At 73.5% G+C, this 56,458-nt stretch carries 51 protein-coding genes, 1 tRNA gene and 1 other RNA gene (2 of these 53 running past the window's edge); 14 read left to right on the forward strand and 39 right to left on the reverse strand.

The window, feature by feature from the left end; translation table 11 throughout:
• The 7 genes from atpB to ACZ2G1_RS05235 form a co-directional block, all read right to left on the reverse strand.
• Nucleotides 1-305, reverse strand: the beginning of a protein-coding gene (atpB, locus tag ACZ2G1_RS05205) for a F0F1 ATP synthase subunit A (RefSeq protein WP_109243480.1). The gene continues 490 nt to the left of window position 1, outside the view; the window shows 305 of its 795 coding nt (coding positions 1-305); it begins with the start codon at nt 303-305; its stop codon lies beyond the left edge, outside the window.
• A 33-nt stretch (nt 306-338) separates the two neighbouring features.
• On the reverse strand, nt 339-728 hold the full coding sequence (locus ACZ2G1_RS05210; RefSeq protein WP_017833263.1) for an AtpZ/AtpI family protein: 390 nt from the start codon (nt 726-728) through the stop codon (nt 339-341).
• On the reverse strand, nt 725-1,159 hold the full coding sequence (locus tag ACZ2G1_RS05215) for a hypothetical protein (RefSeq protein WP_109222123.1): 435 nt from the start codon (nt 1,157-1,159) through the stop codon (nt 725-727). Before ACZ2G1_RS05215 ends, ACZ2G1_RS05210 begins: the two co-directional genes overlap by 4 nt.
• Entirely contained in the window at nt 1,156-2,268 is a 1,113-nt protein-coding gene (locus ACZ2G1_RS05220) for an MraY family glycosyltransferase (protein ID WP_229588636.1), read from the reverse strand. The genes ACZ2G1_RS05215 and ACZ2G1_RS05220 overlap by 4 nt, the downstream gene beginning before the upstream one ends.
• Nucleotides 2,265-4,193 carry a polysaccharide biosynthesis protein gene (locus ACZ2G1_RS05225; protein ID WP_017833266.1) on the reverse strand — a complete coding sequence of 643 codons (1,929 nt, stop codon included), beginning with the start codon at nt 4,191-4,193 and terminating at the stop codon, nt 2,265-2,267. The genes ACZ2G1_RS05220 and ACZ2G1_RS05225 overlap by 4 nt, the downstream gene beginning before the upstream one ends.
• Before the next feature lie 70 nt (nt 4,194-4,263).
• Nucleotides 4,264-5,103 (reverse strand): glycosyltransferase, encoded by an 840-nt coding sequence (locus ACZ2G1_RS05230; protein WP_470377557.1) that lies wholly within the window; start codon nt 5,101-5,103, stop codon nt 4,264-4,266.
• Nucleotides 5,104-5,107: 4 nt separating this feature from the next.
• Nucleotides 5,108-6,025 carry a glycosyltransferase gene (locus ACZ2G1_RS05235; RefSeq protein WP_095651708.1) on the reverse strand — a complete coding sequence of 306 codons (918 nt, stop codon included), beginning with the start codon at nt 6,023-6,025 and terminating at the stop codon, nt 5,108-5,110.
• Between the two features lie 238 nt (nt 6,026-6,263).
• Between ACZ2G1_RS05235 and ACZ2G1_RS05240 the strand changes: the two genes are divergently transcribed.
• Nucleotides 6,264-7,235, forward strand: coding sequence for an NAD-dependent epimerase/dehydratase family protein (locus ACZ2G1_RS05240; RefSeq protein ID WP_031283606.1), 972 nt, complete (start codon nt 6,264-6,266; stop codon nt 7,233-7,235).
• Nucleotides 7,236-7,273: 38 nt separating this feature from the next.
• On the opposite strand, the gene ACZ2G1_RS05245 is transcribed toward ACZ2G1_RS05240, so the two are convergent.
• The 9 genes from ACZ2G1_RS05245 to argS all read right to left on the reverse strand — a co-directional run bounded on the left by ACZ2G1_RS05245 (nt 7,274) and on the right by argS (nt 19,622).
• Nucleotides 7,274-8,335, reverse strand: a complete 1,062-nt coding sequence (locus tag ACZ2G1_RS05245; RefSeq protein ID WP_470377558.1) for an L-threonylcarbamoyladenylate synthase — start codon at nt 8,333-8,335, stop codon at nt 7,274-7,276.
• A complete protein-coding gene (prmC, locus tag ACZ2G1_RS05250; RefSeq protein ID WP_470377559.1) occupies nt 8,332-9,231 on the reverse strand; it encodes a peptide chain release factor N(5)-glutamine methyltransferase in 900 nt (299 codons plus the stop codon). The genes ACZ2G1_RS05245 and prmC overlap by 4 nt, the downstream gene beginning before the upstream one ends.
• 14 nt (nt 9,232-9,245) lie before the next feature.
• Complete coding sequence (gene prfA / locus ACZ2G1_RS05255) at nt 9,246-10,328, reverse strand: peptide chain release factor 1 (protein WP_017834414.1); 1,083 nt, start codon at nt 10,326-10,328, stop codon at nt 9,246-9,248.
• Between the two features lie 108 nt (nt 10,329-10,436).
• Nucleotides 10,437-12,647, reverse strand: coding sequence for a transcription termination factor Rho (rho, locus tag ACZ2G1_RS05260; protein WP_115162831.1), 2,211 nt, complete (start codon nt 12,645-12,647; stop codon nt 10,437-10,439).
• A 325-nt stretch (nt 12,648-12,972) separates the two neighbouring features.
• Entirely contained in the window at nt 12,973-13,923 is a 951-nt protein-coding gene (gene thrB / locus ACZ2G1_RS05265) for a homoserine kinase (protein ID WP_017834412.1), read from the reverse strand.
• 6 nt (nt 13,924-13,929) lie between these two features.
• Nucleotides 13,930-15,039 (reverse strand): threonine synthase, encoded by a 1,110-nt coding sequence (thrC, locus tag ACZ2G1_RS05270; RefSeq protein WP_017834411.1) that lies wholly within the window; start codon nt 15,037-15,039, stop codon nt 13,930-13,932.
• 136 nt (nt 15,040-15,175) lie between these two features.
• Nucleotides 15,176-16,498 carry a homoserine dehydrogenase gene (locus ACZ2G1_RS05275; RefSeq protein ID WP_017834410.1) on the reverse strand — a complete coding sequence of 441 codons (1,323 nt, stop codon included), beginning with the start codon at nt 16,496-16,498 and terminating at the stop codon, nt 15,176-15,178.
• Nucleotides 16,499-17,947 carry a diaminopimelate decarboxylase gene (lysA, locus tag ACZ2G1_RS05280; protein ID WP_017834409.1) on the reverse strand — a complete coding sequence of 483 codons (1,449 nt, stop codon included), beginning with the start codon at nt 17,945-17,947 and terminating at the stop codon, nt 16,499-16,501.
• 4 nt (nt 17,948-17,951) lie between these two features.
• Nucleotides 17,952-19,622 (reverse strand): arginine--tRNA ligase, encoded by a 1,671-nt coding sequence (gene argS / locus ACZ2G1_RS05285; protein WP_272026222.1) that lies wholly within the window; start codon nt 19,620-19,622, stop codon nt 17,952-17,954.
• 105 nt (nt 19,623-19,727) lie between these two features.
• On the opposite strand from argS, the gene ACZ2G1_RS05290 reads away from it, so the two are divergent.
• Nucleotides 19,728-19,803: transfer RNA gene (locus tag ACZ2G1_RS05290), tRNA-Arg, on the forward strand.
• Nucleotides 19,804-19,864: 61 nt separating this feature from the next.
• Here ACZ2G1_RS05290 and ACZ2G1_RS05295 read toward each other — a convergent pair.
• The 5 genes from ACZ2G1_RS05295 to ACZ2G1_RS05315 all read right to left on the reverse strand — a co-directional run bounded on the left by ACZ2G1_RS05295 (nt 19,865) and on the right by ACZ2G1_RS05315 (nt 24,738).
• On the reverse strand, nt 19,865-21,241 hold the full coding sequence (locus tag ACZ2G1_RS05295) for an APC family permease (protein ID WP_017834407.1): 1,377 nt from the start codon (nt 21,239-21,241) through the stop codon (nt 19,865-19,867).
• 58 nt (nt 21,242-21,299) lie between these two features.
• Nucleotides 21,300-21,671 carry a hypothetical protein gene (locus tag ACZ2G1_RS05300; RefSeq protein WP_017834406.1) on the reverse strand — a complete coding sequence of 124 codons (372 nt, stop codon included), beginning with the start codon at nt 21,669-21,671 and terminating at the stop codon, nt 21,300-21,302.
• A gap of 141 nt (nt 21,672-21,812) precedes the next feature.
• The gene (locus ACZ2G1_RS05305; RefSeq protein WP_017834405.1) at nt 21,813-22,640 is read right to left on the reverse strand and encodes an ABC transporter ATP-binding protein; all 828 of its coding nucleotides are present in this window, start codon (nt 22,638-22,640) and stop codon (nt 21,813-21,815) included.
• Nucleotides 22,641-22,643: 3 nt separating this feature from the next.
• Nucleotides 22,644-23,582, reverse strand: coding sequence for an ABC transporter permease (locus ACZ2G1_RS05310; protein WP_031283500.1), 939 nt, complete (start codon nt 23,580-23,582; stop codon nt 22,644-22,646).
• A 151-nt stretch (nt 23,583-23,733) separates the two neighbouring features.
• The gene (locus ACZ2G1_RS05315; RefSeq protein WP_017834403.1) at nt 23,734-24,738 is read right to left on the reverse strand and encodes an ABC transporter substrate-binding protein; all 1,005 of its coding nucleotides are present in this window, start codon (nt 24,736-24,738) and stop codon (nt 23,734-23,736) included.
• Between the two features lie 174 nt (nt 24,739-24,912).
• Here ACZ2G1_RS05315 and hrpA point away from each other — a divergent pair, with 174 nt between their 5' ends.
• A complete protein-coding gene (hrpA, locus tag ACZ2G1_RS05320) occupies nt 24,913-28,950 on the forward strand; it encodes an ATP-dependent RNA helicase HrpA (protein WP_470377560.1) in 4,038 nt (1,345 codons plus the stop codon).
• Nucleotides 28,951-28,962: 12 nt separating this feature from the next.
• Here the strand turns inward: hrpA and ACZ2G1_RS05325 are convergent, their stop codons facing one another.
• Together ACZ2G1_RS05325 and ACZ2G1_RS05330 are read right to left on the reverse strand one after the other, a co-directional pair.
• The gene (locus tag ACZ2G1_RS05325) at nt 28,963-29,391 is read right to left on the reverse strand and encodes an HIT family protein (protein WP_017834401.1); all 429 of its coding nucleotides are present in this window, start codon (nt 29,389-29,391) and stop codon (nt 28,963-28,965) included.
• 57 nt (nt 29,392-29,448) lie between these two features.
• On the reverse strand, nt 29,449-30,111 hold the full coding sequence (locus tag ACZ2G1_RS05330; RefSeq protein ID WP_176337605.1) for an MBL fold metallo-hydrolase: 663 nt from the start codon (nt 30,109-30,111) through the stop codon (nt 29,449-29,451).
• A gap of 103 nt (nt 30,112-30,214) precedes the next feature.
• Between ACZ2G1_RS05330 and ACZ2G1_RS05335 the strand changes: the two genes are divergently transcribed.
• Together ACZ2G1_RS05335 and ACZ2G1_RS05340 are read left to right on the forward strand one after the other, a co-directional pair.
• A complete protein-coding gene (locus tag ACZ2G1_RS05335; protein ID WP_470377561.1) occupies nt 30,215-30,646 on the forward strand; it encodes a Fur family transcriptional regulator in 432 nt (143 codons plus the stop codon).
• The gene (locus ACZ2G1_RS05340) at nt 30,639-31,595 is read left to right on the forward strand and encodes a diacylglycerol kinase family protein (RefSeq protein ID WP_126346251.1); all 957 of its coding nucleotides are present in this window, start codon (nt 30,639-30,641) and stop codon (nt 31,593-31,595) included. The genes ACZ2G1_RS05335 and ACZ2G1_RS05340 overlap by 8 nt, the downstream gene beginning before the upstream one ends.
• A gap of 73 nt (nt 31,596-31,668) precedes the next feature.
• Here the strand turns inward: ACZ2G1_RS05340 and ACZ2G1_RS05345 are convergent, their stop codons facing one another.
• From ACZ2G1_RS05345 to guaB1, 3 genes are all read right to left on the reverse strand, one after another.
• Nucleotides 31,669-32,751, reverse strand: a complete 1,083-nt coding sequence (locus tag ACZ2G1_RS05345) for a hemolysin family protein (protein ID WP_035927290.1) — start codon at nt 32,749-32,751, stop codon at nt 31,669-31,671.
• The gene (locus ACZ2G1_RS05350; protein ID WP_017833671.1) at nt 32,748-34,109 is read right to left on the reverse strand and encodes a hemolysin family protein; all 1,362 of its coding nucleotides are present in this window, start codon (nt 34,107-34,109) and stop codon (nt 32,748-32,750) included. Before ACZ2G1_RS05350 ends, ACZ2G1_RS05345 begins: the two co-directional genes overlap by 4 nt.
• 194 nt (nt 34,110-34,303) lie before the next feature.
• Nucleotides 34,304-35,761: a GMP reductase gene (guaB1, locus tag ACZ2G1_RS05355; protein ID WP_017833670.1), complete on the reverse strand. Its 1,458-nt coding sequence runs from the start codon at nt 35,759-35,761 to the stop codon at nt 34,304-34,306.
• 270 nt (nt 35,762-36,031) lie between these two features.
• Between guaB1 and ACZ2G1_RS05360 the strand changes: the two genes are divergently transcribed.
• The 3 genes from ACZ2G1_RS05360 to ACZ2G1_RS05370 all read left to right on the forward strand — a co-directional run bounded on the left by ACZ2G1_RS05360 (nt 36,032) and on the right by ACZ2G1_RS05370 (nt 40,821).
• Nucleotides 36,032-39,877 carry a multifunctional oxoglutarate decarboxylase/oxoglutarate dehydrogenase thiamine pyrophosphate-binding subunit/dihydrolipoyllysine-residue succinyltransferase subunit gene (locus tag ACZ2G1_RS05360; RefSeq protein WP_035927298.1) on the forward strand — a complete coding sequence of 1,282 codons (3,846 nt, stop codon included), beginning with the start codon at nt 36,032-36,034 and terminating at the stop codon, nt 39,875-39,877.
• A gap of 133 nt (nt 39,878-40,010) precedes the next feature.
• A complete protein-coding gene (locus ACZ2G1_RS05365; RefSeq protein ID WP_031283102.1) occupies nt 40,011-40,610 on the forward strand; it encodes a GDSL-type esterase/lipase family protein in 600 nt (199 codons plus the stop codon).
• A gap of 136 nt (nt 40,611-40,746) precedes the next feature.
• Nucleotides 40,747-40,821, forward strand: a complete 75-nt coding sequence (locus tag ACZ2G1_RS05370; protein ID WP_095343185.1) for a 50S ribosomal protein bL37 — start codon at nt 40,747-40,749, stop codon at nt 40,819-40,821.
• Between the two features lie 114 nt (nt 40,822-40,935).
• Here the strand turns inward: ACZ2G1_RS05370 and rsrA are convergent, their stop codons facing one another.
• Nucleotides 40,936-41,202: a mycothiol system anti-sigma-R factor gene (gene rsrA, locus ACZ2G1_RS05375; RefSeq protein ID WP_017833667.1), complete on the reverse strand. Its 267-nt coding sequence runs from the start codon at nt 41,200-41,202 to the stop codon at nt 40,936-40,938.
• Nucleotides 41,203-41,204: 2 nt separating this feature from the next.
• On the reverse strand, nt 41,205-41,873 hold the full coding sequence (locus tag ACZ2G1_RS05380) for a sigma-70 family RNA polymerase sigma factor (protein WP_017833666.1): 669 nt from the start codon (nt 41,871-41,873) through the stop codon (nt 41,205-41,207).
• Between the two features lie 309 nt (nt 41,874-42,182).
• Between ACZ2G1_RS05380 and ACZ2G1_RS05385 the strand changes: the two genes are divergently transcribed.
• The 4 genes from ACZ2G1_RS05385 to hisN all read left to right on the forward strand — a co-directional run bounded on the left by ACZ2G1_RS05385 (nt 42,183) and on the right by hisN (nt 46,091).
• Complete coding sequence (locus ACZ2G1_RS05385) at nt 42,183-42,722, forward strand: DoxX family membrane protein (protein WP_017833665.1); 540 nt, start codon at nt 42,183-42,185, stop codon at nt 42,720-42,722.
• 20 nt (nt 42,723-42,742) lie between these two features.
• Complete coding sequence (gene aroA / locus ACZ2G1_RS05390; RefSeq protein ID WP_109243514.1) at nt 42,743-44,122, forward strand: 3-phosphoshikimate 1-carboxyvinyltransferase; 1,380 nt, start codon at nt 42,743-42,745, stop codon at nt 44,120-44,122.
• Nucleotides 44,112-45,221 carry a ribosome small subunit-dependent GTPase A gene (gene rsgA, locus ACZ2G1_RS05395; RefSeq protein ID WP_017833663.1) on the forward strand — a complete coding sequence of 370 codons (1,110 nt, stop codon included), beginning with the start codon at nt 44,112-44,114 and terminating at the stop codon, nt 45,219-45,221. Before aroA ends, rsgA begins: the two co-directional genes overlap by 11 nt.
• A gap of 72 nt (nt 45,222-45,293) precedes the next feature.
• Entirely contained in the window at nt 45,294-46,091 is a 798-nt protein-coding gene (gene hisN / locus ACZ2G1_RS05400) for a histidinol-phosphatase (RefSeq protein WP_017833662.1), read from the forward strand.
• A 33-nt stretch (nt 46,092-46,124) separates the two neighbouring features.
• Here hisN and ACZ2G1_RS05405 read toward each other — a convergent pair whose 3' ends face one another.
• The 3 genes from ACZ2G1_RS05405 to smpB all read right to left on the reverse strand — a co-directional run bounded on the left by ACZ2G1_RS05405 (nt 46,125) and on the right by smpB (nt 48,042).
• Complete coding sequence (locus ACZ2G1_RS05405) at nt 46,125-46,922, reverse strand: DUF4190 domain-containing protein (protein ID WP_109243491.1); 798 nt, start codon at nt 46,920-46,922, stop codon at nt 46,125-46,127.
• A gap of 161 nt (nt 46,923-47,083) precedes the next feature.
• Nucleotides 47,084-47,478: a transfer-messenger RNA gene (gene ssrA, locus ACZ2G1_RS05410) on the reverse strand.
• 87 nt (nt 47,479-47,565) lie between these two features.
• Entirely contained in the window at nt 47,566-48,042 is a 477-nt protein-coding gene (gene smpB, locus ACZ2G1_RS05415) for an SsrA-binding protein SmpB (protein WP_017833660.1), read from the reverse strand.
• A 177-nt stretch (nt 48,043-48,219) separates the two neighbouring features.
• Between smpB and ACZ2G1_RS05420 the strand changes: the two genes are divergently transcribed.
• On the forward strand, nt 48,220-49,455 hold the full coding sequence (locus ACZ2G1_RS05420; protein WP_368827613.1) for a polysaccharide pyruvyl transferase family protein: 1,236 nt from the start codon (nt 48,220-48,222) through the stop codon (nt 49,453-49,455).
• A 77-nt stretch (nt 49,456-49,532) separates the two neighbouring features.
• Here the strand turns inward: ACZ2G1_RS05420 and prfB are convergent, their stop codons facing one another.
• Nucleotides 49,533-50,654: a peptide chain release factor 2 gene (prfB, locus tag ACZ2G1_RS05425; protein ID WP_017833658.1), complete on the reverse strand. Its 1,122-nt coding sequence runs from the start codon at nt 50,652-50,654 to the stop codon at nt 49,533-49,535.
• Between the two features lie 88 nt (nt 50,655-50,742).
• Here prfB and ACZ2G1_RS05430 point away from each other — a divergent pair, with 88 nt between their 5' ends.
• The gene (locus ACZ2G1_RS05430) at nt 50,743-51,903 is read left to right on the forward strand and encodes a glucose-1-phosphate adenylyltransferase family protein (RefSeq protein WP_109268042.1); all 1,161 of its coding nucleotides are present in this window, start codon (nt 50,743-50,745) and stop codon (nt 51,901-51,903) included.
• A gap of 79 nt (nt 51,904-51,982) precedes the next feature.
• Here the strand turns inward: ACZ2G1_RS05430 and ACZ2G1_RS05435 are convergent, their stop codons facing one another.
• The 7 genes from ACZ2G1_RS05435 to ACZ2G1_RS05465 form a co-directional block, all read right to left on the reverse strand.
• Entirely contained in the window at nt 51,983-53,128 is a 1,146-nt protein-coding gene (locus ACZ2G1_RS05435) for a glycerol dehydrogenase (protein WP_031283096.1), read from the reverse strand.
• A gap of 182 nt (nt 53,129-53,310) precedes the next feature.
• Nucleotides 53,311-54,204, reverse strand: a complete 894-nt coding sequence (locus tag ACZ2G1_RS05440; protein WP_470377562.1) for a LamG-like jellyroll fold domain-containing protein — start codon at nt 54,202-54,204, stop codon at nt 53,311-53,313.
• 353 nt (nt 54,205-54,557) lie between these two features.
• Nucleotides 54,558-55,067, reverse strand: a complete 510-nt coding sequence (locus ACZ2G1_RS05445; protein WP_017833654.1) for a pilus assembly protein TadG-related protein — start codon at nt 55,065-55,067, stop codon at nt 54,558-54,560.
• On the reverse strand, nt 55,064-55,489 hold the full coding sequence (locus tag ACZ2G1_RS05450; protein WP_237740443.1) for a hypothetical protein: 426 nt from the start codon (nt 55,487-55,489) through the stop codon (nt 55,064-55,066). Before ACZ2G1_RS05450 ends, ACZ2G1_RS05445 begins: the two co-directional genes overlap by 4 nt.
• Nucleotides 55,490-55,571: 82 nt before the next feature.
• Nucleotides 55,572-55,979 (reverse strand): TadE/TadG family type IV pilus assembly protein, encoded by a 408-nt coding sequence (locus ACZ2G1_RS05455; RefSeq protein ID WP_017833652.1) that lies wholly within the window; start codon nt 55,977-55,979, stop codon nt 55,572-55,574.
• A gap of 2 nt (nt 55,980-55,981) precedes the next feature.
• Nucleotides 55,982-56,206, reverse strand: a complete 225-nt coding sequence (locus ACZ2G1_RS05460; protein WP_017833651.1) for a hypothetical protein — start codon at nt 56,204-56,206, stop codon at nt 55,982-55,984.
• 53 nt (nt 56,207-56,259) lie between these two features.
• Nucleotides 56,260-56,458, reverse strand: the 3' portion of a protein-coding gene (locus tag ACZ2G1_RS05465) for a type II secretion system F family protein (protein ID WP_017833650.1). 746 nt of this gene lie beyond the right edge of the window; the window shows 199 of its 945 coding nt (coding positions 747-945); its start codon lies beyond the right edge, outside the window; its stop codon occupies nt 56,260-56,262.

The raw sequence follows: 56,458 nt of genomic DNA on the forward strand, positions 1-56,458 counted from the left end.
AACGTGAACAGCAGCGGGACGTAGGGGCGGAACTCCTTCTCACCGATGATGTCCCGGCCGAGGTGGTTGCGCACGAACCCGTAGCCGCTCTCCGCGAGGTACTGCGACTTCGACGGGACGAGCGCGTTGCGGCGGATGGCCCACATGAAGAAGCCGGCGATCAGGACGACCGACAGGAGGATCAGCAGCGTCTGCTTGCCGAACTCGAAGGTGCCCAGCGCGAAGAACGGCGGCAGGTGCATCTCCTCGACGGTCGGGGCGGTGAATCCTCCGGTGGCGGGGAGCCTGATGAGGGCGGCGTTCAATGCGGGTCCTTTCTGCAGTGCTCTGGCCGGTGGTCACGGTCGGGGCGCCGAGTCCGGGCCGGACTGGTGCGGGTTGTGTGGATCTCGCCCATCGGAGGTCAGGCTGCGACGCAACCCCTCCTGCATGTGGAGGTACACGACGTAGATCCCGGAGGCGGCGCCGATGCACGCTCCCAGGACCACGATCCACCGGGTTCCCAGCACGCGATCCGCACCCCACCCTACCAAACTCCAGAACCCCATCCCGATCACCACGTAGAGGAGTGTCGTGAGACCTCCGGAAAGCCCTCCGCCCTCCACGAGCTCCCCCGCGGTGCGCAGTCCGGGGCGCTCCCCGGGCCCGTCCTGCGGGGCCCCGGGGCCCTCCTCCGGCGGGGGCGTCCCGTCCGGGCGGGCCGGGTCGTCGCGGTCATCCGCGCTCATGGTCGTCCGTGCTCATGGTCGTCCTGCTTCCTGTCGTCCGGGGTCCTGCCGTCGCGCGTGCCGTCGCCGGCGGGGCCGGGTGCGACCGGGCCGTCCGGGTGCTCGGCCGCTGCCCGCCGCCGGGCCTCCAGCACCGGCTCCAGGGCGGTGCGGGTGCCGCGGGCGCCGGCGCGGGCCGCGAGCGCCAGCGAGACGACGAGCGCGGCCAGCACCCCGGCCGCGCCCCAGCCCGGGACCAGCCAGCCGGGGGCCGGCACGGTGAGCAGGACCCAGCCGAGCAGGAGCACCTTCAGCACGTACGTCGCGGCGAGCACGGGGGCGGCGACCGGCCCGTCCGTCCCGGCGGTGGCCCGCGCCACGAGCACGGTCACCAGGTGGCTCGCGGTGATCAGCCCCGCGCCGAGCAGGACGCTGAGCAGGGCCGCGCTCACGGGCGGGTCCCCGTCCGGGAGCGGACGCCCGCACGGCGCCCGAGCAGCGCGGGCAGCACCAGGTAGAGCGCGAGCACCGCCAGCACGAACGCGCCGGCCACGGCCGTGGCGACGGGCCCCGTGCGCAGGCCCACGACCGAGGCGACGCTGACGAGGACGGTCGCGGCCGTGACGACGAGCGCGGAGCCCGTGTGGGACAGGCCCACGTCGGTGAGCTGCTGGTAGACGTGCTGGCGGTGCGGCCGGTACCAGGCCTCCCCCGCGCGCACGCGGCGGAGCAGGGTCACGGAGGTGTCGGCCACGTAGACCGCGAGCGGGGGCAGGAGGTACTCGACGTAGACGCCGGAGAGGAAGGCCGCGACCGCGATGCCGGCCAGCGAGCCGCCCAGCAGGTAGGAGCCCACGTCGCCGAGGAACACGGTGCCGCGGCCGAGGTTCCAGGGCAGGAACCCGGCGAAGCCGCCCGCCACGGCCAGGCCGGCGGCGATCATCCACGGCAGGTCGTTGGAGGCGCCGGCCCAGGCGTACAGCAGCCCCGCGGCGAGGCCGTGCAGCCCCGAGATGCCGTTGATCCCGTCCATGAAGTTGGCCATGTTCACGTAGGCGGCGATCGCGAGGGTGCCCACGGGCAGCCACCAGGCGGAGGTGCCGAGCACCGCGACCAGGACGGCCGTGGCGGCCAGGCCGATGCCCAGCTGCGCGGCCAGGCGCGCCCGCACGGACACGCCCCGGTAGTCCTCGGCCCAGCCGAGGGCGGCGAACAGCCCGGTCACGGCCAGGACCACGAGCGCGACGGAGCGGTCGACCTCGATCGCGCCGGTGAGCAGGGCGGAGCCGTAGGCGGCGAGCACGGCGAGGGCCACGGCCAGGCCCATGCCCCGCACGACCGTGCGGTGGTGGGAGGAGCGCTCGTTGGGGACGTCGAGCACGCCCCACCGGGCGAGCAGCGGCTTGACGGCCAGGGGCAGCAGGAGGCTGAGCACGAGGGCAGGGACACCGACCGTGAGGACGAGCTCCCCGAGCCGGCGCAGCTCCTCCGGGTCGGGGGCGGCGCCCGGGTCGGTGAGGTCGAGCCCGGCGGGGAGCAGCACGACCGGGGCCGGGCTCACGACGCCCGCCCCGAGGAGCTGCGCGGGCGCTGGACCGACGTGGGCGGCGGCTGCGTGGACGGTCTGACGACGGGGATCGTGCCCGTGTAGACCATGCCGCCGCGCACCTTCCAGGTGTGCCGGTCCAGCTGGGCGGGGTCGAGGCGGTCGGCGCGCGCGTGGGAGATCTTGGGGTGGAAGGGCCGCTCGTCCTTCTCGCCGAGGCCGATGAGGTCCTCGTGCAGCTTCTCCCCCGGGCGCAGCCCGGTGATCTCGATCTCGATGTCCTCGCGCCCGCTCATCACGCGCAGCCGCTCGGCGATGTCCATGATCCGCACGGGCTCGCCCATGTCCAGGATCAGCACCTCGCCGCCGCGGGCGATCGCCCCCGCCTGGATCACGAGCTGGCAGGCCTCCGGGATGGTCATGAAGTAGCGGGTGGCCTCCGCGTGCGTCACCGTGATCGGGCCGCCCTGCCGGATCTGCTCGGTGAAGAGGGGGAGCATCGAGCCCCGGGACCCGAAGACGTTGCCGAAGCGCACCGAGACGTACCGGCGCCCGGTGCGGTCCGCCATCCACGCGGTGAGCTTCTCGGCGACGCGCTTGGAGTGGCCCAGGGCCGTGGTGGGGTTGGCGGCCTTGTCGGTCGAGATGTTGACGAAGACCTCGACCTCCGCCTCCTCCGCGGCCTGCAGCACGTTGAGGGTGCCGACGACGTTGGTCTTCCACGCCTCGTCCGGGTACTGCTCGAGCAGGGACACGTGCTTGAGGGCGGCCGCGTGGAAGACCACCTGGGGGCGGCGGTCGCGGAAGATCGCCCCGACGGACTCCGGGTCGCGGATGTCGGCGAGGACGGTGTCGCGGCCGTCGAGCAGGCCGCGCCCCGTGATGGAGATCTGGGTGCCCTGCAGCGCGGACTCGTCGCGGTCCACCATGATCAGCTCGGCGGGCTCGAAGCCGACGAGCTGGCGGCACAGCTCGGAGCCGATGGAGCCGCCGGCGCCGGTCACCAGGACGCGGCGGCCCTTCACGTAGCCGGCGATCTCCTCGACGTCGATGTCGACGGGGCGGCGGCCGATGAGGTCCTCCATGCTGATGTCCCGGAAGTCCGCGCCCTGGTGCTTGGCGGTGAGCACCTCGCCGAGCGGGGGCATGGTCATGACCCGGATCCCGGTGCCGGCCACGGCGTCCGCGACCCGGTGCATGATCCGGGGGTCCGCGCCGGACATCGCCACGATCAGCACCGAGGCGCGGGTGCGGGCCATGACGTCGCGGAGGTCGTGCAGGGTGCCGAGCACGGGCACGGAGGAGATCCGCAGGTGCTTCTTGGCGGGGTCGTCGTCGAGCAGGGCCACGGGCAGGAACTCCGAGTGCGGGTCCTGCATCATCCGCTGGATGAGGAAGGTCCCGAGGTAGCCGGCGCCGTAGACCACCACGTGCTGGGCGGAGGCGCCCGGACGGGCGGAGGCCTCCTGGTACATCCGTTTGAGGTAGCGGAAGGCGGCCATGAACAGGCACGCGAAGGGGAACGCGATGAGGGCGGTGGAGCGCGGGATGCCGATGCTCGTGCCCACCACCAGGAGCAGCACCTGGACCACGGCCGTGACGATGAGGGTGACCACCACGAGGAGCTTGGCCTCGTCGAAGCTGCCGAAGGAGTACCGCCCCTTGTACAGGGCGAAGGAGAAGCCGACGACGAGCTGGGCGGCCACGGCCACGAGGGACACCAGCAGCAGCCCGGGGGCGCTGATGAACTGGAGCTCCATCTCGTAGCGCAGCACCAGGGCGAGCACGAGGGCCACGACCCAGGCGACGGAGTCCAGCAGCATCTGGATCCACAGCCACGCCACGGGCCTGTCCTGCGGGGCGCCGCGGGGCGGGAACCCCGCGGCGGGACCCCCGGGGGGCACCGCCGTGCCGGCGGTGCGCTCGGGCGAACCACTCATCGCAAAAGTTCCTTTCGTGGTCGGTGCCGGAGCCGGGGGGCCGGGCGGGGAGGGTGCCGGTGCGGGACGGTCAGGGACGGGGTGCGCCGACCATGGCCCGGTAGGCGAGCTCCCGGAGCCGGGTGGGGACGAACCGGTAGCCGCCGCGCACCACCACGTTGCGCACCCATTGTAGGAACCCGACGTGGCCGATCCCGCGCAGGCGGGCCTGGAGGGCGAGCTCCGCGCGGAGCACGCGCCACCCGCCGCGCCGCTCGTAGGAGCCCGCCGAGACCCGGTAGCCGACCAGCGGTTCGGCCACGTTGCGCACGTCGGCGCCCGCGCGCAGCATCCGCACCCACAGCCAGTAGTCCTCGGCCAGGGGCACGTGCTCGTAGCCGCCGGCCGCCCGCACCGCCGAGCGCCGGAACACCACCGTCGGGTGGCTCACGGGGTTGCGGCGCCGGGAGACGGAGAGGATGTCCCGCTCCCCCACCGGTGCGCGGCGCAGGGCGATCGGGGTCCGCTCGTCGTCGCCGATCTCGTGCATCGACGAGCCCACCAGGTCGGCCCCGGCCTCGATCACGGGCAGCTGCACCGCGAAGCGGCCGGGGTAGGAGACGTCGTCGGCGTCGGCGCGGGCCACCACGTCGTGCCGGCACCGGTCCAGGCCGGCGGTGAGCGCCGCGGTGAGGCCCTCGTTGCGCTCCAGGTCGACCCGCACCACCGGCACGGGGAGCTCGCGCACCAGGCGGTCCAGCTCGGCCTCCAGCGCCGCGGGGACGGGGCCGTCCCGCACGACGACGAGCTCGGCGGGCCGGCGCCGCTGCTCGACGGTGGCCGACTCGGCCGCCCGGCGCACCCGCTCCGCGGTGTCGGCGCGGTAGACGGGCATGAGCACGGAGAACTCGAGCGGGGGGTGCGGGCTCACGGGGTCACCGCGGCCCGCCGAAGCCGCGGCCGCGCATCCCGCCGGCGTAGCGGCTCGCCCAGGACGCGAGACCGCGCACGTCCCGCCGGCGGAGGTAGAAGAGGGGGTAGCCGACGAGGTCGGCCCCGAGCTGGACGACCCGCTTGTACCGCCACGTGGTCCAGCCCCGGTTGCGGAAGAAGTGCTCGCGCTTGAACTCCGTCCCGGGCACCACGACCTTGAGCCGGCCGGGGACCACGACGTGCTCCTCGTCCCAGCCCGGCGGGTGCGCCACGGCGGTGCGGGTGGTGGTGCCGAAGGGCAGCCCGGAGCGGCGCAGCCGCACCAGGAAGTCGACCTCGTCGCCGCGCAGGAAGAGCTTGAGGTCCGGCAGCCCGACCGTGAAGAAGACGTGCTCGGCCATCAGGGCGCCGTTGAAGAAGGTGGCGTAGCCGGGCAGGAAGCCGAGCGGCTCCAGGTCCGCCCGGGAGTGGGTCATCCGCCCCTCGAGGCGGTAGGAGAAGGCCAGCGCGCCGTGGTCCTGGGGTGCCACGACGAGCGGGGAGACGACCGACAGCTCCCGCCGCGCGGCCTCCTGCAGGAGGATCTCGAGGCAGTCGGGGCCCTCCGGGTGGGCGTCGTCGTCCATGAGCCACACCCGGTCGGCACCGGTGGCGAGCGCGGTCAGGATCGCGAGGGAGAACCCGCCGGCCCCGCCCAGGTTGGCGAGGGAGCGCACGAGCTCGAGCGCGAACCGGCCGCCGATCGCCTCCTCGAGCACCTCCCGCGGCAGCGCCTCGCGCCCCGCGTCGACGAGGCACAGGGAGGCGACGGGCACCGTCTGCTCCCGCAGCGCGGCGACGAGCGCGAGGACGTCCTCGTGCCGGTCCTGGGTCACGCAGGCCACCGCCACCGTGGGGGTGGGCGTGGGGTCGGACGGCATGCGGCTCCTCCAGGGGGTGACGGGCTGTGCGGTGACGGGCAGTGCGGGAACGGGTGCGGGGTCCGGCACGGTGCCGCGGGCGGGCGCCGGAACGTGCCGAGTCTAGCAAGCGGCGCCCGGACGGCCGGGCCGGCGGGCCGCGTCGCCCCGCCCCGGCGGTGGGCCGGTCTGTACGATGAGCGCAGGAATCCGGGCCCGGACGACGGCGACCGGAAGCGACCGGCAGAGAGGAAGCACCGTGACATCGACGACGTGGGCAGTCCTGGGAGCGACGGGGTTCGTGGGTTCCGCGACCGTGGCCCGGCTGCAGGCGGACGGCCAGACGGTGGTCCCGGTCTCCGCGCCGCGGCTGGGGTCCGGGGCGCGCACGGTCCACCACCTGCTCCAGCAGGCCGGCCGGCTCGAGTCCGTCATCGACTACCTCGCCGAGTCCTTCGCCGGTGCCCACGTGGTCGTCAACGCGGCGGGCCTGGCGGCCCCGGACCAGACGCACGAGGAGTCCCTCGTGGGGGCGAACGCGCTGCTGCCGGTGCTCGTGGCGCTCGCGGCGCGCCGCACGAGCGTGCGCCGGATCGTGCACGTCAGCTCCGCGGCCGTCCAGGGCGACGTCGACGTCCTCGACGAGACGCCCACGGTCCGGCCGTTCTCCCCCTACTCCTTCTCCAAGGCCCTCGGCGAGAGCGCGCTCCTGAAGCTGCGCCGCGACTGGGCGGGCGAGGACGGAGCACCCGCGATCACGGTGCTGCGCGCGACCTCGGTGCAGGGCTCCGGCCGGCGCACCACCGCGCGGCTGGCCCGCTTCGCGTCCTCACCGCTGAGCTCGGTGGCCGGCGACGGCGGCGCGCCCACCCCGGTGACGTCCGTGCACGCCCTGGCCGAGTTCGTCTCCCGGGTCGGACGCCACGGGGAGGCGCTGCCGCCGGTCGTGCTGCAGCCCTGGGAGGGCGCCACGACCGGCTCCATCCTGCGGGACGCGGGCCGCCGGGAGCCGCGCCACCTCCCCGTGCTGCTGTGCCGGCTCGTCGTGGACGCCGGGTTCGCGGTCTCGGCCCTGGCCGGGCACCGGTGGCACGGCGTGTTCCGCCGGCTCGAGGTCACCTGGTTCGGTCAGCGCCAGGTGCGCGGCTGGGCGGAAGAGCACGACGCGGTCCCCGAGCCGCGGATCAGCGAGGTCCTGCGCCAGGCGCACCTGGCCGCCGGCCGGGGCTGAGCCCCGCAGAGCTGCTCGGGGCCGCTCCCGGGACGGGCTCAAGCCTCGCCGCTGCCCTGCGCCACGAGCCGGGCGGCCTCCTCGACCGGCAGCGGCCGCGGCTGCCCCGGCGCCCCGGGCCGCTGGACGCGCGTGCGGTCCTGGTCCACGGCCGGGCGAGCGCCCGCCGCGGAGCGCGCCACGAGCGCGGCGGCCAGTCCCTGCGCCGTCGCGGCCCGCGCCGGCCCGGGCGCCGGAAGCTGCCGGTCCGCGGGTGCGGCCGCGCCCGCCGGGTCGGCGGGCTCCGCCGGGTCGGCGGGCTCCGCCGCGGGCGGCACGGCCTCCGGATCGGGCTCGCTCACGGCGTGCGATCCCGAGGCCGCCGGGCGGCCGGCGCCGGGCTCCGCGGGACCCGCACCCGGCGCGGGAGCGCTGTCGAGCTCCTCGTCGCCGTCCGCCGGCACCACCGAGGGCACCACCGAGCGCAGCCGGGCCAGGCTCACGGTGCCGTGGCGCACCAGCAGCGGGGTCTCCCCCGTGCAGTCCACGATCGTGGAAGGGACCGGGTCCCGGTCGGCGGGTCCGCCGACCGGCCGCGGGCCGCCGTCCAGGTAGAGCTCCACGGAGTCCCCGAGCATGTCCACCGCGGCCCCGGCCGTCGAGGCGGCCGGGTGGCCGGTGCGGTTGGCCGAGGACACGGCCAGCGGGCCGCTCTCGATGAGCAGCGCCTGGGCGAGCTCGTCGTCGGGCACCCGCAGGGCCACGGTCCCGTGGGTCTCCCCCAGGTCCCAGCCCAGCGAGGGGTGGGAGTGGAAGATCAGGGTCAGACCGCCGGGCCAGAAGGCCCGGGACAGCGCGCGGGCGTCGTCGGACACCTCGTCGGCCAGGCCGTCGAGCACCCCGGCGTGGGCGATGAGCACGGGCGGGGGCATGGCCCGGGACCGGCCCTTGGCGGCGAGCAGGGTCGCGACGCCCCGGGCGGAGAACGCATTGGCCCCGATCCCGTAGACGGTGTCGGTGGGCAGAACCACGCACGCGTCGGCCGCGAGGGCGCGCGCGGCGTGCTTGAGCCCGGCGGTGCGCTGGGCGATGCTGCTGCAGTCGTAGACGGTGGAGTTCACGGCGTCCATTCTCCCATTCCGGTCGTGCGGGCGCGGCCCTGGAGGGGCGTCCGGCCGGCCGTGGCCCGGTCCCGGCCCGTCAGGTCCTGGTGGCCCTCGACGTCCTCGAGGCCCGCGGCGCGGAAGGCGTGCGCCACGGCGCGGGCCTGCACCTCGGCGTGCTCCATGACGAAGAACCCCCCGGGGCGCAGCAGCCGCAGGGCCGAGGCCAGGGCCGCCCGCGGGAGCTCGAGCCCGTCCTCCCCGCCCCCGTACAGGGCGAGGTCCGGGTCGTGCTCCCGGGCCTCCGGCTCGCGCGGGACCGCGTCCGCGGGGATGTACGGCGGATTGGAGACCACCACGTCGCAGCGTCCCTCGAGGTCCGGGAACGCGGTGCGCAGGTCGCCCCGGACGAGCTCCGCGCGCGTCCCGCGCAGATTCTCGGCCGCCCAGGCGTGGGCGGTCCCGGACAGCTCCACGGCGTGCACGCGGGCCTGCGGCACCTCGTGGGCCACCGAGGCGGCGATCGCCCCGGAGCCCGTGCCCAGGTCCACCACGTGCGGGCGGTGCACGCCCGCGGCCAGCTGCTCGCGCAGCTCGTCGACCACGGCCTGCACCACGGTCTCCGTCTCGGGCCGGGGCACGAACACCCCGGGCCCGACCGCCAGCGTCAGGTAGCGGAAGTGGGCGACGCCCGTGAGGTGCTGCAGCGGGATCCGGCGGGCGCGCTCGGCCACGAGCTCCGCGTACCCCGCGGGCTCGTCCCCGCCGATGATGGCTCGCGCCTCGACCTCCCCCCGGGACAGCCCGGTGAGGTGGCCGGCGAGCAGCAGCGCGTCGGTGCGCGCGGAGTCGATCCCCGCCTCGGCGAGCACCTGCTCCGCCCAGCGCACCGCCTGGCCCAGTGACCTCGTCATCCCGGGGCCCCCGCTCAGCCGTCCTGCTGGCCGATGGCCTCGAGCTGGGCCTGCTCGTCCATCTCGATGGCCGAGCGCACGACCGGCTCGAGGTCCCCCGCCATGACGTGGTCGAGGTTGTACGCCTTGTACCCGGTGCGGTGGTCGTTGATCCGGTTCTCGGGGAAGTTGTAGGTGCGGATCCGCTCCGACCGGTCCATGGTCCGGACCTGGGAGCGGCGCTGCGCGGCGTTGTCCGCGTCGATCTGCTCCTGCTGGTGGGCCAGGATGCGGGCGCGCAGCACCCGCATCGCGGCCTCGCGGTTCTGCAGCTGCGACTTCTCGTTCTGCATCGCCACCACGATGCCGGTGGGCAGGTGGGTGATGCGGACCGCGGAGTCCGTGGTGTTCACGGACTGGCCGCCGGGCCCCGAGGAGCGGTAGACGTCGATCTTCAGGTCGTTCTGGCTGATCTCGACCTCCTCGGGCTCGTCGACCTCCGGGAAGACGAGCACCGCCGCGGCGGAGGTGTGGATCCGGCCCTGCGACTCGGTGACGGGCACGCGCTGGACGCGGTGCACCCCGCCCTCGTACTTCAGCCGCGCCCACACGCCCTCGGCGGGGTCCGTGGCGTTCGACTTGATCGCGATCTGCACGTCCTTGTAGCCGCCCAGGTCGGAGTCGTTGGTCGAGATGAACTCGGTCTTCCAGCCGCGGGACTCCGCGTACTTGAGGTACATGCGCAGCAGGTCCCCGGCGAAGAGCGCGGACTCGTCGCCGCCCTCCCCCGCCTTGACCTCGAGGATCACGTTGCGCCCGTCGTCGGGGTCGCGCGGGACGAGCAGCCGGCGCAGCTTCTCGCGGGCCGCCGCGAGCTGCTCCTCGAGGGCCGGGATCTCCTCCGCGAACTCGGGCTCCTCGGCGGCGAGCTCGCGCGCCGCCCCCAGGTCCTCCTCGAGGCGGTGCACCCGGTGGTGGGCCTCGACGATGCCGTTGAGCTCGGCGTAGCGGCGCCCGAGCTTGCGCGCCCTGCCCTGCTCCGCGTGCACGGCGGGGTCGGCGAGCTGGCGCTGCAGCTCGGCGTGCTCGTCGAGCAGGGACTGGATGGGATCCGGCATGGGGCGCTCCTTCGGAGGCGGCGGAGAGGGTCGGGCGGTGGTGGGCACGACGACGCCGCCGCGGCCCCGTCCGGTCGAACCGGTCGGGGCCGCGGCGGCGGGGGCGTGCTAGCGGTCGCTCTCGGCGCGGGCCGACAGCGTGGTCTTCTGCACCTGGAGCAGGAACTCGGTGTTGGACTGGGTGTCCCGCAGCTTGTTCGTGAGCAGCTCGAGGGCCTGCTGCTGGTCGAGCCCGGAAAGGACGCGGCGCAGCTTCCACATGATCTTGATCTCGTCCGGGGAGAGGAGGTTCTCCTCGCGGCGGGTGCCCGAGGAGTTGACGTCCACGGCCGGGTAGATCCGCTTGTCCGCGAGCGAGCGGGACAGGCGCAGCTCCATGTTGCCGGTGCCCTTGAACTCCTCGAAGATGACCTCGTCCATCTTGGACCCGGTCTCCACGAGGGCGGTCGCGAGGATCGTGAGCGAGCCGCCGTTCTCGATGTTGCGGGCCGCCCCGAAGAACTTCTTCGGCGGGTACAGCGCCGCGGAGTCCACGCCGCCGGAGAGGATGCGGCCGGAGGCGGGGGCCGAGAGGTTGTAGGCACGGCCCAGGCGGGTCATGGAGTCCAGGAGGACCACCACGTCCATGCCCATCTCCACGAGCCGCTTGGCGCGCTCGATCGCGAGCTCGGCGACCGTGGTGTGGTCGTCCGCCGGGCGGTCGAAGGTCGAGGCGATGACCTCGCCCTTGACCGTGCGCTGCATGTCCGTGACCTCCTCGGGGCGCTCGTCGACGAGCACCATCATGAGGTGGACCTCGGGGTTGTTCGTGGTGATCGCGTTGGCGATCGCCTGCAGCATCAGCGTCTTGCCGGCCTTCGGCGGGGAGACGATCAGCCCGCGCTGGCCCTTGCCGATGGGGGCGACGAGGTCGACGACGCGGGGCCCGATCTTCTTGGGCTCCGTCTCGAGGCGCAGGCGCTCCTGCGGGTACAGCGGGATCAGCTTCCCGAAGTCCACGCGGTCCTTGTTCTCCTCGGTCTTCTTGCCGTTGACCGTGGTGAGCTGGACCAGCGCGTTGAACTTCTGCCGCGTGGCGTTCTGCTGCTCGCCGTCGCGGGGGGCGCGGATGGCGCCGACCACGGCGTCGCCCTTGCGCAGGTTGTGCTTCTTGACCTGGGCGAGGCTGACGTAGACGTCGTTCGGGCCGGGGAGGTAGCCGGAGGTGCGCACGAACGCGTAGTTGTCGAGCACGTCCAGGATGCCGGCGACGGGCAGCAGGACGTCGTCCTCGGTGAACTCCGTGTCGTCGACCTCGGGGCCGGTGCTGCGCCCGCGGCGGTTGCGCCGCTCGTTGCGCTCGGCGCGGTCGTTGCGGTCGCTGCGGTCCCGGTCGCGGTCGTTGCGGTTGCGGTTGCGGCGGCTGCGGCGGCTGCCGCCGTCGTCCTGGCGGTTGTCCTGACCCCGGTTGTCCTGACCGCCCTTGTCCTGCCGGTTGTCCTGGCCGCCCTTGTCCTGGCGGCTGTCCTGGCGGTTGTCCTGGCCCTTGCCGTCCTGGGACTTCCCGCCCTCGGACCGGCCGTCGCGCCGGCCTCGGCCGTCGCCCCGGTCCTGGCCGCCCTTGTCCTGGCGGTTGTCCTGGCCCCGGTTGTCCTGGCCGCGGTTCTGGTTGCGGCTCCGGTCCTGCTTCGACTGGTCGTCGTCCCGGCCCTCGGCCGAGGAGCGCGCCTCGTCGGTCTCCTGCCCGGAGTCCTGGCCGCCGTTGCCCTGGCCGTTGTCGTCGCGGTTGCGGTTGCGGCGGCTGCGGTTGCGGTTGCGGCCGCCCTCGCCCTCGGCGCCGGAGGAGTCCTCGGCGGGAGCGGGCTGGTCGGCCGGCTGCTGCTCGGTGGCGCCCTGCGCCGCGCCCTGCTGGGCGGCGTCCTGCTGCTCGGAGCCCTGCTGCACGGGGACGGACACCACACCGGTGCTCGTGGCGCGGCGGGAGCGCGAGCGCCGCTGCGGCTGGCCGCCGTCGGCGCCCTGCGCGGCGGAGGAGTCCTCGCCGGTCGTGGCGGCGGCCGGGGCGGTGCCCTGGTCGGCGCCGCCGTCGGCGGTCTTCTCGACCGTCTGCGCGATCTTCTGCTCGACGGCCTGGTCCCGGTCGGCGACGGCGCCGCCGCGCTGGTGGGCGGCGATCGCGTCGACCAGCAGGCTCTTGCGCATCCGGCGGGCGCCGGTGATCCCGAGCTGGGAGGCGAGCGCCTGCAGCTGGGCCAGCTTGAGCGCGGACAGTCCCGCGTTCCGGGGGTCGCTGGTGGTGGTCTCTTCCGTACCCGTGGAAAGGTCGGTGGTCTCGGTCACGAAGTGTCCTTCTCCCTCGGTGGGGGGCCCATGGATCTCAGAGTCCAGGACCGTGGATGGTTCCCGGCGGGCCGCGATCGCGGGCCGCCTGCGGCGGGGCGCACTTCAGGGCGCGGCAGCCTGGGCGAACAAGGTGTCACCCGGAGATCATGGTGCGCTCCGGTCCGTGTCGGGGCGGGCCGGGGCGCCGACGGCATCGAAGAAGCCGATGCCGGCGGGGGATCACCGGAGGATCTGAGGCGGTGGAGCCGAGGACCCCGGGGCATCCGACCGGGGCGCTGCCCCTCATGATGCCCGCTGTCCTCGCCGCGCCGGGCGCGGTCTCCTACCCCTGGATCTGCTGCGGGTGCCTCTCCAGCTTAGCACCCTGACCGTCGACGCGCAGACGGAGGACACGCCAGGAGACGGAATCGGCCCCGGGGGCGACGAGCTCCGCGAGGGCCCGCTCCGTCTCCTGCGCCTGGTCCCGGTCCCCGGCGAGGACCAGGACGGTCGGCCCGGCCCCGGAGATCATGGCCGGCAGCCCGCGGGCCCGCAGCGCGGCCATCAGCCGGGCGCTGGGGGGCATGGCCGAGGCCCGGTACGGCTGGTGCAGCCGGTCCTCGGTGGCGGGCAGCAGCAGCTCGGGTCGCCGCGTCAGGGCCTCGACGAGCAGGGCCGTCCGCCCGGCGTTGACCGCGGCGTCGTGGTGCGGGACGGTCGCGGGCAGCAGGGAGCGGGCGAGGCGGGTGGGGACCTCGAAGTCGGGGATCGCCACCACCGGCACGACGTCCTCGTGGACGGTCACGGGGGCGCTGCGGTAGCCGTCCGCGTCGGTCCACGAGATCACGAGCCCCCCGAGGAGGGACGGGGCCACGTTGTCCGGATGGCCCTCCATCGCGGCGGCGACCTGGAGCAGGCGCCGGTCGTCGAGGGCGCGCTCCGCGGGCAGCAGCGCGTTCGCCGCGAGCACGCCGGCCACCACGGCCGAGGCGCTCGAGCCCATCCCGCGGCCGTGCGGGATCCGGTTGGTCGCCTCGAGCCGCAGCCCCGGCAGCTCCTCGACGCCCGCGGCCCGGAAGGCGGCCCGCATGGCGCGGACCACCAGGTGCTCCGCGGACCGGGGCACGGACGCGGAGCCCTCCCCGTGCAGCTCGAACTCCAGGCCGCCGCCGGTCACGGTGACGGCGAGGTCGTCGTAGTGGCCCAGGGCCAGGCCCAGGCTGTCGTAGCCCGGGCCCACGTTGCCGGTGGAGCCGGGGACGCTCACCGCCACCCGCTGGCCGATCTCGAACATCCGGGACTACTCCAGGCCCAGCGCGGCGGCGACGGCGACCACGTCGAAGGGCACGCGCGTGGGCTCGGCCAGCGAGGGGTCCTCCCGCTCGGCGGCCTTGATCGCCCACTGCGGGTCCTTGAGACCGTGGCCGGTCACGGTGATGACCACCGTCTGCCCCGTGGGGGCCTCCCCCGCGGCGTGCTTCTGGAGCAGGCCGGCCACGCCCGCGGCGGAGCCCGGCTCGACGAACACGCCCTCCTTGGCCGAGAGCCACCGGTGGGCGGTCAGGATCTCGTCGTCCGAGACGGAGCCGATGAGCCCGCCGGACTCGTCGCGGGCGGCGATCGCCGAGTCCCAGGAGGCGGGGTTGCCGATCCGGATGGCGGTCGCGATGGTCTCGGGCTCCGTGACGGGGTGGCCGAGGACCAGCGGGGCCGCGCCCTCGGCCTGGAAGCCCCACATCACGGGCAGCTTCGTCGAGACGGCCGGCAGCTCCCCCGCCGTGGCGGAGGCGTAGGGCCGGGCGTACTCCTGGTAGCCCTTCCAGTACGCGGTGATGTTGCCGGCGTTGCCGACCGGCAGGATGTGCAGGTCCGGGGCGTCGCCGAGGGTGTCGACCACCTCGAACGCCCCGGTCTTCTGGCCCTCGATCCGGTACGGGTTCACGGAGTTGACGAGGAACACGGGGTAGGACTCGGAGAGCTTGCGGGCCACCTCGAGGCAGTTGTCGAAGTTGCCGTCCACCTGGATGATGTCCGCGCCGTGCGCCACGGCCTGCGAGAGCTTGCCCATGGCGATCCGCCCCTCCGGCACGAGCACCGCGCACGTGAGCCCGGCCTGCTTGGCGTAGGCCGCCGCGGAGGCGGAGGTGTTGCCGGTCGAGGCGCACACGACGGCCTCGGCGCCCTCCTCCTTGGCCTTCGTGATCGCCATGGTCATGCCCCGGTCCTTGAACGAGCCGGTCGGGTTCATGCCCTCGAACTTCAGCCAGACGGTGTTGCCGGTGAGCTCCGAGAGGGCGCGCGCCCGGATCAGCGGCGTACCGCCCTCCCCCATCGTGATGACCTCGGTGGAGCCGGAGACCGGCAGCCGGTCCCGGTACTCGTTGATGACGCCCTGCCAGACGTGTGCCATGTGCTGGATCTCTTCCTGTGGACTCGGTGGTGCGGGGGGTGCTCGTGCGGGGGGCTCGTGCGGGGTGTTCGCGGGGGGCGTGCGGCGGCACCCCCTCCGGGTGCGGTGCCGCCCGCAGGCGGCACCGCGGGGCGGATCAGTCGGCGTGCTCCACACGGATCACGCCGGCGACCTCCTCGACGAAGGGCAGCTCGCGCAGGGCGTCCACCGTGGCCACGAGGTCCTTGTTCGCGCCCCGGTGGGTCACGAGCCGGATCTCCGAGAGCTGCGGGTCGCCGTGCGGGTGGTCCGTCTGCTGCATCGTGAAGATCGACACGCCGTGGTCGGCGAAGACCTGGGCGATCCGCGCCAGGACGCCGAGCCGGTCCTGGACGGTCAGGGTGATCGAGAAGCTCGTGCGGACGTCGTCCATCGGCGCGGCGGCGAGCTGGGCGTGGGGGTCCGCGCCCTGGGCCGGGCCGCCGAGCACGAGCCGGCGCGCGGCCGAGACGAAGTCGCCCAGCACGGCCGAGGCGGTGGCGGCGCCGCCGGCGCCTGCGCCGTAGAACATGAGGGACCCGGCGTTCGCGGCCTCGACGAACACGGCGTTGTAGGCGCCGTGCACGCCGGCCAGCGGGTGCTCCCGCGGGATCATGGTCGGGGTGACCCGCAGGTTCACCCCGCCCGGGCAGCGCTCGCACACCGCCAGGAGCTTGATGACGTAGCCGGCCTCGCGGGCGGCGGCGACGTCCGCGGCGGTGACCCCGGTGATGCCGCGGCAGTACACGTCGTCGATGGTGAAGGTCGAGTGGAAGGCCAGGGACGCGAGGATCGCGGCCTTCGCCGCGGCGTCGTGGCCCTCCACGTCGGCGGTGGGGTCCGCCTCGGCGTAGCCGAGCTCCTGCGCCTCGGCGAGCGCGTCGTGGAACTGCGCGCCGGTGGTGTCCATCTGGTCGAGGATGTAGTTCGTGGTGCCGTTCATGATGCCCAGCACGCGGTCCACCCGGTCCCCCGCGAGGGAGTCCTGCATGGGGCGCACGATGGGGATCGCCCCGGCCACGGCGGCCTCGTAGGACAGGGGCACGCCGGCGGCGTCGGCCGCGTCCTGGAGCTGGCGGCCGTGCCGGGCGATGAGGGCCTTGTTGCCCGAGATCACCGGCTTGCCGGCGTGCAGGGCCCGCAGGATGCGGCTGCGGGCCGGCTCGATGCCGCCGGTCAGCTCGATGACCACGTCCGCGGCGTCGACGAGGGCCTCGGCGTCGGTCGTGAGCAGCTCCTCGGGCAGCTCGACCGTCCGCCGGGCGGCGAGGTCGCGCACGGCGATGCCGATGAGCTCCACGGGCGCGCCCACGCGGGCGGCGAACTCGGGGCCGTGGTCGAGCAGGGTCCGGGCCACCTCGGCGCCGACGTTGCCGGCACCGAGCAGGGCGACCTTCACGGTCGAGGGCGGGCGGGTGGTCTCAGGGGTCGAGGCGGTCAATCAGGCTCCCAGGTCGCGGGCGAACAGGTCTTCTTCGGTCTCGCCCCGCACGATGAGCCGGGCCTCCGGCCGGTCGCCGGCGGCGCGCACGGCGACGACCGGCGGGCGGGCGATCCAGTTGTAGTTGCTGGACAGGGCCCAGCAGTAGGCGCCGGTGGCGGGCACGGCCAGGACGTCCCCGGGGGCGAGGTCCTCGGGCAGGTAGACGTCCCGGACCACGATGTCCCCGGACTCGCAGTGCTTGCCCACCACCCGGGAGAGCACGGGGGCCCCCTCGGCGCGGCGGTTCGCGAGCACGGCCGTGTAGTCGGCCCCGTAGAGCACAGGCCGGGCGTTGTCGCTCATCCCGCCGTCCACGGAGACGTACCGGCGCTGCGCGCCGGACTCCGCGGTGACGGTCTTCAGGGTGCCCACGGTGTAGAGGGTGCACGCGGCCGGCCCGGAGATCGCGCGGCCGGGCTCGATGGACAGGTGCGGGACCGCCATCCGCAGGGACCGGGCCGTGGTGGCCACCTGGTCCGCGAGGGCCTCGGCGATCTCGCGGGCCGGGCGGGGGGTGTCGGCCTCGGTGTAGGCGATGCCGTAGCCGCCGCCGAGGTCGAGCTCCGGGAGGGTCAGGCCGAAGCGCTCGTCGGCGGCGGCCATGAAGGCGAGCACCCGCTCCGCGGCCATCCCGAAGCCGTCGGCGTCGAAGATCTGGGAGCCGATGTGGCAGTGGATCCCGCGCAGGTCGAGCTCGGGCTCCAGGACGCACGCGGCGACGGCCTGCATCGCGGGGCTGTCCCCCCCGCCCTCGGGCGGGGCGAGGGACAGGCCGAACTTCTGGTCCTCGTGGGCGGTGGCGATGAACTCGTGCGTGGACGCGTGCACGCCGGGGGTGACCCGGATCAGGACGGGGGCGACGACGCCGAGGGTGCGCGCCAGGTGGGCCACGAGCTCGATCTCGGCGAGGGAGTCCACGACGATCCGGCCGAGGCCGTGGTCGAGGGCGCGGGTGATCTCGGCGGCGGACTTGTTGTTCCCGTGCAGGGCGATCCGGGCGGGCTCCATGCCGCCGCGCAGGGCGACGGCCAGCTCCCCGCCCGAGGCGGTGTCCACGTTGAGGCCCTCCTCGCGCAGCCAGCGCACCACCTCGGTGGTCAGGAAGGACTTGCCGGCGTAGTAGACGGAGACCTCGGCCCCGATCCGCGCGAACGCCTCGGTGAAGGCGGCGCGGAACTCGCGGGCGCGCGCCCGGAAGGTGTCCTCGGAGTAGACGTAGGAGGGAGTGCCGTAGCGCTCGGCGAGCTCCGGGACGGGGATCCCCGAGACGGCCAGCACGCCGTCCTCGCCGCGGCGGAACGCCTCGGGCCAGATGACGGGGTCGAGGGCGTCGAGGTCCTCGGGGACGCTGAGCCAGGCCGGTGCCAGGGGGGAGCCCCCGGTGCGGGTGGTCGGGTCGGCGGTCATGCGATCACATCCTCTCCGGCGCGGACACGCCGAGCACGCCCAGGCCGTTGGCCAGGACCTGGCGTGCGGCGTCGTTGAGCCACAGGCGGGTGCGGTGCAGGTCGGTGACCTCGTCGTCGCCCTGCGGCGCCACGCGGCACGCGTCGTACCAGCGGTGGTAGGTCCCGGCGAGCACCTCGAGGTGGCGCGCCACGCGGTGCGGCTCGCGGAACTCGGCGGCCTGGGCGAGCACCGACGGGTACTGGCCGAGGGCGGCCAGCAGCTCCCCCTCCATCGGGTGGTCGAGCAGCGAGGCGTCGAACACGGCCTCCCCCCGCTCGTCCGTGCGGGCGACCCCCGCCGCCTCGGCGTTGCGCCCCACCGCGCACGTGCGGGCGTGGGCGTACTGGACGTAGAACACCGGGTTCTCGTTGGAGCGCCGGGTCAGCAGGCCCAGGTCGATGTCGATGTTGGAGTCCACGGAGAAACGGGTCAGCGAGTACCGGGCGGCGTCGACGCCGACGGCCTCCACGAGGTCCTCCATGGTCACCACGTTGCCGGCGCGCTTGGACATCCGCACGGGCACCCCGTCCTTGACGAGGTTGACCATCTGGCCGATGAGGACCTCGACCCGGTCCGGGGCGTCGCCCAGGGCGGCGGCGGCGGCCTTGAGCCGGGCCACGTAGCCGTGGTGGTCGGCGCCGAGCATGTAGATGCACAGGTCCGCGCCGCGGTCCCGCTTGTCCTTGAAGTAGGCGATGTCCCCGGCGATGTAGGCGGCCTGGCCGTCGGACTTGATGACCACCCGGTCCTTGTCGTCGCCGTAGGCGCTCGAGCGCAGCCACCAGGCGCCGTCCGCGAAGTAGAGGGCGCCGGAGGTCTTGAGCTGCTCGAGGAGCTTCTCCACGGCGCCCTGGTCGAACAGGGACTGCTCGTGGAAGTACACGTCGAAGTCCACGCCGAAGTCGTGCAGCGAGGACTTGATCTCGGCGAACATCAGCTCGACGCCCGCGGCGCGGAACGCCTCCTGGGGGTCCCCGGAGTCGAGGACGCCGGGGTTCTCGGCGACGATGCGCGCGGCGATGTCGGTGATGTACTCCCCGCCGTAGCCGTCCTCGGGGGCGGGCTCGCCCTGGGCGCGGGCCAGCAGGGAGCGGGCGAAGCGGTCGATCTGCGCGCCGGCGTCGTTGAAGTAGTACTCGCGCACCACGTCCGCGCCCTGCGCCTCGAGCACGCGGGCGAGGGAGTCGCCGACCGCGGCCCAGCGGGTGCCGCCCAGGTGGACGGGGCCGGTGGGGTTCGCGGAGACGAACTCCAGGTTGACGGACGTCCCGGCCAGCGACCGAGCCCGGCCGAAGGCCTCGCCCTGCTCCACGACGGTGCGGGCGATCTCCCCGGCGGCGGCGGCGTCCAGGGTGATGTTGAGGAAGCCCGGCCCGGCGACGTCCACGGCGGCCACGCCCGCGGTGCCCTGGAGGCGGTCACGGACCACGGCGGCGACGTCGCGCGGGGCGCGCCCCACCTTCTTGGCCAGCTGCATGGCGACGTTGGTCGCCCAGTCCCCGTGCTCCCGGTTCTTCGGTCGCTCGATCCGCACCTCCGGCAGCGGAGCGCCGTCGGCGAGGGCGAGGTCGCCCCGGGCCACGGCGTCCTGCAGGCATGCGGATACGGCGAGAGAAAGTTGTTCTGGAGTCACCGGACCAGTGTAACCGGGCGCCGTGGAGCGCCCGCGCCGGGTGGTCCACGAGCACCCCGCGAAACCTGCTAGTATCGTCGAGGTTCATCGCTGCGGCGGTGAAAGGCCCGCGTAGCTCAGGGGATAGAGCGTCTGCCTCCGGAGCAGAAGGCCGTAGGTTCGAATCCTACCGCGGGCACCACTCGGGACGAAGGCCCCGGACCACTCGGTCCGGGGCCTTCGTCGTGCCCGGCCCGGGCCGGTCAGCGGCGCTCCGCGGGTCGGCCGGTGCCGGCGCCCCGGTCCCCCGCCTCCTCGGCCCGCCGGTACCGGACAGGCTGCCCGCCGCGGACCCGGGCGACGGCGTAGAGCAGCACGCCCACGGCGAGGACGATCCCACCGCGTGCCCACACCCCGGCCTCCAGCTGGGTCAGCAGCACGAGGCAGGACAGGACGGCGAGCACCGGCAGGGGCGTCCAGGCACGGAAGTGCCGGTGCTCGACCGCCTCCCGGCGCAGCACGAGGACGGCGACGTTCGTGCTGATGAAGACGATGAGCAGCAGCAGCACCACCGTCTCCGCCAGCACGGCCACCCCACCGGTGAGGGTCAGCGCCAGCGCGGCGAGGGTCGTGACGACGATGGCCACCCACGGGGTGCCGCGGCCCGGCAGGACCCGGCCCAGCACGGCGGGGAAGAGTCCCTGCACGGCCATGCCGTAGGTGAGGCGGCTGGCCATGATCATGGTCAGCAGGGCCCCGTTGGCCACCGCGACCAGGGCGAGGAGGCTGAACAGCCAGCCGGGCACCGGGACCCCGGTGGCCGTCACCACGTCCAGCAGCGGGGCGCTCGAGGACTCCAGCCGGTCGGCCGGCAGGGCCACCGACGCCGCCGTGCCGACCAGCACGTACATCGCCCCGGCCACCAGGAGGGACCCGAACAGGGCCCGGGGGTAGACCCGCGACACGTCGCGGACCTCCTCGGCCATGTTGGCCGAGGTCTCGAAGCCCACGAAGGAGTAGTACGCGAGCAGTGCGGCGCCCAGCACGCCCAGCAGCGGGTCGACGTCCTCGCCGAAGCGCACCGCGCGCCCGACGTCGCCGCCCCCGCCGCCGAGCATCACGGCGACGGCCACGACGACCAGGACCAGCCCCGAGACCTCGAGCGCCGTCATGACGACGTTGGCGCGCAGCGACTCCTTGATCCCGCGCGCGTTGAGCAGGGCGATGGCGACGAGGAACACGATGGCCCCGGCAGCCGGGGGCACGTCCACGAAGACCGCGAGATAGTCCCCGCTGAAGGCCAGGGCCAGCGCGGACGCGCTGACCACGCCGGCGGTGAGCATGCAGAAGCCCACGAGGTAGGGCACGATCGGGACGCGGAAGGCGCGGTGGGCGAAGACCGCCGCCCCGCCCGCCCGCGGGTACTTGGTGACGAGCTCGGCATAGGACGCGGCCGTCAGCAGGGCCAGCAGCAGCGCCACGAGCATCGGCGCCCAGGTGACGCCGCCCACCTCCCCCGCGATGATGCCCACGAGGGCGTAGACCCCGGCGCCGAGGACGTCTCCGAGGATGAACAGGAACAGGAGGGGCCCGGTGATGTGCTTCTTGAGGCCCGGACCGTCAGCAGGCTGATTGAGCATGGGACGAGTCTAGGCCGACCGCCCGGCGCAGGAGGCCGGGGCCCCGGTCGTGGGCCCGTCAGTCGCGGGCGCCGGGGTCCCGGCGCCCCGGGCCGCGGAACTCGTCCGGGTCGTAGGGGCGCACGGGCCCGTCGCCGAACTGTTCGTCGAGCAGCCGGTCCTCCTGGCTGGGACCCTCCCCCGCCGAGCGGCGCCAGTTGAACCCGGCGATCGCCAGGGCCCCTCCGCCGAGCAGGGTCACGGCGCCCACCACGACGACCACCACCGCGCGCCCGCTCAGGCCCGTCCCGTCCTCCGCCGAGACGCGCGCCAGGTGGTGGATGGCCTCGGGCACGGTGAACGTGGAGACGAACAGGGCCACCACGCCCACGGCCAGCAGCCACCCTCCGGTGCGTCGGCGGGCGTGGTGCGGGTCGGGGGTCTGGCTCACGGGGCTGCTCTCCTGGCCTTCTGGACGTGCTGCTGGGCTCTGCCGGGCGGACCGCCCGGCGACGCGCGACGGGGCGGGCCGTGCCCGGCCCGCCCCGTCCTCGTCCGCGCCGGTCGTGGACCGGCGGCCGGTGCCGTCCGGTCAGGAACCGTCCTCGGTCTTGACGCTCTCGAACAGCGTAGCGTCGTCGAACGCCTCCTGCCCCGCCCCGGGCTGCAGCCGGCGGAACTGCTCGAGCAGTCCGGGCACCGTCATCGACTGCTTCTGCGCGGCGTCGAGCTCGAAGAGGATCCGGCCCTCGTGCATCATGATGAGCCGGTTGCCCAGGCGCAGGGCCTGGTCCATGTTGTGCGTGACCATCACCGTGGTGAGGTGCTGCTCGGCCACGATGTCCGCGGTGAGCCGGGACACGAGGTCCGCGCGCTGCGGGTCGAGGGCCGCCGTGTGCTCGTCGAGGAGCAGGATGCGCGGCTCGGAGAACGTCGCCATGAGCAGGGACAGCGCCTGCCGCTGGCCGCCGGAGAGCAGCCCCACCTTGGCGCCCAGCCGGTTCTCCAGGCCCAGCTCGAGGCTGGCCAGCTTGTCGCGGAAGAGCTGGCGGCGGGCGCTGGTGAGCCCCGGGGCGAGCCCGCGGGACTTGCCCCGCTGGTACGCGATCGCCATGTTCTGCTCGACCGTCATGGTGGGCGAGGAGCCCTTCATGGGGTCCTGGAACACGCGGGACAGGTACCGGGCGCGCTTGTGCTCGGGCAGCCGGGTGACGTCGGTGTCGTCGACCCGCACCGTGCCGGTGTCCGGGATCAGGCTCCCCGAGATGGCGTTGAGGATCGTCGACTTGCCGGCGCCGTTGGAGCCGATGACGGTGAGGAAGTCGCCCTCCGCCAGGGTCAGCGAGACTCCGGCGAGGGCGCGCCGCTCGTTGACGGTCCCTGCGAAGAACGTCTTGTGGACGTTGTCGATGGTGAGCACGGCTCAGGCACCTGCCTTCGTGGTCGCGGGGGTGTCGGTGAGGTCGTCGACGAGCCGCGCCGCCTCGCTCGCCAGGTGCCGCTCCCTGCGGCGCCGGAAGAACTGCAGCTGGGGCACCACGAGCGCGGCCACCACGAGGACCGCGGAGATCAGCTTCATGTCGGACGGGTTGAGGCCCGCCTGCAGGGCCACGGTGATGACCAGACGGTAGACGACCGAGCCGAGGACGACGGCGAGGGTCGCCATCACCACCGTGCGCGAGCCGAAGAGCCCCTGGCCGAGGATCACGGAGGCGAGGCCGACGACGATGAGGCCGATGCCCATGCCGATGTCGGCGAAGCCCTGGTACTGGGCCACGAGGGACCCGGCGAGGCCCACGAGCCCGTTGGACAGGCACAGGCCCAGCATCTTCTGGTGGTCCGTGTTCACGCCGAAGGAGCGGATCATCTCCGGGTTGTCGCCGGTGGCCTGCATGGCGAGGCCGGCGTCCGTGTAGAGGAACCAGTCGAGGAGGACCTTGACCACGGCCACCCCGAGCAGGAACAGGGCGATGCCGATCCACGTCCCCTGCACGCCCATCTCGGCCAGCGGGGTGAAGACCGTGTCCTCGCGCAGCAGCGACAGGTTCGCGCGCCCGTCCATGACGCGCAGGTTGATGGAGTAGAGCGCGGTCATGGTGAGGATGCCCGCGAGCAGCCCGTTGATGTGGGCCTTGGTGTGGAGCAGGCCCGTGATGAGCCCGGCGAGCGCACCGGTCAGGAAACCGGCGGCGGTGGCGAGCCAGGGGCTGCCGCCGCCGAGGATGATCATCGCCGTGGTGGCGGCGCCCGTGGTGAAGGACTGGTCGACCGTCAGGTCGGGGAAGTCGAGCACCCGGAACGTGAGGTAGACGCCCAGCGCCATGACCGCGTAGAGCAGTCCGAGTTCGATACCGGCTATCACTTCTGCTGGATCCGTTCTGGTTGGTGGGAGACGGGGGCCGTCCGCCGATCGGGCGGGCGCGTCCTCCGTCGGAGGGGTGCCGCGGGGGCGGGGGCCGGGCGGGCCGGCGTCCGGGGTCTCCGGACGCCGGCGCCGTCCCGGCCGCCCGGGACTACTCGATGACCTGGTCGGCGGAGTCCTGGAGCTCCTGGGGGACCTCCACGCCCATCCGCTCGGCGGCCTGCAGGTTGATGATCAGCTGCGTGTCCTCCTGGGACTCGACGGGCATGGAGGCGGGGTCCCCGCCCTCCTTGAGGATGCGCACGGCCATCTCGCCGGTCTGGCGGCCGAGCTGCTCGTAGTCCAGGCCCTGGGTGATGAGGGCGCCGCGCTCCACGGAGTCGCCCTCGCCGGCGATGAGGGGGATCTTCTTGGACTCGGCGGCGGAGATCACGGCCTCGAGGCCGGAGACCACCTTGTTGTCGGTGGGCACGTAGATGGCGTCGGTGTCCAGGGACTCGGCGGCCTGGGCCACCTCGGAGGTGTTGGTCACCGACTTCTCGACGACCTCCAGCCCCTCCTCCGCGGCGGCCTCCTTCGCGAGGTCCACCTGGACCTGGGAGTTGGTCTCGCCCGAGCTGTAGATGATGCCCACGGACTCCGCCGCCGGGTCGAGCTGCTTGATCAGCGCGATCTGCTCGGCGACCGGGTTCATGTCGGTGGTACCGGTGACGTTGCCGCCGGGGCTCTCGAGGGAGTCGACCAGCCCGGCCTCGACCGGGTCGGTGACGGCCGTGAACAGCACCGGGCGGTCGGTGACCGACTGGGCCAGGCCCTGGGCGGACGGCGTCGCGATCGCCAGGACGAGGTCCGCGTCCGAGGACGCCATGTTGGAGGCGATGCTGGTGGAGGTGCCCTGGTCCCCGGAGGCGTTCTGGAGGTCGACGGTGAGGTTCTCCCCCTCCGTGTAGCCGCCCTCCTCGAGCGCGGCGAGGAAGCCCTCCCGGGCGGAGTCGAGCGAGGGGTGCTCCACGAACTGGCTGATCCCGACGGTGGCCTCCTCGGCGGCCTCGCCGCCGCCCCCGCCGCCGGCGGGCTCGGTGTCGGAGCCGCCGCAGGCCGTGAGCAGCAGGGCGGTGGAGGCGAGGGCCGCCGTCATCGGGAACAGTCGCTTCATGGTGGGTCCTTTCGGGAACGAGTGGTGTCAGCGATATTACCTTCCGTTCGGTCACAAAATGAGAGGCAGCTCACAAGTGGTGACATAACGGCTCCGACGGCGTGTCGGCGGTGCCCGATCGTCCACCGGGACCGGGCCCTCCGCGGCCCGCGTCCCCGGTAGGATCGGGAGGTCATGTCAGCATCCCTGAGCAGCCCCCGAACCATCGTCTACCCCGAGAACCTCCCGGTCTCCGCGCGCCGCGAGGACATCATGGGCGCGATCGCCGCGCACCAGGTGGTCGTGATCGCCGGCGAGACCGGGTCCGGCAAGACGACCCAGATCCCCAAGATGTGCCTCGAGCTCGGCCTGGGCGAGCGCGGCCTGATCGGCCACACCCAGCCGCGGCGGATCGCCGCGCGCTCGGTCGCGGAGCGGATCTCCTCGGAGCTCGGCGAGAAGATCGGCGGCACGGTCGGCTACCAGGTGCGCTTCACCTCCGAGGTGGGCGCGGACTCACGGGTCAAGCTGATGACGGACGGCATCCTGCTCGCCGAGATCCAGCACGACCGCCTGCTGCAGAAGTACTCGGCGATCATCATCGACGAGGCCCACGAGCGCTCCCTCAACATCGACTTCCTGCTGGGCTACCTCCGGCGGATCCTGCCCCGGCGCCCCGACCTCAAGGTGATCATCACCTCGGCCACGATCGACCCCGAGCGCTTCGCCCGGCACTTCGCTCCGGAGGAGACCGAGGGCGACGAGCCGGGACGGGCCCCCGTCATCGAGGTCTCGGGCCGCACGTACCCGGTGGAGATCCGCTGGCGCCCGCTGGCCCAGCCGCGCTCCGGGGACGGCGGCCAGGACGCCGAGGACGCCGGCGACGGGCTGGAGGACGAGGACCGGGACCCGATCGACGCCGTGTGCGACGCCGTCGAGGAGCTCTCCGCGGAGCCGCCCGGGGACATCCTGATCTTCTTCGCCGGCGAGCGGGAGATCCGCGACGCCCAGGAGGCGCTGCAGGGCACCCTGAAACGGGTCCGGGGCCTGGCCGACGCCGAGATCCTGCCCCTGTTCGGCCGGCTGTCCATGGCGGAGCAGCACCGGGTGTTCGCGCCGTCGGGCCGCCGCCGGATCGTGCTGGCCACCAACGTGGCCGAGACGTCGCTGACCGTCCCCGGCATCAAGTACGTGATCGACCCGGGCACGGCCCGCATCTCGCGCTACTCGGCGCGGACCAAGGTGCAGCGCCTCCCGATCGAGCGGATCTCCCAGGCCTCGGCGAACCAGCGGGCGGGACGCTGCGGGCGCGTCTCGGACGGCATCTGCATCCGGCTGTACTCGGAGGAGGACTACCTCTCCCGCCCGGAGTTCACCGACCCCGAGATCCTGCGCACGTCCCTGGCGGCCGTGATCCTGCAGATGACCTCGGTGGGGGTCGTCAAGGAGCCCGGGGACATCGAGCGCTTCCCCTTCGTGGAGCCGCCGGAGTCCCGGGCCGTCAAGGACGGCGTGGCCCTGCTCCGGGAGCTGGGCGCCCTCAAGGAGCCGCGGGGCGCGTCCCCGCGGGGCGGGCGGGACGACGACGCCCGCGGCGGGCCCCTCACCCCGGTGGGCCGCCAGCTGGCGCAGCTGCCGGTGGACCCGCGGCTGGGCCGGATGATCGTGGAGGCGGACCGGCGGGGCTGCGCCCGGGAGGTCATGGTCCTCGCGGCGGCGCTGACCGTCCAGGACCCCCGCGAGCGCCCCCTGGAGAAGCGGCAGCAGGCGGACGAGCTGCACAAGCGGTTCTTCGACGAGAACTCCGACTTCACGAGCTGGCTGCTGCTGTGGCGCTACGTGCAGGAGCAGCAGGAGGAGCTCTCCTCGACGCAGTTCCGGAAGCTGTGCCGGCGGGAGCACCTGAACTTCCTGCGCATCCGGGAGTGGCAGGACCTCTACGCCCAGCTGCGCCAGATGGGCCAGCAGGTCGGCATCCGGGTCGGCAAGGGCCGCGAGGTGGACCCCTCCGGGAAGGAGCGGGAGATCCACGTCTCGCTGCTGGCGGGGCTGCTCAGCCACATCGGGCTCAAGGACGAGCGCAAGCGGGAGTACCAGGGCGCCCGCGGCTCGCGGTTCGCCGTCTTCCCGGGCTCCAACCTGTTCAAGAAGTCCCCCGACTGGGTCATGTCCGCCGAGCTCGTGGAGACCTCCCGGCTGTGGGCCCGCGTCAACGCCGCGATCGACCCGCTGTGGGCCGAGGAGCTGGCCCCGCACCTGGTCAAGCGCAGCGTCTCGGAGCCCCACTGGTCCCGCGCGCAGGGATCCGTGATGGCCTACGAGAAGGTCACCCTCTACGGCGTGCCCGTCGTGGCCCAGCGCCGGATCAACTTCTGGCGGGTGGACCCCGCCCTGGCGCGGGAGCTGTTCCTCCGCCACGCCCTCGTGGAGGGCGACTGGCAGACCCGGCACCGGTTCTGGGCGCGCAACCGCAAGCGCCTGGCCGAGGTCGAGGAGCTCGAGAACCGGCTGCGCCGCAAGGACCTGCGGATCGACGACGAGGCCCTGTTCGCGTTCTACGACGCCCGGATCCCCGAGTCCGTGGTCTCGGCACGGCACTTCGACGCGTGGTGGAAGAAGGCCCGCCAGCAGGACGAGCACCTCCTGGACCTGGACCCCGAGGACCTGATCGCCGAGGAGGCCGGCGGCTACGACGAGTCGCTCTACCCGCGCCAGTGGGTCCGGCGCACCCGGGACGGGGAGCTGGTGCTGGACCTCGCCTACGAGTTCGCCCCGGGCTCCGACCAGGCGGACGGCGTGACCGTGCGCGTGCCCGTGCTGTTCCTCAACCAGCTGGACCCCGAGCAGTTCCGGTGGCAGATCCCCGGGTTCCGCACCGAGCTCGTCACCGCGCTCATCAAGTCCCTGCCGAAGGCCGTGCGCCGCAACTTCGTGCCCGCCCCCGACGTCGCCCGCCAGGCGGTGGCGATGCTCGACGCCGACTTCGACCCCGCCGTCGACGCCCTCGAGCCGTCCCTGGAGCTGGTCCTGCGCCGGCTCAAGGGCCACGTGGTCCCGCCGGGCTCCTGGAACTGGGAGGCCGTCCCGGCCCACCTGCGGATGCGCTTCGAGGTGCGGGACCGCCGCAACCGGGTGCTGGGCGAGGGCGAGGACCTCGAGGCGCTCCGGTCGGAGCTGCACGACGAGATCCGTGCCGCCCTGGCCGAGTCCCTGGGCGCGGTGCCCGGCGCGGCCCCCGGCGCCCCGGCCGGCGGCCCCGCCCGGAACGGCCCGCGCGCCCCCGCGCCCCGGCCCCCGGACGCGGCGCCGGCCCCGCCGGCGCTCGAGCGCTCGGGGCTGACGGCGTGGCCCGAGGAGGACCTGCCGCGCAGCGTGGAGACGACGGTGGCGGGCCAGCGGATCACCGGGTGGCCGGCGCTCGTCCCCGAGCGTCCCCGGGCCGCGGGGAGCCGGCCCGCCGGCCGGGAGGCCACGGTGGCCGTGCGCATCCTGTCCTCCGCCGCCGAGCAGCGGGCCGCCCAGCGCCGCGGGGTGATCACGCTGCTGCAGTTGCGCATCCCCTCCCCCGAGCGGTACGTGCTGGAGCACCTCAACAACCGGGAGAAGCTGGTCTTCACGCAGAACCCGCACGGGTCGGTGACCGAGCTCATCGCGGACTGCACGGTCGCGGCCATCGACAAGCTCACGCCGCCCGAGCCCCCCTTCACCCAAGCGGAGTTCGACGCGCTGCACGAGCACGTGCGGGCCGAGCTCATCGACACCGTCTTCCAGGTCACCGCGCTCGTGGAGCAGGTGCTCTCCGGAGCCGCCCGGATCCGCAAGCAGCTCAAGCGGTCGTCCTCGCTCGCCGCGGTGAACTCGCTCAACGACGTCAAGGCCCAGCTCGAGCACCTCGTGCACCCGGGCTTCGTCGCCGCCACCGGCTACGACCAGCTCCAGCACCTGCCCCGCTACGTGCGGGCGATGGAGGTGCGGCTCGAGAAGCTCGCCGGCCACCTGCAGCGGGACACGGTCGGGATGCTCGCCGTGCAGAAGCTCGAGGACGACTACGACGCCGCGCTGGACGCCCTGCCGACGCACGCCCCGGTCCCGGACGAGCTGCGCCGGGTGGCCTGGATGATCGAGGAGCTGCGGGTCTCGCTGTTCGCCCAGGAGCTGGGCACCGCCCACACCGTCTCGGAGAAGCGGATCCGCAAGGCCCTCAAGGACGCCCTCGGGGCCGCCCGGGCCTGACCCGGCGGCCGGTCAGGCCTGCGGCACGGCGGACCCGTGCCCGGCCTCGACGAGGGCGGCCCGGATCCGCTCCGCGGCCTCGTCCATCCAGGCGGGGTCCGGGTCGCGGAGCACGTTGACGAACTGGAACTGCTCGACCGTCTCCGCCGGCCACACGTGCACGTGGGTGTGCGGGACCTCGAAGCCCTGGATCATCTGGCCCACCCGCGCCGGCCGCCAGACGGCGTCGATGGCCCGCCCGATGCGCTGAGAGACCACCATCAGGTGCGCCGCCAGGTCCTCCGGCAGGTCGACCCAGTGGTCGTGCTCCTCGCGCGGGACCACGAGCGTGTGGCCCTGCGCGAGCGGGTCGATCGACAGGAAGCCGACGCAGCGCTCGTCCTGCCAGACGAAACGGCCGGGGATCTCCCCCTCGATGATCTTCGTGAAGACGGTGCTCACAGGTGCTCCCTTTCGGTGGTGGGTCGGGTGCGGTCGGCGGGCCGGGCGGTCCCGCGGCTACAGGGCGACGCGCTCGCCGACGGCGAGGTGGCGGTACTCGGCCCCGTACTTGGCGGCGAACGAGGTGAGCTGGCCCTCGATCACGCCGAGGCCGTTGTCGGAGAGCAGGCCGTCGTGGATCTGGAAGACCCGCTCGGGGCGCACGGACACCACGAAGTCGACGACCTCCGCCAGCTTGTTCCACGGCGCGTGGATCGGCGCCAGCAGCACGGGGGCGGAGAGCCCGTGCGGGACCACCAGCGAGTCGCCGGGGTGGTAGACCGTGTCCTCGACCAGGTAGCCGATGTTGTCCACGGTGCGGATGAGCGTGTGGATCAGCGCGTGCTGGCCGCCGAACGTCCGCACGGTGAAGCCCTCGAGCTCCAGCACGGTCTCGGGCTCGGCGTCGTGGATCGCGTGGCCCTCCCCCAGGGCCTCCCGGAGCCCCGCGGCCACCGGGGCCGGGGCGTACACCTGCACCTCCGGGTGCGCCCGGAGGTGCGCGTGCACCGGCTCGGGGTCGAGGTGGTCCGGGTGCTCGTGCGTGACGAGCAGGACGTCGGCCCCGTCGAGGGCCTCCGCCAGCTCCTCCCGTCCGGAGAACTTGCCCGGGTCGATCACCAGGACCCTGCCCGCGTTCTCGAGCCGCACGCACGAGTGGGTGTACTTGATGAGCTCCATGGGCCCACCCTAACCCCGGGTCCCACCGGCCGGCGGGGCACGTTCCGCGCGGTCCTTGTTAAGCTGGTGCCCGGCCCGGGCACCAGCGACGAGAGGACGAGGCGTGAGCGTGAGAACCAGCGGGGGGAGCGCCGGGGAGGTCCGCAACACCCGGCAGCGCCGCGCCGTCGCGCGGGCGCTCGCGTCCTTGGAGGACTTCATCTCCACGCAGGACCTGCACGCCCTGCTGCGGGAGCGCGGCGACTCCGTCTCCCTGGCCACGACCTACCGGATCCTGCAGTCGATGTCCGAGCTCGGCGAGCTGGACGTCCTGCGCAGCGACGACGGCGAGGCGATCTACCGCCGCTGCGCCGCCGAGCACCACCACCATCACCTGGTGTGCCGCCGCTGCGGCGCCGCCGTGGAGCTCGAGGCCCCCGCGGTCGAGGAGTGGGCCGGGCGCACCGCCGCCGCCCACGGCTTCACCGAGGTGGACCACACGGTCGAGATCACCGGCCTGTGCGCCGCCTGCGCGGCGCGGCGGGCCAATGGCTGAGCCGGGCCCGTCCCGCGGCGTCTTCGTCCTGGCGGTCAACCCGTGCGCCGGCCGCGGCCGGGCCCTCGAGGACGCCCACCGGGCCGCGGAGCTCCTGCGGACCGGCGGTGACGAGGCCGTGGTGCTCTCCGCCGCGGACCTCGGCACCCTGGTGGGGCTGGTGCGCGACCGGCTGCGGGCGCACGCCCTCACCACCCGGGCGCTCGTGGTCGTGGGCGGGGACGGGATGGTGCAGGCCGGCCTCGGTGTGCTCGTGGAGCTCGCCGCGCAGGGCGTCGACGTCCCGCTGGGCGTGGTGCCGTGCGGGACCGGCAACGACCTGGCCCGCCACCTGCGCGTGCCGCTCCGGGACCCGGTGGCCGCGGCCGGGCGGATCCTGCGCCGGCTCGACGACCCCCGGGACCGCCGCCTCGACGTGGGCCGGGTGCGCTTCGCGGACGGCCGCACGTCCTGCTTCGCGACCGCCCTGTGCGCGGGCTTCGACGCCGTGGTCAACGAGCGGGCCAACCGGTGGCTGCGCCCGGCCGGCTCCTCCCGCTACCTGCTGGCCGTCCTGGTGGAGATCGCGCGGCTGCGCACCGTCCACTACCGGCTCGAGATCGAGGACGCCGGCGGCCGGCGCCGCACGGAGCGCCGGGACGGGGTCCTGCTGAACGTCGCCAACACGTCGTCGATCGGGGGCGGCCTGCGGATCGTGCCCGACGCCCGGGCGGACGACGGGCTGCTGGAGCTGTTCACCGTGGCGCCCCTGGGCCGGGCCCGGTTCCTGCTCCTGTTCCCCCGGCTGTTCTCGGGCCGCCACGTGGCGCTGGAGAGCGTGCGGATCGAACGGGTCCGCGCCGTGGCCGTGGACGCCCCGGACGTCACCGTCTACGCGGACGGGGAGCGCCTCGGCCCGCTGCCCGTGCGCGTGGACGTGCTCCCCGCGGCGGTCCGCGTCCTGGCCTGAGCCGGGGCCCGGTCGCGGCGCCGGGCGCCCGGCGCCGCCCGCCGCGGGAGTCCCCGCGGCGGGCGCCGGCCGTTCAGCGCGGCGGCTCCGAGGTGTCCACCCGGTCCCCGCGGCGCTGCCGCCGGTCCTGGGTGGTGTCCCGGATCTCGCCCACCAGCTCCTCGATGACGTCCTCGAGGAACAGCACGCCCAGGGTCTGCCCGCCGGCGTCGACCACGCGCGCCAGGTGCGAGCCCGTGCGCTGCATCGCCGCCAGCGCGTCGTCGATCTCGATGCCGGGACGCAGGTTCGCCAGCGAGCGCACCCGGGTCACCGGCACCGGCTCGTTGTAGCGGCTCTCCGGGATCGAGAGCACGTCCTTGATGTGCAGGTAGCCGTTGAGCTCGCCGTCGTCCTCCGTGAGGGCGAAGCGGGAGAAGCCCGTGCGGGCCACCGCCTTCTCGACGTCCGCCGCGGAGGCGTCCTCGGGCAGCGTGACGAGCTGGTGCAGCGGCACCATCACGTCGGCGGTGCGCTTGGACGAGAACTCGAGCGCGCCGGAGAGCAGGCCCGTCTGGTCCGCCACCGTGCCCTCCTTCGTGGACTCCGCCACGATGGACTGGAGCTCGTCCAGGGTGAAGGTCGAGGACACCTCGTCCTTCGGCTCGATGCCCATGAGCTTCAGGACGTGGTTCGCCGTCCAGTTCAGCGTGGCGATCACCGGCTTGACCATGCGGGAGACGAGCACGAGCGGGGGCGCCAGCAGCAGCACGGCGCGGTCCGCGGCGGACACCGACATGTTCTTCGGCACCATCTCGCCGAACACCACGTGCAGGAAGGTGACCACGAGCAGGGCCGTGAGGAACCCGCTGACGTCGGCGACCTCGGCCGGCACGCCCAGGTGGACCAGCGGGCCGGAGACGATGTGGTGCAGCGCCGGCTCGGAGATGTTGAGGATCAGCAGCGAGCACACGGTGATGCCCAGCTGGCAGCAGGCCAGCATGAGGGACACGTGCTCCATCGCGTACAGCGCGGTCCGGGCCCGCTTGTTGCCCTCCTCGGCCAGCGGCTCGATCTGGCTGCGCCGCGCGGACATGACGGCGAACTCGCCGCCCACGAAGAAGGCGTTGCCCGCCAGGAGCACCACGAGCCACGCGAGGCCTGCCCAGTCGCTCATCGTGCGTCCTCCTCTCGGGCGCCGCTCTCGCGGGCCCCTGCGGGGGCGTCCTCGGGCTCGGCCGGTGCGGGGACGAACCGGATGCGGTCCACGCGGCGCCCCTCCATCCGGGCGACCTCGAGCACGCCGCCCTGGACGGGGACCACGTCCCCGGGCTTCGGGACCTGCCCGAGCCGGTCCATCATGAACCCGCCCATGGTCTCGTAGGCGGGACCGTCCTCGATGTCGAGCTCGGTGATCTGCTCGGAGACCTCGTCGGGGCGCATCAGCCCGGGGAAGTACCACTCGCCCGCCGCGGACTGCAGGGCGCCGAGGCTGAGCCGGTCGTGCTCGTCGGAGACCTCCCCGACCACCTCCTCCACGAGGTCCTCGAGGGTCACGACGCCGGCGGTGCCGCCCCACTCGTCGACGACGACGGCCATCTGGAGCCCGCCGGAGCGCAGCTGCACGAGCAGGGAGTCGAGGTGGACGGTCTCGGGCACGCGCAGGACGTCCTCCATGATCGCCCCGCACTCGAGGGCGGCGCGGCGCTCCGACGGCACGGCCACGGCCTTCTTGACGTGGACCACCCCGCGGACGTCGTCCGGGGAGTCGTCCATCACGGGGAACCGGGAGTGCCCGGTGCGGGAGGCGACGGCCACGACGTCCGCGACGGACTCGTGGGAGTCGAGCATCTGCACGCGGATCCGGGGCGTCATGACGTCCGCGGCCGTGCGCTCGGCGAAGGTGAGGGTCTTCGCGACGAACGCGGCGGTGCCGGCGTCCAGGGTGCCCATCTTCGCGGAGCGGCGGACCATCGAGGACAGCTCCTCCGGCGAGCGCGCGCCCGAGAGCTCCTCCTTGGCCTCCATCCCGAACAGGTGCAGGACCCGGTTGGCCACGCCGTTGAGGGTGACGACGAACGGCTTGAACACCGCGGTGAACACGAGCTGGGGACGGGCGACCAGCCGCCCCACCCGGAACGCCTCCGCGATGGCCCAGTTCTTGGGCACGAGCTCGCCCAGCAGCATGGACAGCAGCGTGGAGATGAGCATCGACAGTGCCAGGGTCGCTCCCCCGGCGGCCGCCACGGACAGACCGGTGAGCTCGGCGATCGGTTCCCGCAGGAAGGACTGGAGCGCCAGGTCCAGGGTGTAGCCGGTGAGAAGTGTGGTCAGCGTGATCCCCAGCTGGCAGCTGGAGAGCTGCGTGGACAGGGACTTGAGGCACTTCAGCAGCGGTTCCGCCGCGCGGTCGCCCTCTGCGATCGCCCGGCGCACCGTGGTCTGGTCGAGGGCCACGAGGGAGAACTCCACGGCCACGAAGAAGCCCGTGCCGAGGATGAGGAGCAGACCCGCCGCCAGGAGCAGCCATTCCATCAGGAGCGGCCTCCCGCGGCGGCCCGCCGGGCGGGGACGGGGCGGTCGGCGGCCGGGCGGCCGGGGGCGGAGCGGGGGACGGTGGGCGAGCCGGCTCGGGGGCCGCGGCGGGGGGCGCCGCGGCCGGGCCGGCAACTACTGAACGAGTCCATGAGAGCTCCAGGGTACCGGAGCGGGAGCCCTCCGGCGCCGGTTCAGGACCAGCTGACGGGGCGCGCCCTGCCCTCCTCGTAGCCGGACGCGGACTGGATGCCGACCACGGCCCGGGCCGCGAACTGCTCGAGGGTCGTGGCGCCCGCGTAGGTCATGGAGCTGCGCACGCCCGCGGTGATCTGGTCCACGAGGTCCTCCACGCCGGGGCGCTCGGGGTCGAGGTACATCTTGGAGCTGGAGATGCCCTCCTCGAAGAGCCCCTTGCGGGCGCGGGCGAAGGCGCCCTCGCCGCGGGTGCGCTCGCGCACGGCGCGGGTCGAGGCCATGCCGAAGCTCTCCTTGTACATGCGGCCGTCGGCGTCCACGTTCAGCTCGCCCGGGCCCTCGTGGGTGCCGGCGAACCAGGAGCCCACCATGACCTGGCTGGCCCCCGCCGCCAGGGCGAGGGCGACGTCCCGGGGGTGCTTCACGCCGCCGTCCGCCCAGACGTGCCGGCCCAGCCCGGCGGCGGCCTCGGCGCACTCGAGCACGGCGGAGAACTGGGGCCGGCCCACGGCGGTCATCATCCGGGTGGTGCACATCGCACCGGGGCCCACGCCGACCTTCACGATGTCCGCGCCGGCGTCGACGAGGTCCTGGACGCCGTCGGCGGTGACCACGTTGCCCGCCACGACGGGCACGTCGGGGGCCGCCGCGCGGACCAGCTCGAGGGCCTCCACCATCTTGCGCTGGTGGCCGTGGGCGGTGTCCACCACGAGCACGTCCACGCCGGCGTCGAGCAGCGCCCGGGCCTTGCCCCGGACGTCCCCGTTGATGCCCACGGCGGCGCCCACCCGGAGCCGGCCCGCGCCGTCCAGGGCGGGGGTGTAGATCGTGGAGCGGACCGTGCCCTTGCGGGTCAGCACGCCCACCACCGTGTCGCCGTCGAGCACCGGCGCCACGTGGGCGCGGGTCTGCGCGAGCCGGTCGTAGGCGGCGGCGAGGACGTCGTCGCCGGACCCGGCCCGGACCTCCGCCAGGGTGAACACCGGGGCGTCGGTGCGCATGATCGAGCCGAGCTGGGTGAAGCGGTCCACCTCGGCGCAGTCGGCCGCGAGCACCACCCCGCGGTAGGCCCGCCCCGGACCGCACACCACCACGGCGCCGTGGGGCCGCTTGTGCATGATGCCCAGGGCGTCGTGGACGGTGTCCTCGTCCCCGAGGACCACGGGGGTCTCGAAGCGCGGCGAGCGCTCCTTGACCCAGGACGTGACGTCCGCGATGACGTCCAGCGGGATGTCCTGCGGCAGGATGCCCAGACCGCCGCGGCGGGCCAGCGTCTCGACCATCCGGCGCCCGGTCACGGCGGTCATGTTCGCGGCCACCAGCGGCACGGTGGCGCCCGTGCCGTCGCGCGGGGTGAGGTCGACGTCGAACCGGGAGGTGACCCGGGAGCTCGAGGGGACGAGGAAGACGTCGCTGTAGGTCAGGTCGGACGTGGGGGTGTTGAGAAATCGCACGCGCGCCAGTCTAGCCGGGGCCCGCGACACGCGCGCCGGGGCGGGGCCGCGGACTAGCCATGCCGCCGCGCGGATCACTAGACTCGCCGGAGGTACGGCCGCGCCCGGTCGACGACCGTCCGGCAGGTTCCGGAGGCGGACGCCGCCGGCTGTCACGGGAGACGGCCGGCGAGGAACACCGGCGGCGGGTCCGGACGCTGCCGGGACCGACACTGTGGAGACCGGGCAGACGGCCTCCACGCGATCAACCATGGAAGAGGCGTATTTCCCGTGCCACATCAGCCACAGCACCCCATCCCTGAAGAATTCGCAGGTAACGAGTGGCTCGTCGACGAACTGTTCGAGAAGTACCGGACGGACAAGAACTCGGTGGACGAGAAGTGGTGGCCGATCTTCGAGTCGATGAGCGCGGACAGCAGCACCGCCGCGGAGCCGGCGGGCGCCGCGCAGGCGCCGGCGCCGAAGGCGGCCCCGGCGGCCGCCCCCGCGCAGCCCAAGGCCGCCGCCGCCCCCCGGCCGCCCGCGGCCCAGCGCACCGCCGCTCGCACCTCCCCCGCCCCGGCGGCGAAGCCCGCCACGCCGCCCGCGCCCACCAGGTCCGGTGCCAAGGCCGAGGGCCGGCCCGAGACCGACCAGGGCGAGACCGAGGCCTCGGACGCCAAGAAGCCCATTCCGGCCCAGCCCGCCCGCGCCCGCGCCACGGCGCCCAACCACGACGCGCCGGCCGAGGACAAGGTCGTCAAGCTGCGCGGTCCGGCGAAGGCCGTGGCCGCCAACATGGACGCGTCCCTCACCGTCCCCACCGCCACCACGGTCCGCGCCGTCCCGGCGAAGCTGCTGATCGACAACCGGATCGTGATCAACAGCCACCTCTCCCGCAACCGCGGCGGCAAGGTGTCCTTCACGCACCTGATCGGCTACGCCGTGATCAAGGCGCTGGCCAACTACCCGTCCCAGAACGTCGTCTACGACGAGCAGGACGGCAAGCCCGTGGCGGTGCACCCCGCCCACGTCAACTTCGGCATCGCCATCGACATCCCGAACAAGGACGGCTCCCGCAACCTCGTGGTGCCGAACATCAAGGGCGCCGAGGCCATGTCCTTCATGCAGTTCTGGAACGCGTACGAGGACGTCGTCCGCCGCGCGCGCGCCAACGAGCTGACCATGGAGGACTACCAGGGCACCACGGTGTCCCTGACCAACCCGGGCGGCATCGGCACCGTGCACTCCGTGCCGCGGCTGTCCAAGGGCCAGGCGTGCATCGTCGGCGTGGGCGCGCTCGACCACCCCGCCGAGTACCGGGGCTCCTCCCCCAAGACCATCGCGCGGCACGCGGTCTCGAAGATCATCACCCTGACCTCGACCTACGACCACCGCGTCATCCAGGGCGCGGGCTCCGGCGAGTTCCTGCGCCTCATCGAGTCCTACCTGCTGGGCGGGGACGACTTCTACGACGAGATCTTCGAGGCCCTGCGGATCCCCTACGAGCCCGTGCGCTGGGCCGTGGACAACCAGGTCAACCCGGAGATCCAGGTCAACAAGGTCGCCCGGATCCAGCAGCTCATCCACGCGTACCGGGTCCGCGGCCACCTCATGGCCGACACCAACCCGCTCGAGTACGTGATGCGCAAGCACCCGGACCTCGACATCCGCACCTACGGGCTGTCCCTGTGGGACCTGGAGCGCGAGTGGCCCACCGGCGGCTTCGGCGGCGCGGACGTGCTCAGCCTGCGCACCATCCTGGGCCGGCTGCGGGACGCCTACTGCCGCACCCTCGGCGTGGAGTACATGCACCTGCAGGAGCCGGAGGAGCGCGAGTGGTTCCAGGACCAGCTCGAGCACGGTTACCAGAAGCCCAGCCGCGAGGAGCAGTTCCGCATCCTGGGCCGGCTCAACGCCGCCGAGGCGTTCGAGACGTTCCTGCAGACCAAGTACGTCGGTCAGAAGCGCTTCTCCCTCGAGGGCGGCGAGTCCCTGATCCCGCTGCTGGACGAGATCATCTCCGACGCCGCCGACGCCGGGCTCGCGGGCGTCGGCATCGCCATGGCCCACCGCGGCCGGCTCAACGTGCTCACCAACATCGCCGGCAAGTCCTACGCCCAGGTCTTCCGCGAGTTCGAGGGCAGCCAGGACCCGCGCACCACCGAGGGCTCCGGCGACGTGAAGTACCACCTCGGCACGGAGGGCTCCTTCACCTCCGACAACGGCAACGAGACCCAGGTCTACCTCGCCGCGAACCCGTCCCACCTCGAGGCCGCCGACCCGGTCATCGAGGGCATCGCCCGGGCCAAGACGGACGTCCTGGGCGCCGGGCCCGAGGGCGACGGGACGTTCCCGGTGCTGCCGATCCAGGTGCACGGCGACGCGGCCTTCGCGGGCCAGGGCGTGGTGGCCGAGGTCCTGCAGATGGCGCTGCTGCCCGGCTACACCGTGGGCGGCACCGTCCACGTGGTCGTGAACAACCAGGTGGGCTTCACCACCGCGCCCGCCGCGGCCCGGTCCACCACCTACGCGACGGACATCGCCAAGGGACTCCAGGCGCCGATCTTCCACGTCAACGCCGACGACCCCGAGGCCGTCACGCACGTGGGCCAGATGGCGTTCGCGTACCGGCAGACGTTCCACAAGGACGTCATCATCGACCTCGTGTGCTACCGGCGCCGCGGCCACAACGAGGGCGACGACCCCTCGATGACCCAGCCGCTGATGTACAACCTCATCGAGGAGAAGCGCTCGACCCGCAAGATCTACACCGAGAACCTCGTGGGCCGCGGCGACATCACCCAGGAGGAGGCCGACCGGGCGCTGAAGGACTACCAGGAGCGCCTGGAGCGGGTCTTCGCCGAGACGCACGAGGCGCAGACGTCCTCCATCCCGCTGGTCACCGGGGACTCCGCCGCGATCTCGAACATCGAGCGGCCCTCCGCCCAGCAGGCGGACTCCGGGGTCTCGATCCCCCGCACCACGGCCATCTCGACCGAGGCCGCCCAGCGGATCGGCGCGGTGCATGTGGAGGTCCCCGAGGACTTCGCCGTGCACAAGAAGCTGCGCAAGCTCCTCGAGCGCCGCGAGGCGATGACCCGCGAGGGCGGCGTGGACTGGGGCATGGGCGAGCTCATGGCCTTCGGCTCCCTCATGATGGAGGGCATCCCGGTCCGGATGAGCGGCCAGGACGTCCGGCGCGGCACGTTCACTCAGCGCCACGCCGTGTTCTACGACTCCGGCACCGGCGCGGAGTGGACCCCGCTCAACCACCTCTCCGGGAACCAGGCTCAGCTGGCGATCTACAACTCGCTGCTGTCCGAGTACGGCGTGCTGGGCTTCGAGTACGGCTACTCCGTGGAGCGCCCGGACGCCCTGACCGTGTGGGAGGCGCAGTTCGGCGACTTCGTCAACGGCGCCCAGATCATCCTGGACGAGTTCGTCTCCTCCGCGGAGCAGAAGTGGGGCCAGCGCTCGTCGCTGGTCATGCTCCTGCCGCACGGCTTCGAGGGGCAGGGCCCGGACCACTCCTCGGCCCGGATCGAGCGCTTCCTGACGCTGTGCGCCGAGAAGAACATGGTCGTGGCCAACCCCTCGACGCCGTCGAACCACTTCCACCTGCTGCGCCGGCAGGCCTACAGCCGCCCGCGCAAGCCGCTGGTGGTGGCCACGCCGAAGCAGCTGCTGCGCCTCAAGGCGGCGGCCTCCCCGATCGAGGAGTTCACCTCCGGCGCGTTCCGCCCGGTGATCGGCGACCAGGCGGGGCTCGAGGCCGCCGAGGTCACCGACGTGGTGCTGGTCTCCGGCCGGCTCTACTACGACCTCGCCGCGGCCCGCGAGGAGCGCAAGGACCGGAGGACGGCGATCGTGCGCGTGGAGCAGCTGTACCCGCTGCCCCTCGCGGAGATCCGGGAGGAGCTCGGCAAGTACCCCGAGGCCCGCCTCACGTGGGCGCAGGACGAGCCCGCCAACCAGGGCGCCTGGCCGTTCATGGCGGTCAACCTCCTGCCGCAGCTCGACCGGCCGGTCCGGCTCGCCTCCCGCCCCGCGTCCGCGTCCCCGGCCAACGGCTCGGCCAAGCGCCACGCGGCCGAGCTCGAGACCCTGGTGCAGACGGCCTTCGAGCGCGACTGAGCCCGTCCCGGGAGGGCGGGGCCCGTGCCCCTGCCCTCCCGCACGTCCCCAGCGGGTCCGGCGCCGGCCCGTGCCCACGGGCCGGCGCCGCTCGTCCCCCCGACATCCCGCACCCCCGACCAGAAAGAACGACGTGGAGCAACGAAGGATCAGAATTGTCGCAGTCGGTGACGAGCTGCTGGCCGGCGAGGGCGACCCCCGGGGCCTCGGCTGGTTCGGGCGGGTCATGGCCCGGACCCCGCACCACGTGGCCCCCGTGTCCGCCTACAACCTGGCGGCGCCCGGCGAGGGCAGCGAGTCGCTCAACGAGCGCTGGTTCGAGGAGGCGGCCCGCCGCTTCTCCCCCGGCCACGACAACCGCCTGGTCATCGCGCCCTCCACCCTGGACATCGACCTGTCCATCACGAGCGCGCGCTCCCGGCTGAACATGGCCAACATCATCGACACCGCCTCCCAGCACAACGTGCGGGTCCTCGTGGTCGGCCCCCCGCCCACGATGGACGCCGAGCGCAACCGCCGGATCGCGGACCTCTCGGCCGCCTACGCGGACGTCACGACCCGGCGCAACCACGTCTACGTGGACACGTTCAACCCGCTGCAGCACCACGAGCAGTGGCGCAAGGACCTCGCGGCCAACCACGGACACCCCGGCCAGGCCGGCTACGGGCTGATGGCGTGGCTCGTGCTGCACCGCGGCTGGTACGACTGGCTGGACCTGCCCGAGCCCCGGTGAGCCCCGCCCGTCCCGCGTGTGAGAGAATGGCGGGCAGTGCCTCGTCCGGCCGCCGCTGACATCACCAGACCACGCGGGAACGGACGCCGACACCCACGATCCACCGCGGGCGACCGCGGACAGACAGGAGGCTCGCATGAGCAAGCGCGGACGCAAGCGCAAGGACCGCCGCAAGGGCGGCGCCAACCACGGCAAGCGCCCCAACGCCTGAGGTCCTTCCCGGACCCCGGCGACGCCGTGACGGAAGGGCCCCGGACCGCTGACGCGGTCCGGGGCCCTTCCGTGTGCCCGGAGGTCCTGCCGTGCGGGAGCCGGGGCGCCGCGCTCAGGCGGCGGGCGGGTCCTGGCGCGCGCCGTGCAGCCGGGCGAGGATCGAGACCCGCAGGTCGGCGGGCGCGGTCTCCGCGCAGGACCGCCGGACCACGGAGCGGATCACGCACTCCAGGTCGTACTCGCGGGCGCACTCCGGGCACTCGAGGAGGTGGCCGTGGATCTCGTCGAGGTCGTCCGCCGGGAGCACCCCGTCGAGGTACTCGTAGATCAGGCGGATCCTCTCGTCCGTGCAGCATCCGAGGCTCTCGCAGTCGGCCATGTCTACTTGTCCTTTTCCTTCTTCTTGTCGCCGGTCACCCTGGACGTGTCGAAGCCGCGCTCGGCGGCGTAGTCGGCGAGCTTCTCGCGCAGCAGCTTCCGCCCGCGGTGCAGGCGGGACATCACCGTCCCGATCGGCGTGTCCATGATCTCGGAGATCTCCTTGTAGGCGAAGCCCTCCACGTCGGAGAAGTACACCGCCAGCCGGAACTCCTCGGGCAGCTCCTGCAGGGCGCGCTTGACGTCGCTGTCCGGCAGGTGGTCCAGCGCCTCCACCTCCGCGGAGCGCAGCCCCGAGGACGTGTGGGACTCGGCGCGGTGCAGCTGCCAGTCCTCGACGGTGTCGGTGTTCGCCTGCAGCGGCTCGCGCTGCCGCTTGCGGTAGAGGTTGATGTACGTGTTCGTGAGGATGCGGTACAGCCACGCCTTGAGGTTCGTGCCGGGCTTGTACTGGTGGAACGCGGAGAACGCCTTCGTGTAGGCCTCCTGCACGAGGTCCTCGGCGTCGGCCGGGTTGCGAGCCATGCGCAGGGCGGCGGCGTAGAGCTGGTCCACGTACACCATGGCGTCCTGCTCGAAGCGCGCCTTCCGGTCCTCGGGGGACTCGGTCTCGACGTCGACGGGCGGCTCGGTGCGCTGGGGGGCGGCCCCCTGCTGGTTCTGCTCGTTCATCACGGACCAGTCTACGGGGACGCGCGCGCGGGCCGGGGCGGGCTCGAGAACGCTCGTGGGGGCGGTGATGACTGCTCCTCTCCCCCGCCGTGCGGGTCCCTCCGAAAACCTGTGCCGGTGACCTGCCCCGGACGGGGCGGCCGCTGTCCTGCACAACGGGTGTCACCGTCGCACCTATTCCCACCGCGCCCGGCCCGTGTGCGCCCCGGGCGCGGTCCCCGTGGCTAGGATGGGACGAGCGGCGCCGTCCGCCGATCCAGACCCGCCCGACACAGCCCCGCGGTACCGTCTGCCGCCGAGGAGGAACCCATGAGCATCGTCCGTCGCATCGCCCGCCCGCTGCTGGCCACCGGTTACGTCGCCAACGGGGTGGAGAGCTTCCGCAACTCGTCCCAGGCCGCCCAGCACCTCGCCCCGGCGATCTCCGCCGCCACGAAGGCCTTCCCCCAGGCCGGACCCGCGCTGCAGAACCACGCCGTGGTGGCCCAGGGCCTGGCCGCGGCGCAGCTCGGCGCCGCCGTGCTCTTCGGGCTGGGCAAGCTGCCCCGCCTCTCGGCCGGCGTGCTCGTCACCACCACCGCGCTCAACGCCTACGCCGACTACCGCGCCGCGGAGGCGAGCACCCCGGAGCAGAAGGCCGCCCGCCGCTCCACCGCCTTCAAGAACTCCTCCCTGGTGGGCGCCGTCATGCTCGCCGCCGTGGACACCGAGGGCAACCCGTCCCTGCTGTGGCGTGCCGAGCACCTCGCCGGGGACGTCCGCAAGAACGCCTCCAAGCTGGGCAAGGACACCCAGAAGCAGGTGGCCAAGGCCGAGAAGGCCCTCCAGCACGCCGTCAAGCAGGGCTAGGCCCCGGTCCCCCTGTCGTGATGCCGCCGGAGTCCTCCGCCCCCGCAGCCCGTCCCGACGCCGCGGAGCCGGCCCCGCAGCACGAGCTGTGGCCGGCTCCGTTCGTCGGGCCCCGTCCCGTCGTCGCCGAGCTGACGGTGCCGGGCTCGAAGTCCCTCACCAACCGGTACCTGCTGCTCGCCGCCCTGGCGGACGGTCCGTGCCGGTTGCGCTCGCCCCTGCACTCCCGCGACTCGCGGCTGATGGTCGAGGCCCTGCGGGCCCTCGGGGCCCGCGTCGAGGAAGTGCCCGGGGACGGCGGCTTCGGCCCCGACCTGCTCGTCGAGCCCGCCCCCTGGGACGCCGCCGAACCGGTCACGGTCGAGTGCGGGCTGGCCGGGACCGTGATGCGCTTCGTGCCGCCGGTCGCCACCCTCGCACGGCGTCCCGTCACCTTCGACGGCGACCCGGGCGCCCGGGTGCGTCCCATGGGGCCGGTGATCGACGCCCTGCGCGCGCTCGGCCTGCTGGTCGAGGACGACGGCCGGGGCCGGCTGCCCTTCACCGTGCACGGCACCGGCGGCGTGCGCGGCGGGGAGCTGGAGATCGACGCCACCGGCTCGAGCCAGTTCGTCTCGGCCCTGCTGCTCGCGGGTGCCCGGTTCGACGACGGGCTCGTGCTGCGCCACCGCAGCGCCGACGGCTCGGGGCGCGGTGTGCCGTCCATGCCGCACGTCGAGATGACCGTCGAGGTGCTGCGCGGCCTCGGCGTCTCCGTGGACGACTCCGTGCCCGACGAGTGGCGGGTCTCCCCCGGGCCGGTGCGGGCCTTCGACGTGACCATCGAGCAGGACCTCTCCAACGCCGGCCCCTTCCTGGCCGCGGCCGTGGTGACCGGCGGACGGGTCTCGGTGCCCCGCTGGCCCGACCGCACCACCCAGGGCGGCGACCACTGGAAGCACATCCTCCCGGCCTTCGGCGCGGCGGTGGAGCTCACGGACGGGACCTTCACCGTCACGGGACCGGACGCGGTGACCGGGGTCGACCTCGATCTCGGCGAGGCCGGGGAGCTCGCGCCCACCGTCGCGGCCGTGTGCGCGGTCGCCGGCACGCCCTCGCGGCTGCGCGGCATCGCCCACCTGCGCGGCCACGAGACCGACCGGCTCGCCGCGCTCGTCACGGAGATCAACCGGCTCGGCGGCGACGCCGAGGAGACCGCGGACGGGCTGCTGATCCGGCCGGCCCCCCTGCACGGCGGGACGTTCCACAGCTACGAGGACCACCGGATGGCCACCGCCGGCGCCGTGATCGGCCTCGTGGTCCCGGACGTCCGGGTCGAGAACATCGCGACCACCGCCAAGACCCTCCCCGAGTTCCCCCGGCTGTGGGCGGAGCTCACGGGCACGAGCCGTGACGCGTAGGGACTCCGTCCGGCGCGACTGGGACGAGTCGGACGTGCGCGTCCGTCCCAGCAAGACCGGCTCCCGCCCGCGCACCAAGGAGCGGCCGGCGCACGAGGACGCCGTCACCGGCCGCATCGTCACCGTGGACCGCGGCCGCTACACCGCGATCCTCGAGGAGGACACCCCCGGGGAGCGGCTGGTCGTGGCCGTGCGCGCCCGGGAGCTGCGCCGCCGGCCCGTGGTCGCGGGCGACCTCGTGGGTCTCGTCGGCGACGTCAGCGGCGCCCCGGACAGCCTGGCCCGCCTCGTGCGGATCGAGGAGCGCTCCACCGTCCTGCGCCGCAGCGCGGACGACACCGACCCGGTCGAGCGGGTCGTGGTGGCCAACGCCGACCAGCTCGTGGTCGTCGTTGCCGCCGCCAACCCCGAGCCCCGCACCGGGTTCATCGACCGCTCCCTCGTGGCCGCCTACGACGCCGGCATCGAACCGCTGCTGTGCATCACCAAGACCGACCTGCGGGACCCCGCCGAGCTGATCTCCCACTACACGGCGCTCGAGCTGCCCGTGCTCGTCTCGGGACCCGCCCGCGACGTCCCGGCCGACGACGACGGGACCACGCTGCCCCTCGACCCGGCGCTCGTCGAGGCCCTGCGCGAGCGTCTCGACGGCCACGTCTCGGTGCTGCTGGGCCACTCCGGCGTGGGCAAGTCCACCCTCGTCAACGCCCTCACGGGCGCCGACCGGGCCACGGGCGGGGTGAACGCCGTGACCGGACGGGGCCGGCACACGTCGTCGTCGGCCCTCGCCCTGAAGATCGAGGACGCCTCCCCCGGGTCCTGGATCATCGACACCCCCGGCATCCGCTCGTTCGGCCTGGCGCACGTGGACCACGACCGGATCGTGGAGTCCTTCGACGAGCTCGCCGAGGCGATCGCCGAGTGCCCCAAGGGCTGCCGGCACACGGGGACGTCCCCCGGCTGCGCCCTGGACGCCTGGGTGGCGCAGGGCCGCGCCGGGGAGGCGGGCGAGTCCCGGCTGGTCTCCCTGCGCCGGCTGCTCGGGGCCGGGGAGCGCCCCGGGGAGTCCCGCGAGGACAAGGAGCTCGGCGTCCAGTGAGCCGTCGGGCGGGGGTGCCTCGCACCCCCGCCCGACCAGGCCCGGGACCGCGGTTCGGGGTAGGTTGGACCAATGCGCAGCCCCAGCAACTACACCGACGACCTCCGCCTCGCCCACATCCTGGCCGACGCCGTGGACCGCCTGACCATGCGCCGGTTCAAGGCCCAGGACCTCACGGTGGAGACCAAGCCCGACCTCACCCCCGTCACGGACGCCGACCGCGAGGCCGAGCAGCTCATCCGCACCCAGCTGGGGCGCGCGCGCAACCGGGACGCCGTGATCGGCGAGGAGTACGGCGCCACCGGCAGCGGCGCCCGGCAGTGGGTCGTGGACCCCATCGACGGCACCAAGAACTTCGTGCGCGGCGTGCCGGTGTGGGCCACCCTGATCGCCCTCGTCGACGAGGGCCGGCCGGTGGTCGGCGTGGTCTCCGCGCCGGCGCTCGGGCGCCGCTGGTGGGCGGCGGCCGGCACGGGCGCGTTCACCGGCAAGTCCCTGGCCAACGCCCAGCGGATCCACGTATCCCAGGTGGGGCGGCTGTCCGACGCCTCGCTGTCCTACTCCTCGCTCACGGGGTGGCGGGACCGCGGGGTGCGCGAGCGCTTCCTGGAGCTCACCGACGAGGTCTGGCGGACCCGGGCCTACGGCGACTTCTGGTCCTACTGCCTCCTCGCCGAGGGCGCCGTGGACATCGCCTGCGAGCCCGAGCTCAGCCTGCACGACATGGCCGCGCTGGTGCCCGTGGTCGAGGAGGCCGGCGGCCGGTTCACGTCCCTCGAGGGCGAGCCCGGGCCCTTCGGCGGCAACGCGCTGGCCACCAACGGCCTGCTGCACGACGAGGTGCTGGGGCTGCTCGCGACCGGCTCCTGAGCCGCCCCCGTCGTCGTCGGTCTCCGGCCGGGGTCAGAGGTCCTGGCCGGTGAAGCCCATCTCCCGCTCGATGCACTGCTGGAACGCCGCCTGGTCATTGGAGAACTGCGAGCAGGCCTCCATGGCCGGCCCGAACTCCCCGAACAGCGCCCCGAAGAGCACCAGGAAGAGGATGCTCGCCAGGATCGCCAGGACGCTGAGCACGATGCCGATGATCGGCAGGGCCTTGGACGCGCCGGGCGTCCTGCCCAGCTTGCGCAGCGCCACGATGCCCAGCACCAGGCCCACGAGGCCCGGGACGAGGCCGAGCACGAACCAGCACGTCAGCAGCGCCACGATGCCCAGCACCAGGGAGGCGATGCCCAGCCCCGTGCCGGCGGGCCGCGGGCTCGCGCCGTACTGGTTCATGTCGTACTGCCCCTGGTAGCCCTGCTGCCCCTGGTAGCCCGGGCCGCCGTACTGGCCCTGGTCGTACTGGCCCTGGCCCTGGTAGCCCTGGCCGCCGTACTGACCCTGGTCGTACTGGCCCTGGCGGTACTGGTCCTGGTAGCCCTGCTGCCCCTGGCCGTAGGAGTCCTGGCCCTGGTAGCCCTGGCCGCCGTACTGGCCCTGGCCGTACTGGCTCTGGTAGCCCTGCTGCCCCTGGCCGTACTGCGGTGTGGCGTACGGGTCGCCGGCGCCGCCCTGGCCGGAGCGCGGCGGCTCGTAGGAGGGTCCCGAAGGCGCTCCCTCGACGCGCTGACCGTACTCGGGCGGGTCGTGGCGACCGGAGCTCGACGACCCGCCGGCACCGGTGCCGCTCTGGTCTGGCGTGTTGTCGTTGTGGCTCATGGCATTGCCCTTTCGGTCGTCTGCGGTACGCCACCAGCTTGTCACACGGCCCGCCGGGACGTGCCCCTTCCCGGGCGGCGGCACGGCGCCCGCCTGCCCCCGGAACGATCCGGGCACGAAAAAACCGGGGAGCGCCTCGCGGCGCTCCCCGGTCAGGGATCTCGTGGAGATGGGGGGAATTGAACCCCCGTCCGATGCAGCATTGTCAGGGCTTCTCCGGGTGCAGTCTGCGTGGCGTTTTCTCAGTCCCGGCCCTCGTGCAGACACGTGGCCGACGGACTCAGTCGCGAAAGTGTTCTCCAGACGCCCGCGACGAACGGCTGGAGCAGTGGCCTCCTGATTGATGCCAGACCCCGGGTCGAAGGCGAACCCGGGCTGACAGTCACCTAAGTAGTCTGGTTGCGCTTACGCCGCGAGGGCGAAGGCGTTCTGAGACTTGGCGACGTTGCTCTGAGAATTGGCAACTATTGTTTTACAGAGAGCGTTTACGAGATAACTCTGCGTCCTCGACCCGCTTCCCCTGTCTCAACTCACATCGTCGAAACCGATCATCCCCGTATTTTGTTGTCAAGCACCCCGCCGCAGCGGGACACACCATTCTACCGCGCGGTACCCGCCAACCGCAAGCATTCGCCCCGGACCCTCAGCCCAGGTTCTTGTAGCGCATGGCCCGCTGGGCCTCGCGGTTGTCCTGCTGCTCCCGCAGGGTCTGGCGCTTGTCGTACTCCCGCTTGCCCTTGGCCACGGCGATCTCGACCTTGGCCTTCTTCCCGTCCACGAAGTAGAGGGACAGCGGCACGATCGTGAAGCCGGACTCCCGCGTCTTCTGCTGGATCTTGTCCATCTCGCTGCGGTGCAGGAGCAGCTTGCGGCGGCGGCGGGCGGAGTGATTGGTCCACGACCCCTGCAGGTACTCGGGGATGTGGACGCCCTCGAGCCACAGCTCGCCGTCGGTGAACTGGCAGAACCCGTCCACGAGCGACGCGCGCCCCATGCGCAGGGACTTCACCTCGGTGCCCATGAGCGCGAGACCCGCCTCGTAGGTGTCGAGGATGTGGTAGTCGTGCCGGGCCTTTTTGTTGTTGGCGACGACCTGGCGACCAGTGTCCTTCTTGGCCATGGGCCTCCTCCCTGGGGACGGTGCGGACGGGAACGTGCCGCGCACCGGGGCACGCGGCAGATCCTCCATCCTACGCCACGGCCCTCGCGCGGGACCACGGCCGGCACCCGGACCCGGCGGCGCCCCGCCCAGGAGCGTCGCCCCAGGTCACCCCGCCGCACCCGGTAGGCTGGGCGGATGCTGGAGCCAGTCCCCACCGAGCGCCCGCCCGCTGCGGACGTCCTGTACCTCGTCGGCACGAGCGGTCACCCGAACTTCGGCGACGAGTTCATCGCCGCCTCGTGGCTGCGCTTCCTCGCCCGCGCCCGGCCCGGCGCCGAGGTGTGGCTCGACTGCCCCCACCCGGGGCTGGCGTCCCACCTGTTCGACGGACTGCACCCGGGTCTGCGGACCACCGACACCCTGTGGCGGCTCGCCTTCGAGACGACCGGCATGGACCCGGCCGCGGCGGACGCCCACGTGGACCGGGTGGTGACGCACCTGGGGTCCCCGCGCTACGACCTCGGCCTGCTCGGCGCCCGGCGCGCGAGTTCCGTGCACTTCCTCGGGGGCGGGTACCTGAACTCCATCTGGCCGCACCACGCGCGCCTGCTCCGGGCGGCGCTGCGGCTGCGCCAGGTCTCCGGGGCGCGGCTGGCCGCCACCGGCCTGGGCCTGGCCCCCGCCACCGACGCCGAGGGCCTGCGCGCCGCGCTCGGCGCCTTCGACCACGCCACGGTCCGTGACGCGCCCAGCGCCCAGCTCGCCCGCGCCGACCGCGCCCCCGACGACGCCTTCCTCGGCCTGCCCGGCCTCGCGGGCTTCACCGGCGCGCCCGCCGAGGGGACGGACGACGGCGACGTGTGGGTGTGCCTGCAGAGCGACATGACCGAGCCCGGGATCCTCGACGGCGCCGTCGCCGCCGTGCGGGCCGCGCTGACGGGTCCGGCACTGGCGGGCCGGACCGTGCGCTACCTCGAGGCGATCCCCGGCGCGGACCGCGCGGCCTTCGACCGGCTCGCCGACCTCGTCCCCGAGGAGAACTTCGTGCCGTTCACGCGGCTCTGGCAGGAGGGCTTCCCGGCCCGGCCGGGTCAGACGTGGATCACCTCGCGGTTCCACTTCCACCTGCTCGCCGCCGCGTGCGGCGCGGAGGGCACCGCGCTGGAGGTCAGCCCCGACTACTACCGCGTCAAGCACCAGTCGCTGCTCGAGGCCGGCACGGGGTGGTCCGTCACGCCCACCGGCGGCACGGAGCCGTACGCGCCCGCCCGGTCGCACGCCTTCCCCGCCACGGCCGCGCGGCTGCACCGCACCAAGCTGCGGGAGGCGGAGGAGCTGTACCCGGCGGCAGCGGCCCCCGAGGACGACCCCGCCGGGACGGAGCCCCGCACCCGGCCGGGACGGACGGTGGCGCGCTTCCTGCGCCGCTGAGCGCCCGCCCTCCCAGGGCACCGGGCCCCGGCCGGTCGCGGGACCGGCCGGGGCCCGGTCAGGGGTCCCGCGGGAGCTCAGGCGTCGGCCGGGGCGTGGCGCTGGTCGGCGCGCCAGCGGATCCCGGCGTCGACGAAGCCGTCGATCGCGCCGTCGAAGATCGCGGAGGGGTTGCCCTCCTCGTGGTTGGTCCGCAGGTCCTTGACCATCTGGTACGGGTTCAGGACGTAGGAGCGCATCTGGTCGCCCCAGGACGCCTTGACGTCCCCGGCCAGCTCCTTCTTCTTGGCGCTCTCCTCCTCCTGGCGCTGCAGGAGCAGCCGCGACTGGAGCACGCGCAGCGCGGCGGCGCGGTTCTGGATCTGGGACTTCTCGTTCTGCATGGACACGACGATGCCCGTGGGGATGTGGGTCATCCGCACGGCGGAGTCCGTGGTGTTCACGGACTGCCCGCCGGGGCCCGAGGAGCGGAAGACGTCCACCTTGATCTCGGACTCGGGGATCTCGATCGAGTCGTCCTGCTCGATGAGCGGGATGACCTCCACCGCCGCGAACGAGGTCTGGCGCCGCCCCTGGTTGTCGAAGGGGGAGATGCGGACGAGCCGGTGGGTGCCGGCCTCGACGGACAGGGTGCCGAAGGCGTAGGGGGCCTTGACCTCGAAGGTCGCGGACTTCAGGCCCGCCTCCTCCGCGTAGGAGGTGTCCAGGACGGTGGTCGGGTAGCCGTGGCGCTCCGCCCAGCGCAGGTACATGCGCATGAGCATCTCGGCGAAGTCGGCGGCGTCCACGCCGCCGGCGCCGGAGCGGATGGTCACCACGGCCTCGCGCTCGTCGTACTCGCCCGAGAGCAGGGTCTGGACCTCCAGCCGGGAGAGCGCCTTCTTGACCGCGGCGAGCTCCTCCACGGCGAGCTCCAGGGTCTCCGCGTCGTCCTCCTCGGCGGCCAGCTGCACCATGACCTCGATGTCGTCGATGCGGCCGCCGAGCTTCTCGAGCCGCTCGAGGTCGGACTGCTTGTGGGAGAGCTTGGAGGTGATCTTCTGCGCCGCGGCCTGGTCGTCCCACAGGTCCGGGGCGGTCGCCTGCTGCGAGAGCTCGGCGATGTCCCGCTTGATGGCGTCGACGTCGCTCACGGCCTCGATGGACGCGAACGTGGAACGGAGGGCGGAGATCTCTGCCGGAAAGTCAAGGGAGGCCATGGAAGCCAAGATTATCCCATGGGGGCAAATCGCCCCGGCCCGGCCCGGCGTCCCTCTGGCAGGATGGTGCCGAGAGGAAGGAAGCACGATGCGCATCCCTCGCACGCTGGCCCTGGTCCTCGCCGGCGGGAAGGGCTCCCGGCTCGGCGCCCTGACCGAGAAGAAGGTCAAGCCCGCCCTCCCCGTGGCGGGCACCTACCGGCTCATCGACGTCGCCCTGTCCAACCTCGTGCACTCCCACCTCTCGGACGTGTGGGTCGTCGAGCAGTTCCTTCCGCACAGCCTCAACCAGCACCTGGCCAACGGGCGCCCCTGGGACCTCGACCGCACCCACGGCGGGCTCCAGGTCCTGCCCCCGTACCAGGGCACCGAGGGCGAGGGCTTCGCCGAGGGCAACGCGGACTCGCTCTACCGGCAGAAGGACCTGATCCGCGACTTCGCCCCGGACCTGGTCCTGGTGCTCAGCGCCGACCACCTGTACACGCTGAACTTCCTCGACGTGATCGACACCCACCTCGAGCGGGGCGCCGACCTGACCGTGGTCACCACGCTCGTCGACGAGGACCCCTCCCGCTACGGCGTGGTGCAGGCCGACGACGGCGGCCGCGTCACCGGCTTCGACTACAAGCCGGACGAGCCCCGGGGGCGGCTGGTCGCGGCCGAGATGTTCCTCTACGACGCGGAGAAGCTGCTGGAGGCCCTGGACCTCGTGCACGAGCAGGAGGGCGGGCTCGAGGACTACGGCAACGACCTGGTCCCGTGGTTCGTGGCGCACCGCAGGGTGGTGGAGCACCGCCTGGACGGGTACTGGATGGACCTGGGCACCCTGCAGTCCTACTGGACCGCCCACATGCAGATGCTCGACGGCGACGGCGTGGCCCTGGACGACCCCGGCTGGCCGATCCTCTCGGCCCAGCCGCAGCGGGTGCCCGCCCGGATCGCCGGCAGCGCCGAGCTGCGCGGGTCGATGGTCGCCGCGGGCGCGATGGTGCGCGGCGCCGTGGAGCACTCGGTGCTCGGCCCCGGCGTCGTCGTCGAGGAGGGCGCCACGGTGCGCAGCTCGGTGCTGCTGGACGGCGTCCGGGTGGGAGCCGGGGTGACCCTCGAGAACGTCCTCGCCGACACGGGAGCCGACATCTCCGCGGGTGCGCACGGCGCCGCGGGCGCCGTGACCCTGATCGACGGCACGGGCGCCGTGGCGGCCACCGAGGAGTTCGACCGCGGGGCGGTCCTGCCCCGCGGTCACTGAGCCCTCCGCGGACCGGTCCCGCCGGGGCGGGACCCGCCCGGGACGGGACCGCCCGGACGGATCGTGTCCGGGCGGGACGCTAGTGGGCGTGGCGGTAGGGCTGCGGCTCGGGCAGGCCGGCGCGGGCACGCACCCGCCGGCCGAGGCGCTCGATGGAGGTCAGCGCCGCGGCGACGTCGTCCGCCCGCACGGTGAAGGGCATGCTGTGGATGGTCTCGCTCTCCACGGTGGCGGCCCGCGCCACGGCCCGGATCTCCTCGGTGTCCTCCGCGCGCAGCCCGATCTCCGTGAGGGTGGTCGGCAGCCCGACCCGGGTGGTGAACTCGATGAAGTCCACGATCTCCGAGCTCGGGGCGCCCTCCAGCACGAGCTGGGTGATGGAGCCGATGTTGACCTTCTGCCCGTGGGCCAGGCCGTGGGTCTGCGGCGCCGCGGTCAGTCCGTTGTGGACGGCGTGGGCCGCCGCCAGTCCGCCGGACTCGAAGCCGAGCCCGGAGAGCAGGGTGTTGGCCTCGATGACCTTCTCCAGTGCCGGGGTCACGACGTGGTCCCGGGCGGCGTCCATCGCCACGAGGGCGTTGTCCCACAGGACGTCCCAGCTCAGCCGGGCCAGGGCGGTGCCCGTGAGGGTGGCCGTGCCCCCGGCCATGGTCAGCGACCCCGAGGCGGCGGTGGCCCTGGCCTCCAGCCAGGTGGCCAGGGCGTCGCCGACGCCCGCCGCCAGGAAGGTCGCCGGCGCGTTGGCCACCAGCTGGGAGTCGACGAGGACGAGGTCGGGGTTGCGGGGGAAGAAGCGGTACTCCTCGAAGACGCCCTCGTCGGTGTAGACGACCGCCAGCGCCGAGGTCGGCGCGTCGGTGGAGGCGACGGTGGGGACGCTGACCCACCGGATCCCGGCGAGGAACCCCGAGGCCTTGACCGCGTCGATGGTGCTGCCGCCGCCCACGGCCACGGCCACGTCGGCCCCCGCCGCGCGGATGACCGCCGTGAGCCGGTCGATCTCCCCGGCCGAGGGGATGCCGTTGAAGGCCTCGCGCGTGGTCGCCATGCCGGCCCGCGCCAGGGACGCCTCCACGTCGTGGCCCACGAACCCCCAGACGACGTCGTCGGCCACCACCAGGGGTGTCTGCCCGACGGCGGCGAGATACTCTCCCAGGCAGGCGATGGCGCCCGGTCCCTGGACGTAGCGTCCTGGGCTGATGACGGAGCGGACGGGAGCGTCCATGGCCTTCTCCTTCGACGACGGGGCCGGCAGGTCGTTCCCCCCGCCGTCCGGGATGATCTCCCGGGTGCCCGCCAGCATAGGAACGTCCCCGCGGCCGGCACCAGGGACGTTCTCGCCGGCTGAGAAACCGGGGACGCGTCGCCGTCGCCTCCCGCCGTCCGGGCCGGGCCGCGCCCCGGTCCTCACCGCGTGGTCATCACCCGGTAGTGCTCCTCCACCTGCTTCCTGGGCAGCTCCTTGGTGTAGACCGCCACCTTGCCGACGGCCCCGTCGAAGAACGACCTCAGGTCCCGGGTGCCGACGCGGAACGGCGCGCTGCCGCGCCGGGGCACGACGACCGTGCCGTCGTGCTCCAGGTCGTCCTGGTCCATGCGCTGCCCGTTGCGGTAGATCTTCGTGTAGCCGTTCGGATAGTTCCCGCCCTTGTCCTTGGCGTTGATGACGAGCACGTAGTGGATCCACTCCCCCCTGCGCACCGGCACCTGGAAGTAGGACCCCGGCCCCTCCCCTCCGGAGGGGTTGAACGCGTAGCCGGAGATGCGGTTCGGCCGGTTCTCGGAGTTGCTCTTCGAGTACATCCGCGCGACGTACTCGTGGTTCCTCGGCGCGCCCTTGCCCATCCAGTGCACGTACCCCGAACCCTCCTGGGACCGGAAGTCCAGCGCGTCGGGGCGCATCCACGCCTCGACGGTGAGCACGCCGCGCGTGCCCGCGCTGACGGCGGCGGCATCGGGCACCTGGAGGTACTGACCGGTGCCGTCGAAGTCCGCGGCCGTGTCGCCGTTGGGCAGGGTCGCCCGCTTCGGCTTGCCGTGGTAGCTGCCGTGGAGCCTGCCCACCAGGTCCTTCTCCGTGCCCGCACCGGGGCTGCGCATGGCCCAGTACGCGGCGGGTCCGTCCTTCCGGACGGTGTCGTCGTAGGAGAGCGGGCGGGCCGCGGTCCGCAGGACGTCCCCGGGATCGTCCCGGGCGGCCGACGGCGGAAGCCCTGCGATGCCCAGCGCCAGCGCGAGCAGCAGCGTCAGCACGCCCTGCACCGGCGTGCTCCACCGTCCCCGCGCGCGAACAGTGCTCATGTCGAGACCTCGATGTGGTGTCGGACGGGACCGCCCGCACCGGTTGCTCCCGTGGTGCGCGTCCCGCTCACTGCGGTGCCGGCCGTGCGGCCGCACCGGACGTCGTCGCGACACCTCCTCCCCACCAGGACCGATGCACTCCCGAGGACCGGTCCGGAGGAACATCCCTCGGCACCAGCGTGCGCCGCCGCGCCCGGGCGGTCAATGAGATCGCGCCGAACAGCACCCGAACGGTGACCATCTCCGTCGCCCGGTCCGGGGCCGGCCCTGACGTCTGCGAGCGCCGTGCCTCCCGCACCGGCCGAGCCGCCCCCGGAGCGGCCGCGCGGGTCAGCGGAACCGGGTGGGCCGCGTCATCGGCCCAGTCGCGCGCGGGCCTCGCTCGTGGCGGTGATCGGGATGCCGTCGGGCACCAGGAGGTTGACCACCGGCGGGTGCACGACGGCGGCCAGGGTCACCTCGGCGGTCCGCCCGTCCGGGCTCCCGGTGGGTGCGGCCAGGGCCAGGCCCGGCGTTCCCGCCCAGGCGCTGACGGTGTCGAGGTAGGCGGTCGCCGCCCCTGCCACGGCGTCGTCGTCCAGGACCGTGACGGGCGGGGCGCCGCCCGTCCCCGGCTCCAGCGCCACGAACGTGTCGGCCGCGGCGAGCGCGGCGTTGTCGGCCAGCACCTGCAGCTTGCGCTCCCCCACGTAGACCGCGGTGACCCCCATGACCACGACCGTGAGCAGGAGCAGCACGACCGCGAAGCCGATGACCAGGATCGTCACCTGCCCGTCGTCCCGGTCCTCGCCCCGGGCGTGGTCCCGGTTCTGGTCCCGGCTCCCGTCCCGGCGCGGGCCGGGTCCGGCGGTCCGCCCGCTCATCCGTAGCGGCCGATCACGACCGTGGCCGAGGACGTCAGCACGGCCACGTCCAGGTCGGTGAACCCGGGCACCAGCGGCAGCGGGACCTCCAGGGTGGCGTGCACCGTGGCCACCGCACCGGGCTCCGCGCACGCCCCGTCGGAGCACTCGAGGCGGAGCGCCAGCCGGTCGGGGGCGAAGCCCTGGTCCGCGGCCGCCAGCCGCGCCGCCGCGGTCAGCCCGGTGTCCGAGAGCGCACCGGGCTCGGCCCGGGCCAGCACCTGGGACGCCTGCTGCGCGGCGGCCACCACTCCGAAGGCCCCGGCCTGGACCTGGGCCACCGCGAGCACGAAGTAGACCACGGGGACGAGCAGCAGCGTGCCCAGCGCCACGAACTCCACGACCGCGCTGCCCTCGTCACCGCCCGCAGTCCTCCCGAGCACATCGGGCGGCCCGGCCGCACGGGCCGCCGTGGTCGAGGCGGTCGATGCCGTCGATGCCGCTGCTCCGCTGGAGGCAGGAGCTTCAATCCCCGAGGACGGCATGGCCGCGCACCTCCAGGGAGTCGGGCGGACCGAACAGCGCCACCACGGGCAGGGGCGAGACCACCGTGATCTCCAGGGTCCGCAGCTCGCCCACCGCCGCGGTGGTCGCGACGACGTCCTGGGCGTACCGGGGGCCGAGGGCGCCGGAGACGATCCGGCGGGTCCGCTCGACCCCGTCCTCGGGCGACCGGTCGGCCAGGGTGCCGTACCGGGCGCCCGCCGCGGCGGCGTCGATCAGCGTGTTGCGCACGTGCAGGGCCAGGGCCAGTTGCAGCGTGGCGGCGAAGATCATCGCCACGAGGCCGGCCACCATGACGTACTCGACCACCGCACTGCCCCGGTCCGTCCCCGGGGGCCCGGCGCCCGGCCGGGCGCGCTCCTCGTCCATCCTCAGTTCTGGCTCACGCGCGCCATCGCGTCCTGGAAGAGCCCCTCCAGGGCCGGCTGCGCCACCAGCAGCAGACCGGCCACGAGCACCGCGGACATCAGGGTCAGCATCACCCAGCCGGGGACGTCCCCGCGGTCCGGATCATCGGCGGCGAGCCGCTCGCGCAGCGCGGCGAGGGTCAGGGTGAGGACGCCGAGCAGGGCGGCGAACCGGTGGAGGTGTGTCATGGGGTGTGTCCTTTCCTGGAGGGCTGCCGGTTCCCGGCCGCCCGGATGAGAGGTCAGAAGCCGAGCTCCAGCACGGCGATCCCGGGGAACACGGCGAACACGACCGTCAGCGGCAGCACGCAGAACACGAGGGGCACCATCATGGCGATCTCCTTGCGCCCGGCGGCCTCCATCAGCTCGCGCTTGTCGTTGTCCCGCACGTCCTGGGCCTGGGCCCGCAGCACGTCCGCCAGGGGCGTGCCGCGCTCGATG

The sequence above is a fragment of the Kocuria sp. KKT182 genome (assembly GCF_055635395.1).

Coding starts and splice junctions, on each gene's coding strand:
- ACZ2G1_RS05210 (WP_017833263.1), bottom strand. CDS start 728: ATGAGCGCGGATGACCGCGACGACCCGGCCCGCCCGGACGGGACGCCC.
- ACZ2G1_RS05225 (WP_017833266.1), bottom strand. CDS start 4,193: ATGAGTGGTTCGCCCGAGCGCACCGCCGGCACGGCGGTGCCCCCCGGG.
- ACZ2G1_RS05235 (WP_095651708.1), bottom strand. CDS start 6,025: ATGCCGTCCGACCCCACGCCCACCCCCACGGTGGCGGTGGCCTGCGTG.
- prmC (WP_470377559.1), bottom strand. CDS start 9,231: ATGACGAGGTCACTGGGCCAGGCGGTGCGCTGGGCGGAGCAGGTGCTC.
- prfA (WP_017834414.1), bottom strand. CDS start 10,328: ATGCCGGATCCCATCCAGTCCCTGCTCGACGAGCACGCCGAGCTGCAG.
- thrB (WP_017834412.1), bottom strand. CDS start 13,923: ATGTTCGAGATCGGCCAGCGGGTGGCGGTGAGCGTCCCCGGCTCCACC.
- thrC (WP_017834411.1), bottom strand. CDS start 15,039: ATGGCACACGTCTGGCAGGGCGTCATCAACGAGTACCGGGACCGGCTG.
- lysA (WP_017834409.1), bottom strand. CDS start 17,947: ATGACCGCCGACCCGACCACCCGCACCGGGGGCTCCCCCCTGGCACCG.
- ACZ2G1_RS05295 (WP_017834407.1), bottom strand. CDS start 21,241: ATGCTCAATCAGCCTGCTGACGGTCCGGGCCTCAAGAAGCACATCACC.
- ACZ2G1_RS05315 (WP_017834403.1), bottom strand. CDS start 24,738: ATGAAGCGACTGTTCCCGATGACGGCGGCCCTCGCCTCCACCGCCCTG.
- hrpA (WP_470377560.1), top strand. CDS start 24,913: ATGTCAGCATCCCTGAGCAGCCCCCGAACCATCGTCTACCCCGAGAAC.
- ACZ2G1_RS05330 (WP_176337605.1), bottom strand. CDS start 30,111: ATGGAGCTCATCAAGTACACCCACTCGTGCGTGCGGCTCGAGAACGCG.
- ACZ2G1_RS05340 (WP_126346251.1), top strand. CDS start 30,639: ATGGCTGAGCCGGGCCCGTCCCGCGGCGTCTTCGTCCTGGCGGTCAAC.
- ACZ2G1_RS05345 (WP_035927290.1), bottom strand. CDS start 32,751: ATGAGCGACTGGGCAGGCCTCGCGTGGCTCGTGGTGCTCCTGGCGGGC.
- ACZ2G1_RS05350 (WP_017833671.1), bottom strand. CDS start 34,109: ATGGAATGGCTGCTCCTGGCGGCGGGTCTGCTCCTCATCCTCGGCACG.
- rsrA (WP_017833667.1), bottom strand. CDS start 41,202: ATGGCCGACTGCGAGAGCCTCGGATGCTGCACGGACGAGAGGATCCGC.
- ACZ2G1_RS05380 (WP_017833666.1), bottom strand. CDS start 41,873: ATGAACGAGCAGAACCAGCAGGGGGCCGCCCCCCAGCGCACCGAGCCG.
- ACZ2G1_RS05385 (WP_017833665.1), top strand. CDS start 42,183: ATGAGCATCGTCCGTCGCATCGCCCGCCCGCTGCTGGCCACCGGTTAC.
- aroA (WP_109243514.1), top strand. CDS start 42,743: ATGCCGCCGGAGTCCTCCGCCCCCGCAGCCCGTCCCGACGCCGCGGAG.
- hisN (WP_017833662.1), top strand. CDS start 45,294: ATGCGCAGCCCCAGCAACTACACCGACGACCTCCGCCTCGCCCACATC.
- ACZ2G1_RS05405 (WP_109243491.1), bottom strand. CDS start 46,922: ATGAGCCACAACGACAACACGCCAGACCAGAGCGGCACCGGTGCCGGC.
- smpB (WP_017833660.1), bottom strand. CDS start 48,042: ATGGCCAAGAAGGACACTGGTCGCCAGGTCGTCGCCAACAACAAAAAG.
- ACZ2G1_RS05420 (WP_368827613.1), top strand. CDS start 48,220: ATGCTGGAGCCAGTCCCCACCGAGCGCCCGCCCGCTGCGGACGTCCTG.
- prfB (WP_017833658.1), bottom strand. CDS start 50,654: ATGGCCTCCCTTGACTTTCCGGCAGAGATCTCCGCCCTCCGTTCCACG.
- ACZ2G1_RS05430 (WP_109268042.1), top strand. CDS start 50,743: ATGCGCATCCCTCGCACGCTGGCCCTGGTCCTCGCCGGCGGGAAGGGC.
- ACZ2G1_RS05435 (WP_031283096.1), bottom strand. CDS start 53,128: ATGGACGCTCCCGTCCGCTCCGTCATCAGCCCAGGACGCTACGTCCAG.
- ACZ2G1_RS05440 (WP_470377562.1), bottom strand. CDS start 54,204: ATGAGCACTGTTCGCGCGCGGGGACGGTGGAGCACGCCGGTGCAGGGC.
- ACZ2G1_RS05445 (WP_017833654.1), bottom strand. CDS start 55,067: ATGAGCGGGCGGACCGCCGGACCCGGCCCGCGCCGGGACGGGAGCCGG.
- ACZ2G1_RS05455 (WP_017833652.1), bottom strand. CDS start 55,979: ATGGACGAGGAGCGCGCCCGGCCGGGCGCCGGGCCCCCGGGGACGGAC.
- ACZ2G1_RS05460 (WP_017833651.1), bottom strand. CDS start 56,206: ATGACACACCTCCACCGGTTCGCCGCCCTGCTCGGCGTCCTCACCCTG.